53 protein-coding genes and 2 pseudogenes (1 of these 55 running past the window's edge) are annotated in these 57,671 nt (G+C 61.0%); 24 read left to right on the forward strand and 31 right to left on the reverse strand.

What is annotated here, in order from left to right; all coding sequences use genetic code 11:
- Positions 1-1,032: 1,032 nt before the first annotated feature.
- The 5 genes from FQP90_RS02020 to FQP90_RS02040 form a co-directional block, all read right to left on the reverse strand.
- On the reverse strand, positions 1,033-1,830 hold the full coding sequence (locus FQP90_RS02020) for an SDR family NAD(P)-dependent oxidoreductase (RefSeq protein WP_144648087.1): 798 nt from the start codon (positions 1,828-1,830) through the stop codon (positions 1,033-1,035).
- A 112-nt stretch (positions 1,831-1,942) separates the two neighbouring features.
- Positions 1,943-2,755 (reverse strand): sugar phosphate isomerase/epimerase family protein, encoded by an 813-nt coding sequence (locus FQP90_RS02025; protein ID WP_144648411.1) that lies wholly within the window; start codon positions 2,753-2,755, stop codon positions 1,943-1,945.
- A 115-nt stretch (positions 2,756-2,870) separates the two neighbouring features.
- Positions 2,871-4,289 (reverse strand): MFS transporter, encoded by a 1,419-nt coding sequence (locus FQP90_RS02030; protein WP_144648088.1) that lies wholly within the window; start codon positions 4,287-4,289, stop codon positions 2,871-2,873.
- Positions 4,290-4,602: 313 nt separating this feature from the next.
- The gene (locus FQP90_RS02035) at positions 4,603-5,145 is read right to left on the reverse strand and encodes an AAA family ATPase (protein ID WP_144648089.1); all 543 of its coding nucleotides are present in this window, start codon (positions 5,143-5,145) and stop codon (positions 4,603-4,605) included.
- Positions 5,145-5,792, reverse strand: a complete 648-nt coding sequence (locus FQP90_RS02040) for a bifunctional 4-hydroxy-2-oxoglutarate aldolase/2-dehydro-3-deoxy-phosphogluconate aldolase (RefSeq protein WP_144648090.1) — start codon at positions 5,790-5,792, stop codon at positions 5,145-5,147. The genes FQP90_RS02035 and FQP90_RS02040 overlap by 1 nt, the downstream gene beginning before the upstream one ends.
- A 207-nt stretch (positions 5,793-5,999) precedes the next feature.
- Between FQP90_RS02040 and FQP90_RS02045 the strand changes: the two genes are divergently transcribed.
- From FQP90_RS02045 to FQP90_RS02085, 9 genes are all read left to right on the forward strand, one after another.
- Entirely contained in the window at positions 6,000-6,920 is a 921-nt protein-coding gene (locus FQP90_RS02045) for a Gfo/Idh/MocA family protein (protein WP_144648091.1), read from the forward strand.
- Positions 6,913-7,908, forward strand: a complete 996-nt coding sequence (locus tag FQP90_RS02050; RefSeq protein WP_144648092.1) for a LacI family DNA-binding transcriptional regulator — start codon at positions 6,913-6,915, stop codon at positions 7,906-7,908. The genes FQP90_RS02045 and FQP90_RS02050 overlap by 8 nt, the downstream gene beginning before the upstream one ends.
- Positions 7,905-8,471, forward strand: coding sequence for a VOC family protein (locus tag FQP90_RS02055; RefSeq protein WP_144648093.1), 567 nt, complete (start codon positions 7,905-7,907; stop codon positions 8,469-8,471). The genes FQP90_RS02050 and FQP90_RS02055 overlap by 4 nt, the downstream gene beginning before the upstream one ends.
- A gap of 4 nt (positions 8,472-8,475) precedes the next feature.
- Complete coding sequence (locus tag FQP90_RS02060; protein ID WP_144648094.1) at positions 8,476-9,375, forward strand: sugar phosphate isomerase/epimerase family protein; 900 nt, start codon at positions 8,476-8,478, stop codon at positions 9,373-9,375.
- Positions 9,375-10,367, forward strand: a complete 993-nt coding sequence (locus FQP90_RS02065; protein ID WP_144648095.1) for a Gfo/Idh/MocA family protein — start codon at positions 9,375-9,377, stop codon at positions 10,365-10,367. The genes FQP90_RS02060 and FQP90_RS02065 overlap by 1 nt, the downstream gene beginning before the upstream one ends.
- Before the next feature lie 127 nt (positions 10,368-10,494).
- Positions 10,495-11,832 (forward strand): MFS transporter, encoded by a 1,338-nt coding sequence (locus FQP90_RS02070; protein ID WP_244296469.1) that lies wholly within the window; start codon positions 10,495-10,497, stop codon positions 11,830-11,832.
- Between the two features lie 132 nt (positions 11,833-11,964).
- Positions 11,965-12,951 (forward strand): Gfo/Idh/MocA family protein, encoded by a 987-nt coding sequence (locus FQP90_RS02075; RefSeq protein ID WP_144648096.1) that lies wholly within the window; start codon positions 11,965-11,967, stop codon positions 12,949-12,951.
- Between the two features lie 136 nt (positions 12,952-13,087).
- A complete protein-coding gene (locus FQP90_RS02080) occupies positions 13,088-13,837 on the forward strand; it encodes an SDR family NAD(P)-dependent oxidoreductase (protein ID WP_144648097.1) in 750 nt (249 codons plus the stop codon).
- 50 nt (positions 13,838-13,887) lie between these two features.
- The gene (locus FQP90_RS02085) at positions 13,888-14,361 is read left to right on the forward strand and encodes a VOC family protein (protein WP_144648098.1); all 474 of its coding nucleotides are present in this window, start codon (positions 13,888-13,890) and stop codon (positions 14,359-14,361) included.
- Positions 14,362-14,798: 437 nt separating this feature from the next.
- Here the strand turns inward: FQP90_RS02085 and FQP90_RS23810 are convergent, their stop codons facing one another.
- From FQP90_RS23810 to FQP90_RS02150, 15 genes are all read right to left on the reverse strand, one after another.
- Positions 14,799-15,659: a carbohydrate ABC transporter permease gene (locus FQP90_RS23810; protein WP_306439354.1), complete on the reverse strand. Its 861-nt coding sequence runs from the start codon at positions 15,657-15,659 to the stop codon at positions 14,799-14,801.
- Positions 15,656-16,498 carry a carbohydrate ABC transporter permease gene (locus tag FQP90_RS02095; RefSeq protein WP_144648099.1) on the reverse strand — a complete coding sequence of 281 codons (843 nt, stop codon included), beginning with the start codon at positions 16,496-16,498 and terminating at the stop codon, positions 15,656-15,658. The genes FQP90_RS23810 and FQP90_RS02095 overlap by 4 nt, the downstream gene beginning before the upstream one ends.
- Before the next feature lie 144 nt (positions 16,499-16,642).
- The gene (locus tag FQP90_RS02100) at positions 16,643-17,899 is read right to left on the reverse strand and encodes an ABC transporter substrate-binding protein (protein ID WP_244296442.1); all 1,257 of its coding nucleotides are present in this window, start codon (positions 17,897-17,899) and stop codon (positions 16,643-16,645) included.
- Between the two features lie 419 nt (positions 17,900-18,318).
- The gene (locus FQP90_RS23220) at positions 18,319-18,474 is read right to left on the reverse strand and encodes a hypothetical protein (protein ID WP_167510396.1); all 156 of its coding nucleotides are present in this window, start codon (positions 18,472-18,474) and stop codon (positions 18,319-18,321) included.
- 1,442 nt (positions 18,475-19,916) lie between these two features.
- A complete protein-coding gene (locus tag FQP90_RS02105; RefSeq protein WP_144648101.1) occupies positions 19,917-21,287 on the reverse strand; it encodes an APC family permease in 1,371 nt (456 codons plus the stop codon).
- A gap of 84 nt (positions 21,288-21,371) precedes the next feature.
- Positions 21,372-22,085: a GAF and ANTAR domain-containing protein gene (locus FQP90_RS02110; protein WP_144648102.1), complete on the reverse strand. Its 714-nt coding sequence runs from the start codon at positions 22,083-22,085 to the stop codon at positions 21,372-21,374.
- Between the two features lie 9 nt (positions 22,086-22,094).
- Complete coding sequence (locus tag FQP90_RS02115; RefSeq protein WP_244296443.1) at positions 22,095-22,772, reverse strand: GAF and ANTAR domain-containing protein; 678 nt, start codon at positions 22,770-22,772, stop codon at positions 22,095-22,097.
- A gap of 242 nt (positions 22,773-23,014) precedes the next feature.
- Entirely contained in the window at positions 23,015-23,293 is a 279-nt protein-coding gene (locus tag FQP90_RS02120) for a hypothetical protein (protein WP_144648104.1), read from the reverse strand.
- Between the two features lie 69 nt (positions 23,294-23,362).
- Positions 23,363-23,512, reverse strand: a complete 150-nt coding sequence (locus tag FQP90_RS23225; protein ID WP_167510399.1) for a hypothetical protein — start codon at positions 23,510-23,512, stop codon at positions 23,363-23,365.
- A 4-nt stretch (positions 23,513-23,516) separates the two neighbouring features.
- Positions 23,517-24,296: an isocitrate lyase/PEP mutase family protein gene (locus tag FQP90_RS02125; protein WP_144648105.1), complete on the reverse strand. Its 780-nt coding sequence runs from the start codon at positions 24,294-24,296 to the stop codon at positions 23,517-23,519.
- Between the two features lie 199 nt (positions 24,297-24,495).
- Positions 24,496-25,263: an SCO1664 family protein gene (locus tag FQP90_RS02130; RefSeq protein WP_144648106.1), complete on the reverse strand. Its 768-nt coding sequence runs from the start codon at positions 25,261-25,263 to the stop codon at positions 24,496-24,498.
- The gene (locus FQP90_RS02135) at positions 25,263-25,814 is read right to left on the reverse strand and encodes a DUF3090 domain-containing protein (RefSeq protein ID WP_144648107.1); all 552 of its coding nucleotides are present in this window, start codon (positions 25,812-25,814) and stop codon (positions 25,263-25,265) included. The genes FQP90_RS02130 and FQP90_RS02135 overlap by 1 nt, the downstream gene beginning before the upstream one ends.
- 24 nt (positions 25,815-25,838) lie before the next feature.
- Complete coding sequence (locus tag FQP90_RS02140; protein ID WP_144648108.1) at positions 25,839-26,531, reverse strand: MSMEG_4193 family putative phosphomutase; 693 nt, start codon at positions 26,529-26,531, stop codon at positions 25,839-25,841.
- 223 nt (positions 26,532-26,754) lie between these two features.
- The gene (locus tag FQP90_RS02145; protein ID WP_144648109.1) at positions 26,755-28,203 is read right to left on the reverse strand and encodes an SLC13 family permease; all 1,449 of its coding nucleotides are present in this window, start codon (positions 28,201-28,203) and stop codon (positions 26,755-26,757) included.
- 12 nt (positions 28,204-28,215) lie between these two features.
- The gene (locus tag FQP90_RS02150) at positions 28,216-29,328 is read right to left on the reverse strand and encodes a PrpF domain-containing protein (RefSeq protein ID WP_144648110.1); all 1,113 of its coding nucleotides are present in this window, start codon (positions 29,326-29,328) and stop codon (positions 28,216-28,218) included.
- Between the two features lie 235 nt (positions 29,329-29,563).
- Here FQP90_RS02150 and FQP90_RS02155 point away from each other — a divergent pair, with 235 nt between their 5' ends.
- On the forward strand, positions 29,564-30,502 hold the full coding sequence (locus FQP90_RS02155; RefSeq protein WP_144648111.1) for a LysR family transcriptional regulator: 939 nt from the start codon (positions 29,564-29,566) through the stop codon (positions 30,500-30,502).
- Positions 30,503-30,600: 98 nt separating this feature from the next.
- Here the strand turns inward: FQP90_RS02155 and FQP90_RS02160 are convergent, their stop codons facing one another.
- Positions 30,601-33,051 (reverse strand): carboxypeptidase regulatory-like domain-containing protein, encoded by a 2,451-nt coding sequence (locus tag FQP90_RS02160; protein WP_167510400.1) that lies wholly within the window; start codon positions 33,049-33,051, stop codon positions 30,601-30,603.
- Positions 33,052-33,235: 184 nt separating this feature from the next.
- Complete coding sequence (gene mtr, locus FQP90_RS02165; protein ID WP_144648113.1) at positions 33,236-34,687, reverse strand: mycothione reductase; 1,452 nt, start codon at positions 34,685-34,687, stop codon at positions 33,236-33,238.
- Positions 34,688-34,764: 77 nt separating this feature from the next.
- Between mtr and FQP90_RS23425 the strand changes: the two genes are divergently transcribed.
- Positions 34,765-34,956, forward strand: a complete 192-nt coding sequence (locus FQP90_RS23425; protein ID WP_208759914.1) for a hypothetical protein — start codon at positions 34,765-34,767, stop codon at positions 34,954-34,956.
- Positions 34,957-35,701: 745 nt separating this feature from the next.
- Here the strand turns inward: FQP90_RS23425 and FQP90_RS02175 are convergent.
- A complete protein-coding gene (locus tag FQP90_RS02175; RefSeq protein ID WP_144648114.1) occupies positions 35,702-37,861 on the reverse strand; it encodes an amylo-alpha-1,6-glucosidase in 2,160 nt (719 codons plus the stop codon).
- 89 nt (positions 37,862-37,950) lie between these two features.
- On the reverse strand, positions 37,951-38,205 hold the full coding sequence (locus FQP90_RS02180) for a hypothetical protein (protein ID WP_144648115.1): 255 nt from the start codon (positions 38,203-38,205) through the stop codon (positions 37,951-37,953).
- A 170-nt stretch (positions 38,206-38,375) separates the two neighbouring features.
- Between FQP90_RS02180 and FQP90_RS02185 the strand changes: the two genes are divergently transcribed.
- Both FQP90_RS02185 and FQP90_RS23550 read left to right on the forward strand, forming a co-directional pair.
- Complete coding sequence (locus tag FQP90_RS02185; RefSeq protein ID WP_144648116.1) at positions 38,376-38,732, forward strand: cupin domain-containing protein; 357 nt, start codon at positions 38,376-38,378, stop codon at positions 38,730-38,732.
- Positions 38,733-39,052: 320 nt separating this feature from the next.
- Positions 39,053-39,324: pseudogene (locus tag FQP90_RS23550) on the forward strand (transposase); the annotation flags it as partial.
- A gap of 79 nt (positions 39,325-39,403) precedes the next feature.
- On the opposite strand, the gene FQP90_RS02195 reads toward FQP90_RS23550, so the two are convergent.
- From FQP90_RS02195 to FQP90_RS02225, 7 genes are all read right to left on the reverse strand, one after another.
- The gene (locus FQP90_RS02195; protein WP_167510401.1) at positions 39,404-40,096 is read right to left on the reverse strand and encodes a GntR family transcriptional regulator; all 693 of its coding nucleotides are present in this window, start codon (positions 40,094-40,096) and stop codon (positions 39,404-39,406) included.
- 39 nt (positions 40,097-40,135) lie between these two features.
- On the reverse strand, positions 40,136-41,590 hold the full coding sequence (locus FQP90_RS02200) for an NAD-dependent succinate-semialdehyde dehydrogenase (RefSeq protein WP_144648118.1): 1,455 nt from the start codon (positions 41,588-41,590) through the stop codon (positions 40,136-40,138).
- 26 nt (positions 41,591-41,616) lie between these two features.
- Entirely contained in the window at positions 41,617-42,870 is a 1,254-nt protein-coding gene (locus tag FQP90_RS02205; RefSeq protein WP_144648119.1) for an aspartate aminotransferase family protein, read from the reverse strand.
- A 78-nt stretch (positions 42,871-42,948) separates the two neighbouring features.
- Positions 42,949-44,082, reverse strand: coding sequence for an N-methyl-L-tryptophan oxidase (solA, locus tag FQP90_RS02210; RefSeq protein ID WP_144648120.1), 1,134 nt, complete (start codon positions 44,080-44,082; stop codon positions 42,949-42,951).
- A 2-nt stretch (positions 44,083-44,084) separates the two neighbouring features.
- A complete protein-coding gene (locus FQP90_RS02215; protein WP_144648121.1) occupies positions 44,085-44,852 on the reverse strand; it encodes an amino acid ABC transporter ATP-binding protein in 768 nt (255 codons plus the stop codon).
- On the reverse strand, positions 44,849-45,745 hold the full coding sequence (locus FQP90_RS02220; protein ID WP_144648122.1) for an amino acid ABC transporter permease: 897 nt from the start codon (positions 45,743-45,745) through the stop codon (positions 44,849-44,851). The genes FQP90_RS02215 and FQP90_RS02220 overlap by 4 nt, the downstream gene beginning before the upstream one ends.
- 44 nt (positions 45,746-45,789) lie before the next feature.
- Positions 45,790-46,710, reverse strand: coding sequence for an ABC transporter substrate-binding protein (locus FQP90_RS02225; protein ID WP_144648123.1), 921 nt, complete (start codon positions 46,708-46,710; stop codon positions 45,790-45,792).
- A gap of 338 nt (positions 46,711-47,048) precedes the next feature.
- Between FQP90_RS02225 and FQP90_RS02230 the strand changes: the two genes are divergently transcribed.
- The 11 genes and pseudogenes from FQP90_RS02230 to FQP90_RS02280 all read left to right on the forward strand — a co-directional run.
- Entirely contained in the window at positions 47,049-47,723 is a 675-nt protein-coding gene (locus FQP90_RS02230; RefSeq protein WP_144648124.1) for a haloacid dehalogenase type II, read from the forward strand.
- 27 nt (positions 47,724-47,750) lie between these two features.
- Positions 47,751-49,028, forward strand: coding sequence for an NAD(P)/FAD-dependent oxidoreductase (locus FQP90_RS02235; protein ID WP_144648125.1), 1,278 nt, complete (start codon positions 47,751-47,753; stop codon positions 49,026-49,028).
- Positions 49,029-49,044: 16 nt separating this feature from the next.
- A complete protein-coding gene (locus tag FQP90_RS02240; RefSeq protein WP_144648126.1) occupies positions 49,045-50,595 on the forward strand; it encodes an aldehyde dehydrogenase family protein in 1,551 nt (516 codons plus the stop codon).
- Positions 50,592-51,710 carry a tartrate dehydrogenase gene (locus FQP90_RS02245; protein WP_144648127.1) on the forward strand — a complete coding sequence of 373 codons (1,119 nt, stop codon included), beginning with the start codon at positions 50,592-50,594 and terminating at the stop codon, positions 51,708-51,710. The genes FQP90_RS02240 and FQP90_RS02245 overlap by 4 nt, the downstream gene beginning before the upstream one ends.
- Positions 51,707-52,687, forward strand: a complete 981-nt coding sequence (locus FQP90_RS02250) for a D-2-hydroxyacid dehydrogenase (protein ID WP_144648128.1) — start codon at positions 51,707-51,709, stop codon at positions 52,685-52,687. Before FQP90_RS02245 ends, FQP90_RS02250 begins: the two co-directional genes overlap by 4 nt.
- An 80-nt stretch (positions 52,688-52,767) precedes the next feature.
- Positions 52,768-52,962, forward strand: a pseudogene (locus FQP90_RS02255) (aldehyde dehydrogenase family protein); the annotation flags it as partial.
- A 36-nt stretch (positions 52,963-52,998) separates the two neighbouring features.
- Positions 52,999-54,042, forward strand: a complete 1,044-nt coding sequence (locus FQP90_RS02260) for an NAD(P)-dependent alcohol dehydrogenase (protein WP_144648413.1) — start codon at positions 52,999-53,001, stop codon at positions 54,040-54,042.
- A gap of 238 nt (positions 54,043-54,280) precedes the next feature.
- The gene (locus FQP90_RS02265) at positions 54,281-55,729 is read left to right on the forward strand and encodes an ABC transporter substrate-binding protein (protein ID WP_144648129.1); all 1,449 of its coding nucleotides are present in this window, start codon (positions 54,281-54,283) and stop codon (positions 55,727-55,729) included.
- 27 nt (positions 55,730-55,756) lie between these two features.
- Positions 55,757-56,698: an ABC transporter permease gene (locus FQP90_RS02270; protein ID WP_144648130.1), complete on the forward strand. Its 942-nt coding sequence runs from the start codon at positions 55,757-55,759 to the stop codon at positions 56,696-56,698.
- Positions 56,682-57,527 (forward strand): ABC transporter permease, encoded by an 846-nt coding sequence (locus tag FQP90_RS02275; protein WP_144648131.1) that lies wholly within the window; start codon positions 56,682-56,684, stop codon positions 57,525-57,527. Before FQP90_RS02270 ends, FQP90_RS02275 begins: the two co-directional genes overlap by 17 nt.
- On the forward strand, positions 57,520-57,671 hold the 5' end (the start) of the coding sequence (locus FQP90_RS02280) for an ATP-binding cassette domain-containing protein (RefSeq protein WP_144648132.1). Its footprint extends 1,450 nt past the window's final position; only the first 152 of its 1,602 coding nucleotides appear in the window; its start codon is at positions 57,520-57,522; its stop codon lies beyond the right edge, outside the window. Before FQP90_RS02275 ends, FQP90_RS02280 begins: the two co-directional genes overlap by 8 nt.

A 57,671-nucleotide genomic window follows, 5' to 3' on the forward strand; every position in this document is an offset into this window, starting at 1 on the left:
CAAGCACCACACAACACCCGGAGGTCCTCTTATTGCGTCACATCAATCCCGTGTCACCAACCTGCCGGGACACTACAGCTAGACGTCGTCGCCCGGACCCGAAGCCTCACAGACCCCGCCACCCGTGCCTACATCGAGCGTCGCACCGCAGAAGGCAGGAGACTAAGGGAAGTCTGCCACTGCCTCCAACGCCTCAGCGCACGCCAACTCCGGACGCTCAAGGCTTGACTTATCACCATAGAGGGGGCCGTCTAAAGCCGATATGCACACGTGTGATGAGCACCTCTGTAGGTCAGCAACTAGCCGCCAGGACAGTGCCAAACAGCGAGAGCAGCCCCCTGCGGAGGGCAGACGCGCTGGCGGTAGGGACCGAAGTCCGGGACAACCCGCTTGGCAGCCCCCGAGCTGGTGGCGCCTCCAAGCAACGAAGCTGAATTGATCTAGGCGAACAGGGTTTGCTCGAGCCCAGGCTCAAACTCGTCATGGTGTCCGTGACAAGCCATCAGTGCTCGAAACAGCCGGCGAAGTGTGGTGATCAATTTGTGGAACCATGCGTACGGCACGTTGAGTACCTCGTCCTGCTTCTGCAAGGAATCTAAAGGCGCTCCACGGCCTGGAAACCAATCGGCAGTCCTGCCGGTGTCTGGCTGCGAACGATGGCTGACGCTGCTGTCCCGCTCGGAACACCGCCCGTCCGTCACAAGAAAGGCATGCCAATTCCTGGCGGGTTGCTCTCTGTTCTTCCGGGAGTAGCTCTGCAAATTCTGTTGCGGTCCATTCCGTGCCATCCAATATGCTTTTTGCCATATACAAGGTGCCTCCTCGTGTATTGCCAACTGAAGTTCGAACGGCCATCAATAAGCTCCGCAGCCGGCCACCTCGCGAACGCCTGTATCCCGCGAGTCCGTGCCAGTCACCAGCTTGGGCGGGATAAGTTTCGGCACCTCATTGCCTGCTGTGTTTGTTCTGGAGACGATTCGGCGCTCTGTTGGTCATGGGCCGCAGGTAGCCCCTGCGGCCCATGTCCGGCCTTCAGGCCTGTTTTTTCGAGCTGGGTCGTCCGGGGATATGGCTAAGGATGGACTTAGAGAAGCCGCCATCGACGCAGATATCTTGACCGGTGACGTAGCCGGATAGTGGGCTTACGAGAAATTCGATCACGTTGGCGATGTCCATCGGATCTCCTATTCTTGCAAGCGGGATAATTTCTTCCCGGGCCTTCTTGATTTTGGGATCTTCATACATTTTTTCGGTCATCCGAGTATGGGTCATGCCGGGGGAGACTACGTTGACGCGGATGCCGTCGGGTGCCCATTCCAATGCGAGTGTCTGGGCCAACATTGTCAGCGCGGCCTTGCTTGGGCTGTAGGCGCCGGATCCCGCGTGTGGTTGTTGACCGGACATGGACGAGGTGAAACAGGCGGCGCCGTGGCTGTCCTTCAGGTGCTGGTAGCTTGCTTTGGCGAGAAGCCATGAGCCGCGCAGGTTGACCGAGAACATTGCGTCCCAGTCTTCAAGGGAGACGTCGCATATGGGTCCGGGGTTGGCGATTCCGGCATTGGCTACCAACGCGTCCAAGCCACCGAATTCTGCAACTGCAGCTTTGACCAGCTGGCTTGGCACGTTGGGGTCGCCGAGATCACCGGCCAGTGCGATGGCGGTGCCTCCCATGGCCTGGATTGAACGAACGACCTGCTCTTGGCTGCTGTTTGATTCGTGTCCGCAGACTGCAATCATTGGCTGCTCCCCGCGCGAAAGGGCTGCCTCCGTGAGTCTCAGGGATGCTGCTGCGCCGATTCCGCTGCTTCCGCCGCTGACCAAAGCCCTCATTACACAAACTCCTCTTTCACGTTGATTCGCATTGAAGATTGGATCTCAACAATGCCTGTTTCTTCCATGCTTGAATAAATTCTTGGTGGCGCCCGGTTTTCGGCGTAAGGAGTTAACTCTCCAGTTCCCATCCGTGGTTCTTGAGGTCCTGCATTGCTTTCGCGAATTCGTGGACCGGATTGTCCTCACGGATGATCTCCAGAACGACATTCCCGACGCCGCATGTGTCCTTGACGGCGTCGCCCAGCCCAGCCCAGTCAATGACTCCCGTGCCGATGGGGTCGTGACCCCAAGTGTCCACGCCGGTGTCGGAAATGTGCACCAGTCCGATGGCCTTGTGATGCTCCCGCAGACCAGCGACGGGATCTTCTCCGATGTAGGCGGCGTTGGCGACGTCGTAGACGATCTTGACTGAATCGTCGTTGATCGTGCTGACGACACCTGCCAAGTCCTGAATTGTGGGAGTGAAGCAGTATGGGGTGTTTTCGAAGAGCAACCGAGTGCCAGCCTGCTTGGCCACCGGGATGAGACTTTCCAGACTTTCATACATCCATCCGTGGACGCTTTCGAGCGAGGGGGAGATCATGGGGCGGCGGGTGCCGGGGGAGATCACAACCTCGGGTACGTCCCAAGCGGCAGCCAAGTCGATGACCGACTTGATGTGGTCGATACTTTTGCGGCGCATGCTGGCCCCGGGGCTGGCCAGGTTGATGTCATATCCGCCAGCGTTCAAGGACCGTATTTTCGCACCGTACCGGCTGAGCCTGTCCTGGATTGCCGTGCGTTCGGAGGTTGGTAGCTCGTCCGGCCAGCAGTGCGGAGAACTGACTGGAACCTCGAACGTTTTGTAGCCGTTGTCGACAAGCTCGGCTATCGCATCGATCGCCGTCGCTGACCAAAGATATGAAAACGTATTGATAATCATGCTGTTCACGTAGGAGAAGTCCTCTCAGTTCCGCGCCATGGAGAAAAGGCTTCCCTTCATAACGCACTATAAATTTTGAGCTACGGCCGAGCTGCCGCAGCTCCGATCCGACCGTCTATTTGGAGTGCCGGGAGACGTCGACCATCGAGGTCGTGCCCGAAACCAACTTTTCGCCTTCGAGTACCTCAGGGTCTGCGAGTGCCACCGTGGAACGGTCGCCGCGGTTGCCGGTCTCCGGCAGCGTGAAGTACACGACGAGGCACAAGGCGACGACGACGATCATGTAGACAGCGACGAGCATCGGCTGCCCGGCTCCGACAAATGCGGCAGCGATCAGAGGTGCAGTTCCACCAAAGACGGCAATCACGATCTGATGCGCGAAGCCGATGCCTGATACCCGGACGGAGGCCGGGAACAGTTCGGCCTGGATGGTCGGATAGACCGACTGCCAGATGCCGAGAACTACCCACCCGGAGGCCGATACCAGGACGTATACCCAGAAGCCCGGCTGGTTGAGGAGCAGGAGCAAGGGGTAGAAGAGAACGATCATGCCGATGGCGCCGATGATGGGGAAGATTTTACGCCGGCCGAGTCGATCAGAGAGTGCGCCGCACGTCGGTACGATAATCACCAACAGGGCCAGTCCGATAACGCTTCCTGCGAGTGTGGACGAGAGGTCCCGGCCGCTGGTGAGTTTGGCGTACGTGGGAAGGAAGGTTGCCCAGGTGTAGTAGGCCACGGCTGGTGCGGAGAGTGCAGCTGCCTGAAGCAGGGCCTTGGGGTGTTCGCGAAGCAGGTCCTTCAGGCGCGCCGCAGCGGACTTCTGGTCGACCAGGGCTTCTGCTTCGAATTCGGGGGTTTCTTCAGCCCGGGCCCTCAGGATCAGGCCGACGATGCCGAGGAAGCCGCCAACAACGAAGGGGATGCGCCATCCCCATGCGGCGAGATCGGCGGTGGAGAACGATGACGTCACCATTGCTGCTGCGCCGGTGGCTGCCAGGGTTGCGAGGCCACTTGCCATGTTGGTGAAGGAACCAAACAGGCCTCGCCTGTTCGCTGGAGCGTGTTCGACCATGAAGGCGATGGCGCTTTGGCCCTCGCTGCCGGCCGAAATGCCCTGGATGACGCGGGCAACCAGGAAGAGGACGGGTGCCGCATAGCCGATGCTCGCAAATGATGGGGTGAGGCCGATGATGAGCGAGCCGAGTGCCATCCCGGAGACGGATAGTGTCAGGATGAGCCGCCGTCCGAAACGGTCAGCCAGTGGCGAGATGATGATGCCGCTCAGTGGCCGTACAACAAACCCGACGGCGTATGTCAGGAGTGCGGCGATCAGGGAGGCGAACGGAGAGTCGCTGGGGAATATCTGTGACGAGAATACCGCTGCGAGCAGCCCGTAGATGTACCAGTCGTACCACTCTACGAAGTGGCCGATGGTGCCTGCCACCAGGTTCAGGGTGCGGCGCGGATGTTTGGACGTTTCGGGACGCCCCGAAGTGTCGGGACTGCCGACTGCTTCTTTTGAGGTCTTCATTGAACTCTCCATGTTTTCACGTTTGGCGCTGTGGTTATAGTGCTGGATCTGGGCACCTGGTGTGTGGGGGCGGCCGTCTGTAAAAGCGTCCGACCGGATGACGAATCCCAAGGGAGACGGCCGGTGCGGGGCGGGCCGCGCTGCTCGCTAATAAGCGAAGAAAAGCTTTCACAAACCCCCCAGGTTTCCGAATGAGATCGGTTGCTGAGATCGGTTGCATTCAACGATACGGATGGAATGTGATCTTTGTCAATGTGCAGTAGCGAGGCTTCGCCCCATGCCAACGCCACTCATAGCCCGTCGCGAGCGAGCATCAATCGAGGGAAAGCGGTGCCTCGTTGTTGAAGTCCTGGAACTGCACGCCGGACCACGCGCATTCCAGGCGGCCGTAGGTGGCCCAGTAGTCATCCCAGTGTGCGAGTTTCCAGTTGTCGCGCTCCAAGCCGCGCTGGATGAGTCGCGAACGCAGGACGTCTTGAGGCACCCGGACTCGTATCACGGTGATCTCGGGAGAGGGCCAGTGGAAGTCGTTTGCCGCTCCGGTCAGGTAGTCCGGATCGTCAAAATAGGCCCCGAAGGGGGCGTCGAGGACTACGGAGCGGCCGAGGCGCAGGTTTACTCCTGCCACATCCATAAGAGTCTCGTACTCAAGGGGCAGCAGATTGGCGCGGTAGTAATCGTTGGATTCGCGGTCGGTCGGGTCATGCCCGGTGGCGGTCAGTGCGAATTCGACGAAGCGGCCGCTCACTCGGTCCTTGTCCAGGTAAGCCGCTTGATGCTTCTCAGCCGTTTGTTGAGCGATGGTTGTTTTCCCTGAGCCGGCTGGTCCAATGACGATGAAGACCTGGGGAGACATTATCCGCGGGCCTCTGCTACTGCTGCGAGGAAGGCTCGGGCTGCTTCGGTGACGCGGGTGAAGTCCCCGTCAGGCTGCCATGCCTTGGTGACATAACTGCCCACGCCGACGCCCGCCACGCCTGCGGCGAACCACTCGCCAACATTTTCCAGTGTGACGCCACCTGCAGGCATGATCGGCAGATGCGCCAGGGGTGCCAGCACTGCCTTTGCATAGGCCACCCCGCCAGCCTCGGTGGGGAAGAGCTTGAGGATGTCAGCACCTGCCTCGGCGGACTCAACGAATTCCGTGGGTGTGAAGGCTCCGCTGATGGTTGGCACCTGGTAGCGGTTCGCGGTCCGGATCATCGCGGGGTTCAGCTGCGGGCTGACGAGGAACTCGGCGCCAGCACGGATGCACTCGTAGGCGGAGTGCTCGTCAAGAACCGTTCCTGCACCAACGGCCACGCCGTTGTGCCCGTGCTTTGCTGCCAGGCGGCGGATTACCTCGACGGCACCGGGAATCGACAGGGTGATCTCCAATGCCCGGAAGCCGCCCTCGATGGCAGCCTCAGCGACCTTCTCTGCGACTTCGGCGCTCTCAAGCCGCACGATAAGAACAGCTCCTGACTCGTCGATGGTCTGCAGGGTGCGAAGTTTTTTGTTCATGATGGCCTCTCTCTGGCCGGGTGGCTCTTTTGCTCCAGCCAACCCTGGCTCTCTTGATGTTTCGTTGACAAACTCTCCCACCATCCATAGTGTTATTGCAACCGATCTCAGCAACCGATCTCATACAAGGGGGTATTGCGGTTGACTCATGTACGAACGATTATTCTTGGGGCGTCCCATTGGCATGTTCCGCTCTGTGCACAGGCCATGGCCGAAGAGCACGACATGATTGCAGTAGGCGACGATGATGTTTCCCGGGTGCAGGTGCAGAAACTGGCCGCCCACTGGGGAGCGCCGGCTGAAGCTGACTGGCGAAAGCTGGTGGATTTGCCCGACGTCGGACTCGCCTATGTGTTTGGTCCCCACGAGGGGATGGCAGAGAAGTGCATGGCCCTGATCGAGCGGAGAATTCCGTTCGTGGTGGAGAAGCCATTGGGCACTTCCCTCAGCGAGCTTTCTGCCGTGCGACAAGCTGCCGAAGCAGCTGGTGTGCCGGCCACTGTGCCCTTGGTTCAGCGCGGCGGGCCTACAGAGAAGTGGCTGTCCAAGGCAGGCAGGCCCACCTACCAGCGAGCTTCATTCATTGCCGGCCCACCGGCCCGGTATCTCGACAATGCCAATCCCTGGATGCTCGAGCCGGACAAAGCGGGCGGAGGCTGCCTTGCGAACCTGGGCCCGCACTTTGTCGACCTGTTCCTCCGAGGAAGCGGGGAGGCTGCAGCGCGCGTCGATTCCCGACTCTCATCGGTTCTTCACGGGCAAGCTATCGAGGACCACGCCAGCCTGATCATCACAACGCCGGAAGGCCGGGAAGCGATTGTGGAGGTGGGCTACGCATTCCCTAGCTCGCCGTTGAAGCGGTATTGCAGCTTTACCTCCGCCGGAGAGTCAGGGTTCGCCACTGTTGATTCCGACGGTACGGCTACTTTCACGTCGATGGACGGCGCCACGGAAGTGGACAAGATCAACGTCGACAGCGACCCTCTCTACGATCCATTTGTGCGCAGCGTCGCCCGGACACTGGAAGATGGATTCCGGGGCCTGCCAACGCTGGCCCAGCTCGAAGATGTCATGCGCCCCATTTGGCAGGCGTATGACGACCAGCACGGAGGAAACGAACATGCCTGACTTGAGTATCGACGTCGTCGCAAAAGCCGCCGGTGTCCACCGGTCGACGGTCTCAAGGGCGTTCTCACGCCCTGAGGCGGTGAAGAGCGAAACACGCGAGCACATCCTTAAGGTCGCCGAGGGCCTCGGTTACACCATGAGTCCATTGGCACAGGCGCTTCGTCGCAAGACCAGCAACATCATCCCTCTGATCGTTCCGGACATTACCAACCCGTTCTTTGCAGAACTTGCCAAGACGATGACACAGGCAGCTGACGAGCGCGGCTACCAGCTCATGCTCTGCGTCACCAACGGCGACCCGGCCAAATCCGACGGGTACTTTACGGCCATGCAGGCGATGTACGCCCCGTTCGGGATTGTGGCGCCCTCCACAAAGGTGGACACCGAGGCTCTGAAGCGATTCGCTTTCGGCCACAAGGTGGTGGTGATTGACCGCGTAGAAGGCGACGACTCCGTTCCTACGGTTACCGTGGACAGCCGCAAAGGCATCATGTTGGCGTTGGATCATCTTCATTCCTTGGGACACACCTCAATCGGATACGTATCCGGTATCGCCGGGACACACACGGCCCAGGACCGGATGGACGCCTATCTGGAGCTCACTGCCCAAAGCGGCAGCACACCTGTAGTGCTCGACAGCGGGTCAGACCTTGATGCCGGTACGCGTGGGGCCGAGCATTTCCTGGAGATGGACAATCCGCCCACAGCGATCATTGCGGCCAACGACATGGTGGCCTTTGCTGTGATCTCGGCGCTCGGCCGAAGTGGCCTACGGGTACCGGAAGACGTGTCGGTCATCGGGTTCGATGGGCTCGCTCTAGGTGCCCGTTTCAACCCACCACTGACAACTGTGCGGCAGCCGATCGCTGATATGGGACACATAGCGATCGAACTTGCCGAGAAGCAAAATGTTGACGGTTCCGTGGACCACATCGTCCTCGAACCCGAGCTTCTGGTCCGTGGCTCCACCTCGGAGCCTCGCAAATGAGCGGGGCGCAGGAGCAGAGGCTTCGGCGTCTGCCGGGGCTCCAGCACACGGACCACGTCGGTTTGACGGTTCCCAACCTTGAAGAAGGCATTCGCTTCTTCGTCGACGTTCTTGGAGCTGAAGAGCTATACCGCTCCGAACGCGGGCCAGACCAAGAATTCATGCCCACAAACTTCGAAGTCCCTGCCGATGCCAAGCTCACGCTCGCCATGCTCCGCCTGCCACCGAACCTCAACATCGAACTTTTCGAGTGGAGCAGCGCTGAACGGCGAGAGACACCGCCAAGGCATTGCGACGCTGGAGGGCACCATCTGTGCTTCGTTGTGGATGACGTCGATGAAGCCATTTCCGTGCTGCAGGAAACACCCGGTGTACGTGTACTCGGGGACCGCAAGGAAGTCGCCGGCGATAGCCCGCGCGTAGCCGGCAACCGCTGGACCTACTTCATAACCCCGTGGGGCCTGCTGATGGAAATCGTGGATCGATCCCGCGTCCCGGCCCCTCCCCGGCTGGTCGGTCCCACGGACTGGACAGCACCTCCAAACACTTCAGAAAGGACATAGAACAATGCGGCTAGCGGGTCACACACTAGGCACCCCGAACCACACGGTTCCCCAAGCACTCAGTCTCTTCCGGGCCGCAGGGCTCGATGCAGCAGAAGTCATCTACCAAGATGATTACAAGTCCGGCTTGCCCCTAGGGGACCGGCACTCCGCGATGGAAGCACTCAAAGCGGCCGAAGGCGAAGGCATACCCATCGTGGGCCTAACGCCGTACACCACCGCCATCAATTCACTGGACGATACCGAATGGCGCAAAGCCGTCGACGAATTCCGTGGGGCCATAGATACCGCACAACTGCTCGGGGCTGACCGGGTCCGTGTCTATGCCGGCTCCTGGCACCCCGGAGACACCGACCACGCTGCGCGGTGGGGGCAGTTGCGCAAAGCCTTGGAGACCCTCGCACCCGAAGCCCATCAAGCTGGCGTCCGCCTCTGCGTGGAGAACCACTTCGGCACCATGACCCAAACCGCAGCGGACACCGCGGCCCTGGTCCGGGAAATTGCCCAGCCGTCCGTCCGCGTACTCTACGACCAAGCCAACCTGACCTTCACGCACGACGAAAGCTACGAAGAAGCCTTCGCTGTCCAGGGCGACCTGATTGGCCACGTCCACGTGAAAGACCTCGTCTTCACAAACCCCAACGCGGCCTTCCGCGCTACGGAAACGGCTCGGGTGAACGCCTCCGAACGCGCAGTCCGTTCACGCGTCGTCGGAAGCGGCGTTGTTCCATGGTCCCCAATCCTTGCCGCACTGCTGCGACACGGCTACGACGACGTGCTGAGCATCGAGCTTGAATACCGCTGGCACCCCCAAGACCTGCCCGCGCCCGAGGACGGATTCCGGGAATCGGCCTCCGTCCTGCGCTCAATGCTTACTGATCTTGCTGAAGTTAGGAACGCCTGATGAACACCAACCGCCTCCGCGTCGGAGTTATCGGCGCTGGCAACATCGCCACCATTGCGCAGCTGCCCACCCTCGTACAGCGGGACGACGTCGAGTTGGCCGCCTTGGTTTCCCGGCGCGAAGATCCCAGCAGCCTGGTCCGGCGCTGGGGCTTCAACGCCGCCTACAAGAGCGTGGAGGAGATGCTGGCCGCGCAGGAACTGGATGCAGTGTTCGTGCTGACCCCGCGCTCCGAGCACGCCCATGCCGTCGAGCTTTGCCTCAACCGAGACGTGGACGTGTTCTGCGAGAAACCGCTTGCCCCAGCGACAGAGGAGGCAGAACATCTGGCAGACCTCGCCGACGAGCGGGGACGGATACTCATGGTTGACTTCAACCGGCGCTATGCACCCGTCTACACGGCCGGCCGGGAGGCTTTTGGCGACAAAGGCGCCACCTTCTGCGTTGCCCAGAAGAACCGCCCTGGATCCGAATACCGTGCAACGTTCGAGAACGCCATCCACATGGTCGATCTCCTGCGCTGGTACTGCGGGGGCGAACCTGAGCACGTGTCCGCCCACGCTGCCGGTGAAGATCCTTGGGAAGAAGACGGAATCGCAGCGACCATCCGCTTCAGCACCGGTAACACCGGTGTCCTGATGGCAGCCCGAACAGCGGGAGCATGGAACGAGAAACTGGACGCCTACGGTGACGGGAAGACCGTCGAAGTCAGGGCGCCCGAGACAGTTTCCACCACCATCAACGGCGTCACCACTTCACGGGAACTCAGCGCCGAAGCGTACGGCTGGGCTACTGCGACAGATACGTTGGGATTTTCGGCCGCCGTTCACCACTTCCTGGACCGGGTGGCCGACAGAGCCCAGCCGCTTACTTCAGGCCGCGAAGCTGTTCGCACCCAGCGCCTGCTGGACCAGATTCTCGCCGCGGCCGGCCTGCCCACAGAGGAGCAAACCGGGCGCGAATGGGCGAGCCACGCAGTTAACGCGAGCTGAACTACCAGCCCATCTGCCGAAGGTGCACGGGTGTCTGATTCGGGCTCCTTGAAACTGGTGTCTTGAGCAGGCCTGTCGGATATAGGGAGGTGCCACCGTGGCTCTACGTCGCCTACCCGAGCATGAAATGCGAGTCAAGGAAGCCGGGAGACGGCCGTTGCGCGGGCGACTTACCGCGCTTGCGGGCATCCTGCTGGTTGCCTTCAGCGCAAGAGAGGCGGTTTCGGCGGTGTCGCCGCTTCTTGGCCAAATAGGCGCAGACCTCCACCTTAACGCTGTGGCCACAGGGACCTTAGGGATGCTGCCGACCGCCAGCTTCGCGGTGATGGGCTTCCTTGCGCTGCCGCTGCTGCGCCGTATCCGGCTTGAGCACCTCCTACTGGTTGCGCTTCTGCTGACAACGTTGGGTCAGCTCGGCCGCGCAGTGGGTTGGGACGTGTTGGCATTTTTGGGGTTCACGTGCATCGCCATGCTCGGCATTGGTCTGATCAACGTCGTCGCGCCGCCTCTCTTGATGACGTATTTTCCCGACAGATTCGGGGGCCTCGCGGCGCTCCACGTCACCCTCCTGGGTGTCAGCACAGCGGTGGCCGCCCAATTCGCGAATCCTCTAAGCACTCTTTATGGCTGGCGGTTCTCCATTGGTATCTGGGCCGTACTCAGTGCGCTTGCTGCGGTCCCGTGGCTGATTCTTCTTACAACCAGACGGATCGTTGCCTGCACACCAGCCAACGATCAGCAGTCGCCTCCTGCGAACAGCGTTAGACCTTGGAGATCATCAATCGGCTGGGGCACGGCATTGGTTTTTGCTGGCTGTTCCAGCAATACTTTTGCGGCGCTCACGTGGCTCCCGGCTGTCCTCGTTGATAGAGGACTCAGCGAGGAAACTGCTGGATCCATGCTGGCGCTGTATTCAATCCTTGCTTTGCCGGTCGCTCTAATGGTGCCCATGGTTGTTGTTGGAATGTCCCGCCCGCTACCTGTGGCCGTCCTGTTTGTGGTCGCCTTCGCCATAGGTTACGGAGGCATCATCTTCGCGCCACCAGCTTCTGCGGCGGTCTGGGTGGTCATTGCCGGACTGGGCCAAGGGTCCTATTCCTTTGCGTTCACCATGATCAATAAGCGAACACGAACGCAGTCCGGCTCAGGACGTCTGTCCGCGTTTGCCCAGGGAACCGGCTACGCCCTGGCGAGTGTCGGCCCGTTCCTTTTCGCACTTCTGCACAGCCCGGGGGATGGCTGGCTGGCCTCGTTCGGCATGCTCGGTGCCTGGCTCGTGGTGCTTCTGGCAGGGGCCGTCATGGTCAACAAGCCACGCATGCTCGAAGATCACTCGCCGATACCGGGGCTGGCTCCCGGAGAATTACTGCCCTTCCAGGGTCCAACCGCAGCAAGCCGCAGAACGGAGGCCGGCGTTGACGCCAGAGACTTCCGACCTCCGGATCCGAAAATGCCTGGTCTTTGAAGGCCTTGGGGACACCAATGTTTGGTGCCCCCGATCTACACAACTGATCTCGTCGATTTCTTACTTAACTCAAAGGAGAGATTTCATGAACACCTCTTTCAACTTCGGCCTGATCTTCGAGGGGCCAGCATCATGACGACGGCGGCACAGTCCCAGCGCGTCGCCGTGGTGGGGGCGGCCGGGTGGGCAGGATCCCGTCATGCACGAGCATTCACCAAGGTGGGTGCGAATGTCACCCACCTGGTGGAGAAAGACGAGCGGGCGGTCTCGTTGGCCCACGAGCTGGGAGCTCAGGTGGTGCCCAGCGTCCAGGAGCTTCGTTCTGATCAACTGGACTTAGTCGTCGTCGCGTTGCCCACCACGCTGCAACCGGATGTCTGTGCGGATCTGCTGACCAGAGGATTTCGGGTGCTGACGGAAAAGCCAGTAGCTGCAGATGCCGAGAGTGCTGCCATCATGGCCGCCGCTTCGGGAGTGAACCAACGACTCATGGTCGGTTACACACTCCACCAGCATCCGGCCGTCCCGCTTGTCTCTCAGTGGATCAAGGACAACGACGTGATCGCTGTCAACGTTCGATCCGTCGCATATAAGGAGACCATCGGCTCTTGGCGTGCTGATCCGAAAGAGGGTGGGGTTGCGGTAGTGAACGGAATCCATGCCATCGAGCTGGTCTCTTCGTGGTTTGAGGGAGACCCCAGAGTCCTGGCCACCAACGCCAGCAGCAGCCTGTACGGGTCTCCGGTGCCGGAACACGTCGTTTCCACCCTCGAATTCCCCTCTGGAGCGGTATTTTCCTTGCAGAGCTACTGGTCTCCCTGGCAGGAACCCCAAGGGCTCAACCAAGGGGATTGGAGCCTCACCATTGATGTTCTGGCCACTGGCGGCCGGATGTTGTGGTCGAACGATTCCCTCCACGTGTGGACCCGTGACGGCGGACAACACGAGAAAAACTTCGCACCCTCCGACCTCTTCCTCCGCCAGGCAGAAGCAGCCCTAAGGTTCTGCGCGGGTGAAACGCCTGCCGTTACATTCACCCAGGCGCTCCGCGCTACGGAAATCGCCGATGCAGTCCGGACAGCGGCGGCCCCCGGCGCCCGGGAGGCGCTCACCCCGTAAGCATCGTCGAAATCCAAGCAAACGAGGACCGGCCGAACCGGGCAATTTCGAGTAAGGAAACGAACATGAAGACAGCACCCCACGCTCCGACCGCAGGAGAACTGCAGGCAAACTGCGCCCAGAACGGAGAGAACCGATGAGCCTCAAAGACCAGGTGGTTCTGGTAACCGGATCAAGCGGAGGAATCGGCGACGCCGCAGTCACCGCACTCATAGCCGCAGGAGCCAGGGTCATCGGCGCCGACCGTTCCCCCAAAGCGGACCAGGCCCTTCAGGCGTTCTACCCGCTCGACATCACCTCAGAAGAGCAATGCGCCACGGTCATACGGGACATCCAAGCCGAGCACGGCCGTGTTGATGTGCTTATCCATGCAGCAGGAGTGCTTGGCCCCACGCCGGATATCATGGAAACAACCACTGAAGAGTTCGACTCCATCCTGAGGATCAACGCCACCGCGACCTTCACCATGGTCCGGGAAACCGCAAAATCCATGCTTGAGACCGGCACTGCCGGGGCCATCGTGGTCCTGTCCTCAGTTGCGGCCAAAGAGGCACGCCTCAACTACCTGCCCTACAACGCGAGCAAGCTCGCCGTCCTCCACATCATGTGGTCCTTTGCCGAACTGCTCGGACCAAACGGCATCTCCGTGAACGCGATCGCCCCAGGGCCGGTGAACACACCCATGTGGGCGCAATTTGCCCGGGACTCCGGCCCCGACGCGGCAGCGAACCGAGCGAAGAGGGCAGCACAACTGCCGATGCGCCGGTTTGCCGAAGCCGAGGAAGTCGCCCGGGCCATCCTGTTCCTTTCTGACCCCGACAACCGCTACATCACTGGAGTGTCTCTCGATGTGGCCGGCGGAGCCCACCTGGGAATCGGAACCTGAAACACGCGACAGGGCTTCTCATTGAACGCCCATGCCGCAGAGACGCGTTCATGATCTATCAAGGAGATTTAATGCGACATCATCACACAGCCCTGCATGTTACGGATATGGAGCGCAGCGAACGGTTTTATGTGGATGGCCTCGGACTAACGCGTTTGGATGCGTGGACGTCGGGACCTTATATCGGCGACCTCTACGGCCGTCCCAACGTACAGGTCAGAGCCATGCTGCTCGCAACCGGTGACGGATCCTTTCGACTGGAACTCGCCCATGCTGAGCCGCTACTGCCAGCCGTCAATCCATCAGAGGCGCAACCGGGCACCGCTCACCTCGCCTTCACGGATATTGATGTGCGACAGGTTTACACCAGGATGACAGCGCTGGGCTACAGCGCGGTATCAGAGCCCGTTGCCCCGACCTCCGGACCCATCGCAGGCGGGTGGCTGGTTTACCTCCTCGATCCAGACGGAAATCGCGTGGAGCTGATTCAACCGCCAGACTGGCGCCCGAGCAAGGACTCATAAGTCGCTCGCGCGCTGAGTGAAAGTCAGTCAACTGTGAGTGTGCTTGAGTCTCTGGAGCACAAGATGCAGTGTGGGTGGGCAGGTTGCAACCTGCCCGCCCACACTGCATCCATTGTTTCAACACGCAGAACGCCTAAAGGTCCCAGACCGCGTTTGGCTCGCCGGCCGAGACTTTGCGCTCCGAAGTGAACTCGGTGGCCATTAGCCCCTCGCGGGCAATCAAGTTGCCCGGTGGGCTGAGCCGACCACCGACTGAAGGAAATTCCAGGTGTCGACTTATATCGGGTCAGCCACCTGTGCCTGAGGGACTTCGAGGGCGCACTCAGCGAGTCGGACTTGCATGGTGGCCCGCTAAAGGCAGGCCCCGTTAACCGCCTGATGCGGTCACGGGGCCTGCCTTTTGCGTTGACTAAGAGTGCGGCTAACGGTTGCTTCAGCTATCCCTTGACGCCGCCGGATGTCATGCCGGCAACGAACCAGCGCTGGAATGCCAGGAAGATTGAGAGAACCGGGATGAAGGCTACGACGATGAATGCGGCGAAGAGTCCCCAGAAGCTGCCGAAGCCGGTGGTTATGTATCGCACTATGCCGTTCTGCACGGTCTTCATGTCTTCTGTGGTGGCGAGGACGGTGCCCACGAGGAAGTCGTTCCAAACGAATACGAAGATGAAGATGGCTACGGCGGCGATACCAGGCCGGATGAGCGGGAGGATGATGCGCCACAAGATCTGCATGCGGGAGCAGCCATCAATTGCCGCCGCTTCCTCGATTTCGACGGGTATATTTTCGATGAAGTTGCGCAGAAACAGGATGGTTTGTCCACAGATGATTGCCGTGTAGACGATGATCATCATGGGGTATGTGTTGATCAATGCGGTTTTGACAAACATGGAGTACAACGCGATAAAGACCACGATCGCCGGGACCATGGAGAGGACCAGAATCCCAGTCATCAGAGTTTCCATGCGGCGGCTCCGATACCTCGTGGCCACATATGCCGCAGGGATACAGATGGCCAGAGCGAGGACGATAGAGCCGCCGGCATAGATGAGGGAGTTTACGAAGAATCGGATGTTGGTCGATGTCAGAAGGCCGACATAGCCTTCGGATGAGAAGGGGTCAGGAATCCACCTAGGCGGGAATTCCAGCGTGCCAGAAGCGGTCTTAAGCGACGTGGACACAATCCATGCGACCGGGGGGAGTACCACCGCTGCGGAAAGTATGATGTACGCCCAGGCCGGAACGGCCCGAATGAAACTGCCCAATCGTCGTTGGCGGCGTGGGGTTGTGATGCTCACAGGCTTTCCTTCCGTCGGAAGCGGATGGCGACGAGGGTCAGGGCGATGTTGACGGCGAAAAGCAGGATTGCCGTTGCTGAGGCTCCCGAGAGATCAAACTTGTCGAACATCTGGTTGTAGACCCGCATGGACAAGGTTTCTGTGGAGCCGATGGGGCCTCCTCTTGTGGTGACCAGGATGATGGTGACCATTTGCACATAAAGCATGAGAAGGACGACCACAACGGAGACGATGGTGTTGCGCAAGTAGGGCAGTGTGATATTTACAAACTGGTGCCAGATGCCGCCGCCGTCCATTTTGAGGCTTTCGCGGAGCTCCTCGGGAATCGTTTGAAGGGCGCCCAAGAAGAGGAGCATGGCTTGCGGGTAGGACCACCAGGCTGTCATCAGAGTTACTGCAACCAACGCACTGGTCGGAGATGAGAACACATCAGTGGGACCGAACCCGAGGGACTTGGTGATCGCTGATGCCGGACCGTAGTTGGGGTTGAGGAACCAGAGCCAAATTGTTCCTGCAGTGGCCTGTGACATGAGCCAAGGCAGGAGGAAGAGGCTCCGGACCGAACGCTTGAAGCGGTGAAGGTTGTTGAGCACGATTGCAGAAAGCAGCCCCGCCGGCAGTGCGATAACCAAGGCGCCGAGCGAGAATACCAAGGTTGTCCAGATGCGGCTCGGGAGGTCGGAGTCTGAGAACAGTCGGACAAAGGAATTCAGGCCCGTGAATTTGCCGATCTGGTAGTACGACGTCTCGTGGAGGGCCGTCCACGCTGTGTAGATGAGCGGTCCCACAAACACGAAGAGGAAGACGACGCTGACCGGGAGGACGTAGAGCCATACCATTCGATCCCTACGGACCCGGCGAAAACTTGGGGCGCCCAAGGGAGACGTTGCGGTGTTGCGTGGGTTGCGGGTGGGGCTTTTTGTAGACATTTCTGTCCCTTCCGTGGGGGCCTGATTTCTCAGGCCCCCAGATATCGCGAGCGGCTATTTCTTGTTGGCCGCATCCTGCGCGGAACGGATGAAGTCGTTGCCTGATGAACCGTTGAGAGTCAGCTTCTGCCCGGCTTGGGAGAGGCCAGTGGCAAGCGCGGTCCATGTGTTGGAATACGTCCGCGGTTCACTGTTGGTCTTGACGTAGGCGGCGATGTCGTTGACGGTCTTTGCCTCCGGAGTGGAGAAAAATGGTTGCTGGTAGGTGGCCGCACGGGTGGGTACCTCACCGCCGGTTGCCATCAAAGCCCCGGCTTCCGGCCCGGTCATGTACTCAATGAACTTCCAGGCGGCCTCGGTATTCTTACTGCCATTGCCTATGCCCAAGGTCCACCCAATGGTGGTACCTGTCGTATCGCCGGTACTCGCTTTGGGTAGGGCCGTCCACTTGAGGTCCTTGTTCTGCGAGCCGAAGGAAACCGCTCGTTCCGTGCCCAAGACTGCCATGGCAACCGTGCCGCTCGCCATGCCGTCAGCTACGGTGCCGTACGTGTCAGAAACGACGTTGCTGCCCAGAGCCTTAGCGTCCCTGAGCTTGGCCAGGAAGTCACCGAACTCGTTTCCTTTGGCGGTCGCGAAATCCGCCTGCCCATCTTTGTTCCAGATTTCCTGATCCACTTGTGACATGAAGCAGTTAAAGAATGTGCTGATGATGGCCGAGTTGTCCGTGTCCGAGAAGCCGGTCCCAAAGCCGGTATAACCAGCGGCAGCAGCCTTCTTGGCAACTTCGACTACTTGGTCGTACGTGGTGGGAACTGTCGCGCCGATCTGGTTGAGGATCTTTTCGTTGTAGTAGAGGGCGCAGGTTCGGTATTCATACGGAACGGCAACCGGCTTGCCGTCGGGGCCCGCAAGGGTGTCGGTGGGTCGCAGCCAGTCGGTGACCTTCGAAGCAGTGTCAGGCAGCGGGGAATAGACGCCGGCAGATGCCATCTGGGGAACGACTGGAGTGAACATCTTGAAGACGTCAGGTGCCTGACCTGCTGCCGCGGCCTGAGGCAGTCTGTTCAACATGTCACCGAGCGAAACAACGGAGAGGTTGATCTTGATGTCCGGATTAGCCGCCTCGAACTTGGCAATATTTTCCTTCAAGGCTTTTGAACGCGGATTGGCCTGACTGGGATCGAGGAAGTCCCAGTAGCTCAAAGTCACGGGCCCTTTGGGTTCCGAAGCTGAGGGTGAGCAGCCACTGAGGGCAAGGCTGGCTACGACGGCTGTTACGAGCGCCAAGCCCCATCGCTTTTTGATCATGAATTTCTCCTGTGAACGGATTTGCTGATGCGGGAGCATGCCGTGCTCAAGCGACGCGTGCTAAGTGCGGGACACCGACGGTCAGGAGAAGTCGTTTTGGTCATCGAGTCTCTCCTTTGAGATCGGTTGCATTATCGAAGATAGCAGTGAGATCGGTTGCTGAGATCGGTTGCACTAAATTTAGAGCCGAAGGATGTCTCTGTCAAGGAAAGTTTTGATGTGGCAGTTTGGACGTCCGGATTTCGGCATTGGACAAGGAGCTAAGGTGGTCCACCTGTCGTCTCTCCGGATCTAAAGTGGCTCCCACAGACTCGTTTATGCCCGCACGCATCACGATGAGTCTTCAGATGTGATCGCCACTCACAGGGCTGATCATCAGGCACGGGTATCTCCTTCGGATCAGGCCAGATCACACGCCGTTATGCAAAAATCCCCCAGGGCATGTCGAGGTTGGTTTTGTAGGCGGTGGTCTTGTTAGTGCTCCAGCCCGCGACGATGCCAGCGCCGAGCATGTGGTCGGCGAGGCGGGCGAAGCGGTAGCCGGGGTCGGTGTCGATGTGGCCGATGGTGGTCAAAAATTGCCCGAGCGACAAAACGCTGTCGGGTCTCGTCCTCGGCCGCCCAATTAAGGGCCACTCTCGATGACCGAAACTTACTTTGCTCGGCATATACACGGCCCGACGTGGCCGCCGGCGAGAACAGCACTTTGTCGGATCGAACCAAGCCGCACGCAAGTCTCGTCGTTGTCTACAGTTTTTAGCGCAGCCGCATCGAATAGGCTCAGCGAAGTCGCATTCTCAACGAGGAGAACTTTTCATGGGGAATTCGCTGACACGGATCGGTGCGTGGGTCGAAGGAATGCTCCCCGGCCTCATTGCCATATACCAGGTGCCCGCCGCGTCCGGGAACAAGTGCTGCTTCGGTGTTCCCTTCGAGCTCGAATGCGGTTGGCAGACTGCTGTTGCCGGTAAGCCCCTGATTGCTTCTGAAGCTGGAATTTCGATTGACTCTGTCGATCTCAGTGAAGAGGCTCCGCGTCCTGCGGCTGGACTCAATTTCCCCGTTTGGGACACGGTATCGCCTCGTTCCTTGGGCAAGGAGGCTGGGCTAGCCGGTCCTTGGCCTGCTCGCAGTGGGCCCATTGCAGGGCGGGAGTAATTACATAGGAACATAATTAGTCTTGCGTGGCCGCCTTAAGCTGGCAATTCCAGCCTGAAGCCGCAACTCGCACAGCGCAGAATTATGGTTCTGAGCCGGACGTCGAGAAGTTGAGCTAGGTCGTCTCCAAGAACGGTGTTCGCGCTCATGCTTCGCCGCACTTCCAGAGGGACCTTGGCCATGGGCTCGCTGCAATGGAGGTAGGTGTCGCCGAAGAGAATGAGCCCTTCTAGATTTGTTGCCGTGTTCAGTTTTGCGGCAACATCACGGAATGGCGTGTAGTGGGAGAGTATGGAACCGCATCCGGTGCAGCTGTAGGAGACATCTACGGTGAGGCCAACTGTGTGGGCCTGTGCTGTTTCAATCGCGTGCAGCACCAAGTAGTCGTCGGTCCGGCACTTCGGGCACCACATTGGCGCCCCTTGGGGCAGGGACGTCCCATCCGAGGGAGAAGGGTCGTTGGGCATGACGGTTACCGGTCCTGCTTCGTGAAAGACAGGCTTCCTTTCACGGTAGGAGTGGAGGGCATGGCCTGCGTATGGGCACGACCGGTGGGGAGCTGGTTGATGAGCGACAAGATATTGCCTCCTCGTGCGCGCCGGAAATGCGCTGCCGAGGTCTGGGGCAACAGCACTACCGTAGGCACGAAACACCCCGCTAGTCCATAGGAAAGGGTCACCGCGGAACTTTCCTTTATGAACAGTGCACCCGTAAGGGCTGGTCTTCGATGTGGGCTTCGTGATGCTCCAGGTAACTTCGTGGAGATTCAGTCTGGAGGAACGGGCCTGTGTGCTGTTGCTGGCTGACTTGCTGCCGTTGGGTCTCCGCTGGGCCAGTGCAGGGGCGTGCAGCGTGGTGCTTAGCGTTCCAGCGGTTCCTTCTGTGGCGGTGTCGCCTGATGGTGTGGAGGAGTGGCGGATCGTTTCCCCTCACGGATCCACCGTGAGACGAAGTAGAGCACCAGTCCTATTCCCAGAAGGATGGCAGCACGCATCCAGATGTCCGCACCTTGTTGGAACATCAGGACGACGCAGGAAACCAAGGCGAGGCACGGGATAATAACGGGTACTCGGAAGTGCTTGTGCTCCACTTTGTCTTTCCGAAGGACCAAGACGGCGACGTTGGTGCTGATGAAGACGAACAGGAGCAGCAGGACTACTGTTTCGGCGAGCGATCCGAGGTCGCCCGTGGCGGTCAGTGCCATGGCGGCCAAGGTGGTCACCACGATGGCGACCCACGGTGTGCGCCTTTGGGGGAGGACCCGGCCCAAGGCGGATGGCAGCAAGGATTGTTCGGCCATGCCGAAGGCCAAGCGGCTCGCCATGATCATTGTCAGCAGTGCACCGTTGGCAACCGCAATGAGGGCTATGAGACCAAAGAGCCAATCCGGAACTCCGAATCCGGTGGCTTGGACAACCTGAAGCAGGGGCCCGGAAGAACTGCTGAGATCACTCGGGGGCAGCGCAATCGATGATGCCAGGCCGATCAGCACGTAGATGCCTCCTGCAGTGAGGAGGGCTCCGAAGAGGGCCTTGGGGTAGACGCGGTGGACGTCCCGTACCTCCTCGGCTACGTTGGCGGAGGTTTCGAAACCGACGAACGAGTAGTACGCCAGCAACGATGCGGCGAGAATACCTGCGCCGGGGGAGACCTCCGGGTTGAACTCCAGGACGCGGGATCCATCGCCGTCGCCGCGGGCGAACATCATGCCGACCAGAACGATGACCAGCACCAGTCCGGATACCTCAATCACCGTCATAACGACATTGGCCCTGACCGATTCCTTGACCCCGCGGGCGTTCAGCAGCGCGATCAGCAGCAAAAACACCAGAGCCGCAGGCGTCGCAGGGACGTCCAGGAACGGCGTGAGGTAATCGCCGGCGAACGCCAGGCTCAACCCCGCGGCGCTGGTGACTCCAGCGGCCAACATGCAGAAACCTACCAAGAATGAAACCAGCGGTACTTTGAAGGACCGTTCAGCGAAGACGGCTGCACCGCCCGCCTTCGGATACTTGGTGACCAACTCAGCGTAGGAGCCGGCTGTCAGCGTGGCCAGAAAGAGCGCCAACGCCAAGGGGATCCAGATGGCCCCTCCTACCTCGCCGGCAACCTTGCCCACCAGTGCGTAGATTCCGGCGCCAAGAACATCCCCGAGGATGAACAGGAAAAGGAGGGGCCCGGTAATCGACTGTTTGAGTCGTGGACTCTGGGGTTTCGCAGGGGTGCTCATGAACGAAACCCTACAGGAAGTAAGGAGCCTTACTAACTGTGGACGTTCGTTGGCGGAATCGGTGGAGGCACTTCGGTGGCAGTGCTAGATCTTTAGGGTGCGTGTGACGATGCTTTCGGCGACGTCGTGGAGGTTTTGTCTGGTCGAGCGGGCGTGTGCGCGTAGTACGTTGAAGGCGCTGTCCATGTCGAGGTTCTTGGTTTGGGCGATGACGCCTTTGGCTTGCTCGATGAGCACGCGGGTGGTGAGCGCGCGTTGGAGTTGGTCGTTGAGGACGCCTGCTTCCCGGATGGTGCGTTCCTGGAGAAGGCTGATGGTTGCGACGTCTGCCATGGCTTGGGCGATGGCGGCGTCTTCGGGGGTCAGGGCGCCGGTTTCGGCGCCGAACAGGCCCATGGCACCGATGACCCTGGTGTGGACGCGCATCGGGACAGCGTGCACTGACCTGAAGCCCATGTCCAAAGCAATCTGCTGGAATGCCGGCCAGCGGTCACCAAGGGCGCTGATGTCATCAACGGTGATGACCGTTCCGGTGTGGTAGCACTCCACGCAGGGTCCGGCGCCGGCTTCGAGTTGGAGCAGTTCCACGAGTTGGCTTTGCTCACTGGTGGAGGCGAGTAGTTGCAGGTTGCCGTCGGCGTCGGAGAGCAGTAGGCCGGCTTGGGCGGCGTCGAGTAGATCGACGGCATCCTCCACGAGGGTGTGGAGCAGGTCCAGGACGTCGTAGTCGGCAACGAGGGTGTCGGTAAGCTTCACGAACGTATCGCTGAGACGTTCGGCCCTGCTTTTGTTTACCATGTCTGCATTTTACTGTGATCCAGTATCGGCGGCGCCCGTGGCCGGGGTGAAATCGAGTCGGCGGCTGACGACGTCCAGAGCAGTGTCCTGCAATGATCGTCCGCTGGCGAAGGCATGGCCGCGCAGCAACAGCAACGCTTCGTCGGCGGTGCTGTCGGTTTGGACCAGCACCATGCCGGTGGCTTGGTGGATTTCACGCCGGGCCAGCGGAATTAAGGCTGATCCGGTTTCGTTGTCCGGCATCAATCCGCGCAGCAAGGTCCAGGCGGTCCGGCTGGCAAGTTGCGCGGCCCGGCTGATTTGGGCGGCACTGAGTTCCCCCGGTGAGGTGCAGTAGAGTTCGGCTACCCCGATGACCAGGCCACCTGCGAGCAATGGGAACACAAAGAACGCAGCTGCGTCTGTCGTGGCTGCGGCTTCGGCGAAGGCCGGCCATGACCGGACTCCGACCGCGCTGAGATCGGGAATCGTGACCGGCAGGTGGGTGCGGAAAACGTCCCATCGTGGTCCGTCGCCGAGATCGTATTGGAGCTCATCGAGCCGGGCGGCTGTGATGTCGGACGCGCACATCAACGTTTCCGCCGCGGAGCCGCCGAAAATGGAAACAGCTGCGCCATCGATGGGCAGTTCCTGGAGGAAAGCAGCACATAGATCGGCGTGGGGACCATAAGCGGCCGCTGCGCTCACCTCAGGCACCGTTCATCAGAGCTCTCCCGCGATGGCTTGGCTGCACCAACGACCACCATTTCTGTTTCTTCAAGGCAGTCGGATCCTGACTGCTTCCTCAACCATAAGCCCGGCGGCCATGTTGACTCTCGACGGCGGCTCTCACCACGGTGCACTCACCCCCTTTCGCGGGGAACCGCTATTTCTCGAAGGAGGTTGACGTGTGGTCCGCGGTGACCCGCTGGACTATCCTTTCGGCTACTTCATGGCGTGTCCCACCTCAGCGCTTCCACGCAAGGTCCTTCACCGAGGCGCTGTTCGATCTGATCCAACCAGACGGCGATGTCGCTGCTGCCGGCGATTGTGGTGCGGTGCTTGCGACGGTGCAGCGCTACCGCGCATTTGATCGTGGTTCCCGTGACCTGGGACAACTTTTCCGAAGCGAGCCCAGCCATGCCCTGAAGGAAGCCCTTGAGGTCATCGGTCGACGTGATCAGCCGGTTCAGGCGATCAAATCCTTCCTCCAGCTCGCTGTCTGTCATGGGTCAAATCCAGAAGTAGGCGCCCTGCGGCACAATGCCTGATCCGAGGCTCGGCTGGGGCGCTTTTAGCTAGCGTGATAGCGCGTTCTTCTGCCGCGTGCTGATGGTCGAGGGCCGGCCGCAGTGGGTGCAGTTGATGTTGTAGGACGTGGACGTCGTGAAGACGGGGACGAAGAACAGGGTGAACTTCGTGGCGCGTTGCTGCAGGCCCGGCTTCATTGGTTTAGTTCAGGGCCGGGGTGTCCTTGGGGATGACGCCGGAACCGTAGAGATCGGCCGCGAGATCCTGGAGGGCGCGCAAGGCGACCCGCTGGGTAAAGGGACCGTAGGAAACACGCGCAACACCCAGTTCCTGGAGTTCGGCTGCGGGAAGGGCTCCGGGGGCGCCGATCACGGACAATTTGCCGTGTCCGAGGCCTGCGACGAGCGGCTCAATGACGTCGCGTGTCAGGGCGCCAGGGACGAAGACCAAGGCCGCGCCTGCATCCAGGAAGGCGCGACCACGAGCAATAGCGTCCTCAATGCTGTCCTTGATCGGACGGTCGCCGCCCTTCGCGATGGCGTCGGTGCGTGCGTTCAGCTGGAACGCGATGCCCTCACCGTTGGCGGCGTCGATGATCGCCTTCACTCGGGCGACAGCTTCATCGAAAGGACGCAAGCGGTCTTCGACATTGGCGCCCACGACGCCGATACCAATCGCCCGGCGGATGGTTTCGGCTGGGTCTTCATAGCCGTCGTCGAGGTCTGCGGTGACCGGAAGTTCAACCGAATTGACGATCCTTTTCACGCCATCCAGCGCGACATCCAGGGGCATGGTTCCATCGGCGTAGCCATACGCAGCCGCAATCGAATGCCCGGCGGTGGCAATGGCTTTCGTCTCAGGAAGGGCTGCAACGGTCGAGGCGCTGATGGCGTCCCATACGTTGACCACGCTCAGGATTTCCGGTGCCTCATGCAGAGCCTTCAATTTCTCTGCCCGGGCACGAATGTTGGAATCGGTCATGGTTGTCCTCCGTGGTCATGGTTGAAATCACTGGCTAAAGTCAGCCTAGACGTATGGTGCCCTTCCATGACAAGGCGGGTGAAAAAAGCGTAACGGGACGGCCACCAGAAGCCATAGTGCGCAGCCCTATGCCTGCCGGAACCCGCTGCCGGCCGATTATGCCGTGGCAGAGCCTCTGGAGGCGGTGTCCCTGATTCCCTTAGAACAGCGGCCATGGCACGGCGGACACGGCCCCGCTCGGAGCCGGGAAGCGTCCTTCGCGGCGTAACCGGGCGCAGCGAGCGCCGAGTGCGGCGATTTCTTCGGACGTGAGCAGTTTCGCCAGATCTCGGCCCAGCCCACGGTGCAATTCCTCGCTGACACGGTCTACTCCGTCGCATTCGTCCGCAGTCAAGGCGTCTCCAACCCATCCCCATATGACCGTGCGCAGCTTGTGCTCACTGTGAAAGGTGAGTCCATGGTCAACGCCGTGCCGGTGTCCGTCGGTCATGGCCAGGATGTGGTTGCCCTTGCGGTCAGCGTTGTTGACGAGCAGGTCGAACACAGCCATGCGTCTCAAGGCTGGTGAGTCTTCGTGGACAAGGGCGACCGTCCGGCCGTTCTCGTCGTGTCCCTCAAGAACTTGCTTCCAGCCTGACTCTGGAACATTCTCTGTTGGGACCAGGTCCACGGCGGTTTGGGTGGGGTCTTGTTCCTGCCAGAATTGCACCATGCCTTCGCCCAGGGGCCCATCGCGCAGCCAGGTGCGCGGCACGATGTCCCAGCCGAGGGCTTGCGAGACCAGGTAGGCGGCCACTTCGCGGTGGGCGAGAGTGCCGTCGGGGAAATCCCACAACGGGCTTTCGCCTGCTATCGGCTTGTAGACGACCTGTACGTCGCCGATGCTGCCCAGAAAGGTAGCGTTCGAAGCCGTTGTGATGCGGCCTGTGAGCGTAAGCTCGGCAGTCACTAAGTCCGGAGCCGGCATTAGGCCCCGGGAAGGGTGCAGGTGTGTCCGTCGGCATCTATGGGGTAACCGCACAGAGGGCATATGGGCCGTCCGGCATCCACGATCTCACGGGTGCGCTTGGCGAAAGCGCGCGCAGTACCCACCGGCATTCGGACCAGCATCATTTCCGGCTCGTCATCGTCGTGTACTTGGAGGTCGTCGTTGTCATCAGTATCGATATCGGCAAGGGGATAAGCCTCGACGACAACTTGGGCCGTGGTCGGATCCCAACCCAGGCTCATGGCGCCGGTGCGGAACTGTTCCTGAGGAGCCTCTATGGGGTCATTGTCGACGAGCTCTATGGGAGTAACCGTGGGAACGCTGAAGGGGTTGCCTTCGACGGTGCTGAGTTCATCGAGCATTTCGTCTATCTTCTCCGCGAGCAGAGCCGACTGCTGCTTTTCAAGGGCGATACTCACGATTTGTGCCCCTGCCCGCACCTGCAGATAGAACGTGCGGTTACCTGGAAGGCCAATGGTGCCGATGACAACCCGATCGGGCCAGGCAAATTCGTGAACGCGTGTGGGCATGTCAGTATCTTAGGCACACGTGGTTCAAGGCGTCTCCTGCCCCGCACCGCCTCCCACCGGCGCATCCCCGGATCTGATGCCCTTCGACAGCCACGACAGATCACCCGCTTCGGTGTTGGTCGCGTAAACGCTCGGCCGAGTGGCGCTGTACTGGACAATGGATACGGAGGCGGGGCTCACGTTTATACGCTGGAACAGATCGAGGTGCATTCCGAGCGCATCGGCGAGGATTGACTTGATGACGTCACCGTGGCTCACGGCTACCCACACGGCCCCAGGCCCGTACTCGGCTTCGAAGGCTGCATCGTGGCGGCGAATGGCCGCCACCGCCCGCGCCTGCATGGCGGCCATGGATTCGCCGCCGGGAAAGACGACGGCGGATGGTTGCGATTGGACCACAGGCCACAGATCCTCGGTGGCGAGATCACTGAGCTTGCGCCCCTGCCACTGGCCGTAATCGCATTCGTTGAGGTCAGGCTCTACAGTCGTGGGCGGTGTGCCGGCCTGGCGATCGAGGATGAGCTGGGCAGTCTGCCGACAACGCTCGAGAGGGCTCGATACCACGCCAACTACCGGTACGACCGCAAGCCGATCACCGGCAAGAGTTGCTTGATCGCGCCCGAGTTGGTCAAGGGTGACGCCGACTGCCCGTCCGGCCAGGAGCCCGGTGGCATTGGCTGTAGTGCGGCCATGCCGCACGAGAATAAGGGTCGCCATCCACCCAGCCTAACCACCTGTTCAATGATGCCCGACACCGTGCTGGATCGTTTGCTTGCCTCATCAGCGTAAACAACGGCAGGGCCACCTTGAAGGTGGTCCTGCCGTTGTTGCGTGGGTCCGGTCCTGCGCCCGTCCTTCGGGCTTCCTGTTGCGATGGAGTGCAGGATTCCGACCCTGACGCGGCCGAACTGTTTGTCGGCGGTCGATGTGCTCGCAAGATCTACATGATGCCTGTGGGTACCAGCAGTGCCCAGGCGAGGGCGGGTGCAACGAGGACTACTCCGCCGGCGTACATCATGAGCTGCTTGTAGACGCGTTGGCGGTCATTTTCGCGGGCGTTGGCTACTACAAGGGCGCCGTCAGTGGAGAAGGGCGATACGTCCACGACGGTTGCGGCGATGGCGAGGGCAGCAACGGTGCCGGAGGCGCTGAGTGAGCTTGTTGCGAGCAGGGGTCCGGCAAGGGGGATGAACGCGGTAAGCAGTGCGGTGGAGGAAGCGAAGGCTGATCCGACGCCGATCACGTAGCAGAGGACGAGGGCAATGAGCAGTGGTGCGCCAAGGGCGAGGGCCTGCTCGGCCAGGGTATCGATGACGCCGACGTGCTGGAGCAGGGAGACGTAGGTGATCATGCCGGCGACCAGCAGGACGGTGGACCAGGAAACTCCGCCAATGAAGGTCCGATGTTCCTTGATGTTGACCAGAGCCAGGAGGAGTCCGGCGGAGAGGGCGACGAAGCCGATGGGCATGTGGAAACCCAGGGCGCAGACGAGCATGGCGGCAATCAGTGCAAGCGTGAGGACCTGCTGGCCGTGGGGGCGCGTAGTGCGCGTGGTGTCAAGGTCGGCGTGCTGGCCGGCCGCGCCGTCGCGGAGTTTGCCGAGCAGGGCGAACAGCACAACGGTCAGGACGGACAGGATGAGGTTCAGCGCGAAGCTTGCTCCGAAGAGCGCGCCTTGGGAAATGGGGAAGCCGTTCTTCACTGCGATGTCGTGAACCAGGACGCCGGCTACGGACAGTGGGGAGAATCCGCCGGCGTGGGCGCCGTTGATGATGAAGGCGCCCATCAGGACGGGGTGGATGCGCGATTCGTAGGCCAGTCCAATCGCTGCGGGGGCCAACAGGGCCACGGCGGCGGGGGAGAAGGTGCCCAGAGCTGTCAGCGACGCGGCGAGGAGGAAGAACACCCAGGGGAGGAGGAGGGTCTTGCCCCGGACAAGCCGGACGCAGGTTTGGACGATGATGTCGACGGTCCCGTTTCGCTGGGCCATGCTGAAGAAGTATGTGACGCCGATGATGGTGATGACAATGTTGGCCGGGAAGTCGGCAAGGATTTCCTTGTCAGTCATGCCGAGCATGAAGTATCCGACGCCGAACGAGGCTACCAGCCCCATGACACCGATGTTCAGTGGCCACTTGGTGGCGACGACGAACATCACCACGAGGATGACCAGCGGGATGATCTGGGTGGCGGTCATGGTCGGCTCCGATTCCGGGGTTGCCGTCGGGTTGAAGATGGCACCCCCGAACAGGATGGCAACCAGACCCAGGATGACGGAAGCGGCAACCGTAATCAGCAGGATACGGCGGCGATTGTTGGGCTGCGCGGAACGTTCTGCCTGGATGTCGCCCTCTGCCTCGGGAGCTGGTTGGTAAATAGTCTTAGCCATGGTGGTGTCTCCTCATCGAGTGGCTGTGGCTAGAGAGGCTTCGACGGCGTTGCCGAGAGTCTCCGGGAGGTGAATGATGCTGGTGGCGATGGTGCGGGCCGTTCGGTCGACGCCGACCAGAAGGGTTCCTTCGTGTTCCTCGCTCCAGGTTTCGATGACACCAGCCGGCGTCCTGAGTTTCAGGACTGCTTCTGATGTGCTGCCGGTGATGGCGTTGAGTATGGTGCCGGGGGTCCGGGCGGCGAGAGTCAGGGCGATGCTGCCGGTGATGGCAAGAGCCGGATGCGGCCTTCCCATCGAAAGCATCATCACGTTGACATCGCACTCCGGTCCGGTGGGCGGGCCAACGATCGCGAGCTTCGGAACCGCCCGCGCGGCCTCTCCGGGCGTGGTAACCATGCCCATGCGGACCGCTGCCTCGCGGCGGATAACATCCAGGGTTTCCAACTGCAGCTCGACGCCGGGTTTCCACGTGTCGTAGCGGGCGGTGTCCAGCCCCAACTGTTCGGCACGGACAATCACGACTGGCGCTCCGGCGTCGATCATTGAAACATTCCAGCGCGTGCCGCCCGCTGCGATCACATCGGCTGGCGCCCCAGTGGGCAGCAGATGTCCGGTGGTCTTGCCCGCCGGATCCTGGAAGCCCAGGCCGACTTTGTAACCGGGAAAAACGACTCCAGGCATCTGTGCGTCCGGAACGATCGGCAGGGCACCGGCAGGTGTGTCCACCCGCTGGATGATGATCTGACCCGTGTTGGTATTTCGGGTGACGATGCGGGTGGAGTCTCCGTCTGGAATAACCCACCCCTTCTCGATCGCGTAAAGGCCGACGACGGCGGAGCAGTTCCCGCAATTGCTTCCCCAGTCCACGGCGGCTTCTTCGATCCCAACCTGCGCGAAGGTGAACTCGACATCGACGGCGTCGTCCTCCGGCCGGCTCAGGATCATGGCCTTGCTGGTAGTCGAGGTGGCCCCACCTACACCATCGATCTGGCGGGAGTCCGGGCTGCCGAAAAGCCGCGGCAGCAGCTCGTCCCAATTCGTCCTGCTGTGTTGTGGGTGTTGGGTTTCGAAGACCCAGCACTTGCTGGTGCCTCCGCGCATCCACTCTGCCTCAATGTTCATGTCCCTACATCTCCTTTTGCCGCTCATTCCTCGGGGCCTGTATTCAGAATGAGCCGCATCACATATGAAGACAATGTTGGATTAGTGAGAGGGGATGTAGGAATACTTCAATCATGGTGTTTATGAGCGCAAGAAGGCCCCTACTTCTCGCAGAGCCGTGCTTCGATCGGCCTGGAATCACTGAAAAAATCGTGCGCTTATATAGAATGAACCAAAGGCATAGAAGGGTAAACAATTGCTTAACAGTGAAGCCCAGGATTTATACGACATACGTCGGCTTGCGTTGCTGGTGGAGGTGGTTGAGCAGGGATCCATCACCGCAGCAGCCGACACCATGATGTACACGCCGTCAGCGGTTTCGCAGCAGTTGCGGAAATTGGAGCAGGAGGTGGGACAGCCCCTTCTCAACCGGCGCTCCCGCGGAGTCGTACCGACTGAAGCCGGTCAGGTACTGGCTGGGCATGCCCGCAAAATCGTCGGACAGATCCGTGCAGCCCAAGCGGATCTGGACCAGATTGCGGGGCTGCGGCGCGGCTCCCTGACCGTCGGTACCTTTCCCACGCTTGCAGGCTCGTTCCTGCCAATCGTGATCAGGGCCTTCAAGAAGCGCTACCCGGCCATTGGCCTGTCGGTGCGCAGTGCCCGTTTCGACGAGCTGGTGTGGGACCTTGAATCCGGCGTTACCGGGTTGTGCCTGCTCTGGGACTATCCGTGGAATCGCTTCCATGATGATGCCATCCGTGTCACTGAGGTCTTCCAAGAGAGCACTGTCATCCTCGTCGCCAAAGGCCACCCTCTGGCGGGCCGCGACGAAGTATCGATGAGTGAACTGCGGAAGGAATCCTGGATAGTTCGCGCCGAGGCGCATCCGGTGGTGGAGGTCCTGCAACGTTCTGCCCACGATGCCGGTTTTGAGCCGAGTATCGGGTTCCTGGCCAACGACTATCAGGAAGCCCAGGCCATGGTGAGTGTCGGCATGGGCGTTGCGATGGTGCCAAAGACGGCTGTGGCCCTGCAGCATCCCGACGTGCGTGTGTTGAGCCTTGGTTCAGCAGCTCCACTGCGGCGCGTCCTGCTGGCACAGCGCCAGGACAAGGTCTACGCCCCCGCAGAAGTCGCTTTCCACACCACTCTTTTGGAGATCGCTCGAGACAGGGCCGCTGACTATCTATAGGAAAAGTTCACGAAACGCCGCCGGCCCCCAACCTGAGTCCAGGAAGGGGGCCGGCGTTTCCCATCAATGCTGTTGGGCGTCTTTCCCGCGTTGGCCGGTCAGCCGATCAGGGAAGTGGCCGCGGAATAACGGGCCACGGTGGTGTACCCGGCTTTGGTGCCCGTGACACGCACTTTGATGGCGCTTCCCTTGTCTGCTGCGACCAGTTTGTACGTCTGGGCGGTGGCGCCCGAAATAGCTGTGTTGCCTCTGAACCACTGATAGGTCAGCGTGACTGGAGCTGGCCCCCACGTTCCGGGGGTCGCAGTGAGTGTGCTGCCCACCGTTTTGGTGCCAGAGACCGTGGGCGTCGGTGCAGTCAACGTGCCCACTGCCACGGCGGCGGTCGCAGCGGAGGTTTTCGCCGCCGTCGTGAATCCGGTCTTGGAGCCGGTCACCCGGACCGTCATGGTCTTGCCGAGGTCAGCCGCAACCAAGGTGTACGTGGCCGAGGTAGCACCCGTCACTGCAACACCGCTCCGGAACCACTGATACGCCAGCGTCACCGGAGCCGGACCCCAAGTCCCTGGAACAGCCGTCAGCACCGAGCCAACCTTCGCCGTTCCGGAAACCGTGGGAACCGGTGCAGTCAACGTACCCGCCGCCACGGCGGCGGTCGACGCGGAGGTTTTCGCCGCCGTCGTGAATCCGGTCTTGGAGCCGGTCACCCGGACCGTCATGGTCTTGCCGAGGTCAGCCGCAACCAAGGTGTACGTGGCCGAGGTAGCACCCGTCACGGCAACACCGCTCCGGAACCACTGATACGCCAGCGTCACCGGAGCCGGACCCCAAGCCCCTGGAACAGCCGTCAGCACCGAACCAACCTTCGCTGTTCCGGAAACCGTGGGAACCGGTGCGGTCAACGTACCCGCTGCAACAGTGACAGAGGCCTGTCCGTAATAGGGCTGGAGCGGCCAGTCATGGACGCTGAGCCGGGCGGTGACTTTCTTGCCGGCGTCCGAGGCTTGCAGGAGAAAAGTTGGACCATTGGACCTGTAGTCAGGGACGCCGTTGACGAACCAGTCGTAGTAGGGGCCGAAATCAGGTGCGGGAGTTAAAGTGCCGTGGTCCACGGTCAGGGTGTTCCCGGCACTTGGCGTGCCCAGAATGGTGAATGGCTTGGAGGCCGTAACCGCATCGGCACCTGACTTACCGGCGTGCACCGTGTCGTAATGCGGGGCGTATCCGGCTTTGGTACCTGTGACTTTTGCCCAGATGTCATACCCGGCATCAGCAGCGGTGGGTACGTAGGTAGTGGCCGTGGCACCCGCGATGTCCTGCAGTTCTGTACCGTCCGTGGAACGCTGCCACTGGTAGGCAAGGACAACGGGAGCTGGACCCCACACGCCGGGATCAACCGTAAGGGTTTTCCCTGCCTGGGCTGAGCCGTAGACGTAAGGCCTGCCGGGCGCCAAGGACAGGCCCGCCTCGTCCAACTGCATGGTGAACTTGACGCGCTGGCCGGCCGCAGTTGCCGTCAGGACAGTGGCGGTGTCCTTGGTGGGAGTGTTGTCGTAGCACTCGGGCTTGTAGCGCTTTTCGCGTGGCGCGCCCTCGTAGAAAGTGTCCGACACGCAGAGTTTGTACTTCTTGCCCACGGCCATACGCCAGTAGATCTTGCCTTGCGTATCGGAGGTGAGGGGGCCCATCTGCGGGCCGTCCCAGGCTCCCGTTGCGTCGTTATACACATAAGGGATGTATCCGACGTCGGCGATCGGTACGCCCGCTGGGTTGGTCACCGTTGCTTCCATGATGGTTTCATCCTTGAGGACGAAGTTCACGTTGGTCCACTTGACTCCGGACGGGACGGTGGCAGCTGTGTAGGCGTCTACGGTGCCGGTACCGTTCCAGTATTGCTCCAGGTAGAGGCGCTGGCCTGATTCGTCCCTGACACTGATGTACGCCTGGTTGGGCGGGATCTTGGTAAGGGTGAAGTAGCCGTTGGCATCGGGTTTGGTGCTGCTGACTTGTCCGCCGCCACTGGGTGAGGCCGAGATGGACACTGCTGTCAGCGCTTGGCCGGCCTTGTTGGTGACTCGGCCGCTCATGCTGCCGAAGGCTTCCAGTTGTGGGTTGTAGGTCGTAACTGGGGCAGCGTCGGTGACAGCCACCGGCGTCGAACCATAGGAGCTGGACTTGTTCGCGTTCCACTCGTCGGCATAGGTGGCGGAGCAGGGTCCGGTGCTGCAGGTGGTCCACAGTTTGTAGCTACCGGCGGCCGGCACGGTGAAACTGTAGGATCCATCCGCCGCAGACCATGCACCGGCTACGTAGGAGGCCCGGTCGTCATTGGTGTAAGCCCCCACCCACACGTTGCCCAGCGCAGTGGCCGTTGCGGTGGCTGTCAGTTTTCCTTTGACAACTCCCTTGAAGGTGTATGTCGCCGCCGAGGCGGGTGCGGCGCCGGCGAACAAGCCCGCGGCCACCAGGACGGCGGCCGCCAGGATGGCCCACGCCCCTCGCCACGAACGTTGAAGCGGATGGTCGGAAGTGGGTCGTGGCAACGGCATGGGTAAGGTCCTTTTCCCCAAAAAAGTGACTGAAGGGACCGAGCGGTCCTCTGTCATCGTAGGTGGCGGCTGTCATCAGTGCCATGGGGAGTTCTGTCCTGTCCATCAACGCCAAAAGAACCGATGCCGGCCGCACCCCGCTTGAAGGCCGTGGACACCTCGACATGTTGTGGGTGTGCGTGGGTTACATCGGGGCGTGCGCAGAAGCATTCTTGGGGTGATCCGGCTGGTTGAATGCGAGGCCGAGCAGGGCATTTTCGGTGACTTCGGGTAGCGCCGGGTGGATCCAGTACTGCTTGGCAGCGAAGTGGCGAACGTCGAGGTCGAAGGCCAGGACGGTGATCATTTGCTGGATCAGAGTTGATGCTTGGGGTCCCATGTAGTGGGCACCGAGGAGCTTCCCGGTGTCTTTGTCAGCGACGAGTTTGCAAATACTGGTGGTGTCTTCCATGGCCCAGCCGTAGGCGACGTCCCCGTACTCCTGGACTTTGGTGGTCACGTTGTGGCCGTTTTCGCGCGCTTGGGCTTCGGTCATTCCGACGGTGGCGATCTGGGGATGGGTGAAGGTGGCGGCGGGGACGTGGTCGTGTGGCATTCCCTGCAGGTTTTCCGGGTTCAGCAGGTTGTGGCGCACGGCGCGCATTTCGGCGTTGGCGACGTGTTTGAGCATGTAAGGCGAAGAGATATCGCCGAGTGCCCAGACGCCTGCGGCAGTGGTTGACCGACCGTACTCATCGACTTTGATGCGTCCGCTTCCGATTGTCTCGATCCCGCCGGCGGGCAGGTCCAACAGGTCCCCGTTGGGGATGCGCCCGGTAGCTACCAGCAGTACCTCTCCTGTAGCGGAGGTGCCGTCGTCGAGCCGGACGGTGATGCCCTTGTCTGTCTGTTCCGCGCCGACGGTGGTCCGGCCGAACCGGACATCGAAGCGATCGGCGGCCAGGTGGTTGAACGGGGCGTGCAGGTCATTGTCGAGGTTCCGCAGGAGCGTGGAGCGGGTAATGATCGTGACCTCCGCGCCCAAGGCGTCGAACACGTGCGCGAACTCCATGGCGATGTAGCCACCACCGACGATTACCAGGGATTTGGGCAGCTGCTGGAGGCGCATGATGTCCTCGTTGGTGTGATAGCGCACGCCCGAGGCGGCGATGGCCTCGGGGATGGACGGCCTGGAGCCAGCGGCGATGACCACCTGGTCACCGGAGATGATTCTTTGGCGGCCGGCTTGGCCGGTGCGTAAGGTGCGTTCGCCGACGAAGACGGCGTGCTGGTCGTAGACGTCGATGTTCGGGGTCCGTGGACCGCGGCGGTATTCCTCACCGGCTGCGGCGATGGGGTCGACGCGGTTCTCGAAGATTCGGCTGACGATGCCCGGCCAGTCCACGGAGTTGATTTCTGCTTCAAGACCCAGCCGTCCGGACCTGCGGGTGTGCAGCGCGGTGTCGGCCGTATGTACGTACATCTTCGACGGGATACAGCCGGCGTTCAGGCAGGTACCGCCGAAGGAGGCCTCCTCGATGATCGCGATCGACCGGTCTTCGAACTCCGGTCCGGGTATGGAATTTCCGGACCCGGTGCCGATGATGACCAAGTCGTAGTGCCGATCCACGGTGGTTTTGCTGGCAGTGATGTCCATAGGGGCAGTCCTTACTCGGGGTCTTTCCCAACCCTACTGAACTGGGCGGGACCCCACAGGACGGGAGGTATCTTTCGGTGCCAGGTTCTTTGACGTCCGCCGTCGCTGGGCTGCGGCCCGCGGACGCCCTGGTGCACGCCGCGGGGTTTCGATGGACCGCGCCACTGGGGGAGTTGGACGTAGCAGCGCTGGCCGCTTTCCTCCTGGGTCCGCATGGCAAGTCGATCACGGGGCAGAACTACGTCATCTGCGGGGGTGCTTCTCTCTAGCCGCCGATTGTGGCCACGTCGCATTCGGTACCCACCAGTGTGGGCTGGGCCGCGGCGACCGTTGGGGTCGGCGTCGTTGCCATCTTTTGAGGCCCGGTGCTCAATCAGGGCGAGTTGCGTACCATCGGGGTCTATGAGGTGTCCGGCGCGGAGGCCCCACGTCCGCATCAGTGAGATCTCGAAAGCGCGGGGAATATAACGCGCCGCCGATGCCCGTGACGACGGCTCCGCGCAGAAATAGTGGGAAGTCAGGGCCTCGACGATCCCCAACAGCCGAATTACGTGGTCAACGGTGTACTGCGGGAGGGCGATACCGGCGACGCTGCCCGAGCGCAAGGAGTTGCCGGGTTCGCGCAACCAAAACTTTCCAGCCGGAGACTCTTTCGTAGATTGTTGACAATTGCTATGCTCGTTTCATCTTCTCCCCGCCAGTGCAAGGCGGTACCCAAGGAAGGAAAGCTCATGAAAAAGCGACGCCCGGTGGCCACCCTGAACCAGTCCCAGACAGCCAGTACTGGTCATCACTGCCCGCGGACAGGGTGGTGGTCCGTTAGCTGGAATGAAGGGGACCCAACGTTTATCACCGAGGGCCAGCTGATGCCTGCCTTGGGCGGCGTACCGACCGTTTGGATTCTGCGTGAAGCGGCCGTGCGCGGCCCTGTGCGAGCAAGCACATTGATTTCGGCATCATAGCGATTTAACCGCGTGGGATGGTTTTTCAGAGTCGCCCCAAGGCCGTGAAATCCTAGAGCTTCTCCTCCCGCAGCCCCGCCTGTCCCACCAGTTCGGTCAACCAAGGCCGGTGTCCTCGATGGAACACCATCCCGTCCGGCAGTCCCTGCACCCTGGGGACCGAGCCGGCAATATCGATGGTCACCCTGCCGCCCGCCATGGGCGCGTTGGTGATGTGTAAGTCTCCATATGAGGCCGGCAGTTGCGGATCCATCCAGAATCCGCCGCGCGACACATGGGCGTCATACCGCATCAAGCTCGTGATCAGTTGGATGGGGGAGGTCGCTGCCCAAGCTTGGGGTGAGCAGGCGGTGGGGTAGGGCACGGGTTCGCTGTATTGCTCACGGCTGAACCCACAGAACAGCTCGGGAAGCCGGCCCTCGGAGTAGTCGGCGGCATCAAGCAGGGCCGTAGCGATTCGTTGAGCCTCCTCCACGAATCCGTAGCGCATCAAACCCGCCGCGATGACTGCGTTGTCATGCGGCCAGACGGAACCGTTGTGGTAACTGGCGGGGTTGTAGGCACCCATGTCGGTTGCCAGCGTTCGCACGCCCCAACCGCTGAACATCTCTGGCGACATCAGCCGCTCAACAACGAGCGGCGCTTTGTCCTCGTCCACCAGGCCGACCCAGAGGCAGTGCCCCATGTTGGAAGCGCACGCGTCCACCTGGCGCTTCGCGCCATCCAGTGCGATCGCATAGTAGCCGCGGTCCGGCATCCAGAATTGCTCGTTAAAGCGCGCTTTCAACTGAGCGGCTTGATCGGCGAGTTCACGCGCCAAACGCTCGTCGCCGTCGTCGTAAGCCATCCAGGCCCGGGCCATGTACGCGTCATAGACGTAAGCCTGGACTTCGCAGAGCGCAATAGGAGGCTCGGCGAGCCGTCCGTCTGCGAAGTTGATTCCGTCCCATGAGTCCTTCCAACCTTGGTTGATCAGCCCGCGTTCGTTGAGTCGCGCGTACTCAACGAACCCATCGCCGTCCCGGTCGCCGTAGTCCCGGATCCAGTCGAGGGCCCGGTCTGCGTGGGCCAGCAGCGCGGCAATGGTGTCCTTGGCGAAACCCCACCGGCTAACCGAGCCCAGCACCACCACGAACAGTGGAGTGGCATCGACGCTGCCGTAGTAGATGGACTTTCCACCCAAAGCCAGGCTGCTGGAGACGTCCAGCCGGACCTCATGCAAAATCTTGCCCGGTTCTTCCTCGCTCACGGGGTCAACCACCGAACCCTGCCGCTCAGCCAATGTTTGCAACGTTCCGAGTGCCAGCGAGGGATCAACCGGCATGGCCATTTCCGACGCCCACAACGAGTCCCGGCCAAACAAGGTCATGAACCACGGGGCGCCGGCGGCCACAACCACTCTCTCCGGGTGGGCGGGGTCCTCAATGCGGAGGGCACCGAGATCGTCATAGCTCCGCCGCAGGGTTCTCTCGATGGAGTGGTTGCCCATTTGCAGGACGGGAATTTTGGCCACCCACTCTTGCCGGCGTTGATCACTTCGGGACAATTCGCCGACGGCGGGACGCACCACGGACGCTGGCGGTGCCGCCCCTTCAAGACCGGGCATCACAGTTAGTTCGGTGCTCCAGAAACCCCTTGCCGGGATTGTGACCCGGTAGGTAAATCCGTCCCGGCTCGCTTCAGCGGCATCGGAGCTTACGACGACGGTCTTCCGGACTTCCTGCCAGCGGGCGCGGATAGTGAGCCTGTTGGCATCGGCCTCGCGATTTTCTTCCCATTGCGTTTGCACTCGCGCTTCCTTCACCTCGAAAACATCGGCGAAGTCGGAAGCTACGGTGATCGCGATGAGGCATTCAGCCGGGTTCACCGAGTAGTTACGAACGGTGATGTGCTCCACCATTCCAATGCCCAACTCCCGGGTGCGTTCCACGATGAGCGGAGTGTCCGCGTAGCCGTCAGAGGTGGTGATGCGGCCGGCGAAGACTGCTCGGTACGGTTCCTTGATTTGGGCTGTCAGGGGTTCCATCGGTTGCCCGTTCACAGTCAGCCTCCACGTCGAGAGGATGCGCGTGTCCTGAAAGAACAAGCCGTGTGGATGATCCGGGTTGATATCACCGTTGGGCAGCGAGATGCAGAAGGAAGTGCCCTCCACCAAAGTGACAGTTCCGGCGCCAAGGGGGCCAGCGGCGGTATCGGCATTCCATCCAGCCATTTCCGGCTCCTTTGGCTGTCCTGCTACGTCCTAGAGTGACGCTACTCTTGCTGGACTGCCTGGGCCAGACCCATGGATTGCGTTTAGCTTCAGGGCGCGATGAAGAGTTCGGTTTCGTCGTCGATGTGGAGGAGCCTGCGTTCGCCGATGCGGTCGATCACCCAGATAGTTCGCCCATCAGCCGAGCGATCATCCACCGAACCACTGTGATACTCAAACCCGCGCAAGGTCACCGTGACCCGGTCTCCGCGATTCAGGGAGTTCCACAGGGACACCCGTCGGCTCCTCGCGCTGGAGGAGGAGGCATGGGTGCTTTCAATCCGGGTGTTTCCAGCTGTTGCCATACGCGGCGTTCTCCTTGGGTGACTGGGCTGCGCCGGCGCCGATTCGCCCGCCCTGTGGCTATTTTCTCCAAAGTCTATCGTCGATTGTTGACAATTGCTAGAATGGAATTTGTGCTCTTCCAAAGACGGCGGGCACATCTAAACGGGGCTCAGGCCCAGAAGGAGCAGCAATGGTCAAGGCCACTGTCATGAACGACGCATTCACCGCTAACCCCGGGGAACACCTTCCCAAGGCAACCAGCAGCACACCCGGGCAGACCGAAGTCTCTTTCCGCTTGTGGGCCAGGGACGGGCACAAGACAGGCATCTGGGAGGTCACGCCAGGAGTGTTCAAGAGCACTCGTCCGGGCTACGACGAGATCTGCCAGATCCTCAGCGGCAAAGGGACCATTACTGAAGAAGACGGAAGCAGCTTTGAGGTTGGTCCCGGCACGTTGTTCGTGACACCCGCCGGCTGGACAGGTACTTGGACCATCCACGAGACGCTGCGGAAAATGTGGGTTGTGACTGACGTCCCCGCTAACTAGCAGGGAGGAAAGGCCCGGTTCACCTTGAACCGGGCCTTTCCCATGTGCTGCTTCGACAAGAGGTGGTGTCGCGTGAATGCTGTCAGCTGGCCTGACGAGCTGCTTCAGTACTAGTCCCATGGCTAGGGTATCTCGCACATGTTCCCGAGAGCGAGAGCGAGACCGGATACGAGCAAGAGTGCCAGGCGCTCACTCCGATGCTCTGTCACTGGCTACAAGGGACTGTTCTCAATGCTTGGCGGAGTTGCGGCCGGCGTTCGTACTTGTCTGCGCAGGTCAAAGCTCTGAACGTCGCTCAGTCTTGGGTGCTCGAATAAGAGATAAAAACCATGGCCATCTTGCCGGCGCACCTGCGCGGATTCCTGACCTGGGACCAGGGAGGGAAATGGCAGGGCACAAATTCTTTACCCTCGCCACTGACGTGCAGGTCCTCTTCTGCGACGCTGCCAGCCGTGGCAACGCGGCTCGAACGACAACACCAACAGACTGCAGCCTTGAACAGGTCGCCCAGGAACTCAACTGCCGCCCACGCGAGACGCTCGGCTGGAAAACTCCAGCCGAGCGTCTACGTTCGTTTCTACAAACCACCTAACCAACAGGTGTTGCACCGACCCCTGGAAACCGCCCATTTGAACCGGGCCTTTCCCGTATGTGGGGAGACTTCAAGATGCCTAAACGGAAATTCCGGTTACTTCAGGTTTGGAAGTAAGGTCCTCGACGGCCTTTTGCATGTGGCGTTTGATGGCTCCCTGAAGGCCCATCCGGTCACGTGTTTCGAGCAGGTCCAGGATCATCTGGTGTTCCTGCACCAGTGCATCAATGCGCGGGTAGGCCACTTCCAGGCTGAGAATACACATCCTGGATTCCGCGGCAAGGGTCTCATAGATGCGGATCAGGCGTGTGTTCCCGGTTCCGGAAACAAAGGACGTGTGGAACTGCATATCCAGCCGGGCGATTGCCTGCCAGTCCGACGCTGCAACCTGCTTTGCCATGCTCCGGATGATGCCTTTGAGTTCCCTGCAGGTATCCGCGACTTCCTCCGCGTCGGAATCCAGGAGTGTGGTGGCGGCAGCCAGTTCCACTGCTTCGCGGACTGCGTAGATCTCCTTGACGTCATCCGCGGAGAGCTCCAGCACGAAGACGCCACGGTTTCGCTTGCTCACCAGGATGCCTTCCTGGCACAGTCGCTGCAGTGCTTCGCGGAGCGGGCCCCTGGACGTGCTGAGCTGGCTGGCCAGTGCTGATTCGTTGACCTGTTGTCCCGGGCTGAAAGCTCCCTGCACAATCAGCTCACGCAATTGGTCAGCAATCAGCTGCGCCGTGGGCCGGCCCTCCAAAACGAACATTCCCTCCGGTGCCGCCATTGACATCCCCTCATTCCATGCTTCGGCAAGTTGACTATATTAGACCGCGATTGCGGTGTATTTGTACTCCAGGAATTCTTCAATTCCGATTTTTCCGCCTTCGCGGCCGAGTCCGGACTGCTTGACGCCGCCGAACGGTGCCGCCGGGTTGGACACCAGTCCGGTGTTCAGGCCAACCATTCCCACTTCCAGATCTGCGGAGAACCGCAGGGCTTTGTCCATGCTCTCGGTGAACACGTACCCCACCAAGCCCCACTCAGTATCGTTGGCCAGGCGGAGGACTTCGTCTTCGCTGTCGAACGGAGTGATTGCAGCTACGGGACCGAAGATTTCCGTGGACATCAGTGCGGCGTCTGTGGGGACATCCGCCAGAACCGTGGGGGAGTAGAAGTAGCCGGGCCCCTCAGGACGGGTACCGCCGGTCAGGACCCGCGCGCCCTTGGAAACGGCGTCGGCAACAAGGCTTTCAACCTTATCCAGGCCCTTCTGCTCAATGAGGGGTCCGACGTCGGTTCCCGCCAAAGTGCCATTGCCTACCTGCAATTCTGACATCTTTTTGGAGAACTTCTCGCCAAACTCCTCCACCACGGAGCGGTGGACGAAGAACCGGTTGGCGGCCGTGCAGGCCTCACCCATGTTCCGCATCTTGGCCTTCATGGCTCCATCGACGGCCTTCTCGATGTCCGCATCCGCCAGAACGATGAAGGGCGCGTTTCCGCCGAGCTCCATCGAGGCGCGCATGACATTGTCGGCCGCCTGCCGCAGGAGGACCTTTCCCACCTCGGTGGAGCCGGTGAAACTGATCTTTCGGGCGATCCCGCTGTCCGTCCAGGTCCGTACCACGCTGGAAGCGCTCGACGTCGTCACGACGTTCAGCACGCCGTCGGGAAGTCCCGCTTCCTTGAAGATGGCTACGAGCGCCAGCGACGTCAGGGGCGTCAGCTCCGCTGGCTTGAACACCATGGTGCACCCTGCGGCGACAGCCGGTGCGATCTTTCGTGCCCCCATGGCGAGCGGGAAGTTCCATGGAGTCACCAGCACGGAGGGTCCCACTGGTTCCTTGGTGATGAGAATTCGGGTGTTGCCGTCCACAGAGGTGGCGCTGTCGCCGCCGATCCTGACGGCCTCTTCGGAGAACCAGCGGAGCATTTCAGCGCCGTAGGCCACCTCGCCCCGTGCTTCCGCGAGAGGTTTGCCCATCTCCGCAGTCATGATTGCTGCCAACCGGTCCGTGTTGGCGATGACAAGGTCGAAGGCGCGGCGGAGAATGTCCGCCCGTTCGCGGGGGGTGGATTTACCCCATGCCGCCTGCGCGCGTCCGGCGGCCTCTATGGCCAAGGCGGCATCTTCAGGGCTGCCGTCGGCAACGTGGGCGATAACTTGGTTCGTGGCGGGGTTCTCCACAGAAAAGGTTGCGCCGTTTGCGGCCTTCTGCCAGTGACCGTCAATAAACAGGTCTGTCTGCAGGGAGCTGGGATCAAGTGAGGGGGTCATGATGGCTCTTTCGATAATCAGGGGGACTAGGAGGTGGCCGACTTGAGTGCCTGCGAGAACCTGAGCAGGCCAGCTTGGATCTCGTCGCTGCTGACGTTGAGCGCGGGGATGAGGCGGATGACGTTGCCGTGCGGTCCGCAGGTGAGAAGCAGGAGTTCTTCCTTGATGGCTGCCTGTTGGACGGCCAGTGCGGTTGCCGCATCCGGGGACTTGTCCGCGGCCGTGAATTCGACACCTTGCATCAGGCCCCGGCCACGGACATTGCCGATGCCGGCGAACTCCGTTTGCAGCATCTCCAGGCCTGCCCGTAGTTCGTCACCTCGGAGAAGCGCGTTCTCCACCAGGTTTTCCCGCTTGATGACGCCCAGCGTGGCGACGCCGGCAGCTGCCGCGACGGCGTTTCCTCCGTAAGTTCCGCCCTGGGAGCCTGGCCAAGCCTTGCCCATCAGCTCGGAGGAGGCAGCGATTGCCGAGATGGGGAACCCGCTGGCCAAGCCTTTGGCTGTGATGACGACGTCGGGCGTGATCCCGGCCCAGTCATGTCCCCAGAACTTACCGGTGCGGCCCACCCCTGCCTGGACTTCGTCGAGGATCAGCACGATCCCGTGCTTGTCAGCGCGTTCACGCAGGCCTTGCAGGAAGGCAACAGGTGTGGGGATGTAGCCGCCGTCGCCGAGAACGGGTTCGATGATGATTCCCGCGGTGTCGCTGGGGGCGCTGATGGTCAGCAGGAGGTGGTCCAGTTCTTTCAGGGCGAACTCGACGGCGGTGGCTTCGTCCCAGCCGTACCGATACCAGTGTGGGAACGGCGCTACGTGCACTCCGCCCATGATGGGGGAGAAGCCGGAGCGGAACTTGGTTCCGGCCGTTGTCAGGGATGCCGCGGCGACGGTCCGGCCGTGGAATCCTCCCTGGAAGGAGATGATGTTGGGCCGTCCGGTGGCCATGCGGGCCAAGCGGATGGATGCTTCGACCGCTTCAGAGCCGGACGTCGCGTAGAAAACGCTGTCCAAACCCTGCGGCAATACGGTGCCCAGGAGCTCGGTGAGTTCCAACAGCGGCTTGTGCATCACGGTGGTGTATTGGGCGTGGACAATCTTGCCCACCTGCTCACGGGCCGCCGCCACCACGTCGGGGTGGCAGTGGCCGGTGCTGGTCACGCCGATACCGGTGGTGAAATCCAAATATTTCTTGCCGTCGGTCGCGTGGATCCAGCTACCGGCCGCGTAGTCGACCACCACGGGGGTCGCCTGCTTCAGGATGGGGCTAAGTGTTGCCATGGCTTCATACTTTCTTAGGAACTGTAGATTGTCAACAATACGCGATCAGGCGGTGTTCCCTGACCGGTGCGGAACCCGCTAGGACTCCTGAAATCTCTGAGGGCGAAGGAAGTCCAAACCGTCGAACCAGCGTTTTCCCAGCGCTTCACTGGCCGCTATTTCTCCGTAGCCCGAGGCCATTTTGAAGCCAGCGCCCGAAAACCCAGTGGCCGAATAGATCCTGTTGGATTCGTCGAGGAAGCCCATCAGCGGCTGCGAGTCGGAGGTAAAGAGGTCCGGGAACGCATCCGAGCGGACGATGCTCGGAATCAAACCGGGGAAGAACTCCGCAACTGTCTCCGTGGTCTCGGCGATCTCCGCCTTGGTCAGATCCCGGGGTACTGAGTCGGCCTCGGGGGTTGGAGCCCCGCGCCCGTCGAGGGTTGCCTTGACGGTCACGCCATCCACCGCCGGTGCCCCATACATGGAACGATCACCCGAAATCCTGATAAAGATCGGGAATCTCTCCGGCGTGAACTGCTCTGCGTCACGGGCGACGAACCAGGAGAGGAAGATCCGGCGGGTTTCGGTGTGGGCTTTGAGGTAGTCGGGCATGAGCCGTTTGGACCAGGCGCCCGAGGCCACGATGACTCGTTCAAAGGTCCAGGAATTATCACCCGACGTGACCACGACGCCATCGTCGGTCTCGGTGATGCTCTCTATGGGCGTGTTGTTGTTGATGGTTGCGCCGTTCGCTTCGGCTGCTGCGATGGCGGCGGTGACGGCCCGGTCGGTTCGGAGGGCGCCGGCATTGGGATCGTAGACAGCGATGTCGTCGGCTCGCAGGTTGTGCTGCGGGTAGCGTTCTGCCATTTCCTCACGGCTGAGGATCCGGTGCTCGGCCCCGGTGGTTCGCGTGGTCTCGAGCAGGCTGCGGAGGTAGGGTCCGTCGCTGGTGCCGATTGAGAGTCCGCCGCAGCGCACGAAGATATCCTGTCCGGTCTCCGCTTCAAGTTCGGTCCAGAGCTCACGAGAGCGTTCCAGGATGGGGTAATACGCGGGGTTGCCGCGGTAAATCATGCGGAACAGCCGTGTGTCTCCGCCGGCGGCGCTGCGTCCGTGGGCAGGTGAGTGGGCCTCAAATCCAGCAATGGAGTCGGTCAGCCGGGAGGCTTGCCAGAGGGCCATGCTGCCGATGCTGCCCAGGCCGATGACTGCGAGTTTTCCATCCATGGCTAGAGGACCTGCTCGAGGAAGGCTTGGGTGCGGGGTTCTTTGGGGTTGGTCAGGACTTCGCGGGCATCGCCGCGCTCCACAACGTTGCCTTCGTCCATGAAGATCAGGGAGTCGGCTACTTCGCGGGCGAAGCCCATTTCGTGGGTGACGACCACCATGGTCATGCCTTTTTTGGCGAGTTCTTTCATCACGCCGAGGACCTCACCGACTTTCTCGGGATCCAGGGCGGAGGTGGGTTCGTCGAAGAGAATAATTTCCGGGTCCATGGCCAAGGATCGGGCGATCGCGACGCGTTGCTGCTGGCCGCCGGAGAGCTCGGCCGGGTAGCGGTCCCCGAAAGCACCAAGTCCGACGCTGGTGAGGAGTTCCTGGGCTTGCTTGGCGGATTGCCTTTTATCGGCGCGTTTGACCAGGACGGGTCCTGCCATGACATTGTCGCGGGCAGTCATGTTGGGGAAGAGGTTGAATTGTTGAAAGACCATCCCGACGCGGGTGCGCTGTTGGGCAAGCTTCTTGGGTGGCAGGGCATGGTAGGCGGTGTCGGTTTCGTAGTAGCCGAAGTCGTCGCCGTTGACTTTGAGGATGCCGGAGTCCACGGTTTCAAGTCCGTTGATGCAGCGCAGCAGGGTGGACTTACCCGAACCGCTGGGCCCGATGATGCAGCAGATTTCACCGCTGGCGATTTCAAGGTCGACGTCTTTGAGAACTGTTTTGGGTCCGAAGGATTTCCGGATTTTCCGGGCGAAGATGGTGCCGTCAGCGTTCATCGTGCGATGCCTTCCGGTGCGGTGAGTGTCACTTTGCGGGCTTTGCGAGGGACCCGGGCGGAGGTGTGGGAGTATTTTTGTTCGAGCTTGGACTGGGGGTAGCTCAGCAGCAGGGTCATCACCAGGTACCAGAGGCTGGCCACGATCAGCAGCGGGATGGTCTCGTAGGTCCGGGCATAGATCAGCTGGGCGCTTTGAAGAAGTTCAGCGACGCCGAGTACGGAAACCAGGGAGGTCTCCTTGAACATGCCGATGACCTGGTTGCCGGTGGCCGGGATGATGGAGGGCATGGCTTGGGGGATGATCACTTTGCGCATCTTCATGGCCCCGCTCATGCCCAGGGAATCGGCGGCTTCAAGTTGTCCCTTGCCCACAGCGGAGAATCCACCGCGGATAATCTCGGCCATGTAGGCCGCTTCGTTCAGGGTCAGGCCGATCAGGGCTGCGGTGATCGGGCCCATGAGGGCGTTGGTGTCGATCGCGGTACCGATGTCCGTGAAGGGGATTCCGATGCTCAGATTCGGGTACAGGGCCGAGATGTTGAACCAGAAGATCAGTTGCACCAGGACCGGGGTGCCACGAAAGATGGTGATGTAGACACCGGCCAAGGCTGCGATGGGTTTGATGGTTGACGCCCGCATTATGGCCAGTCCAAGGCCCAGGAGGGTGCCCAGGGCCATGCTGGCTACCGTGAGGAAGATAGTGAGCATCAGCCCGCGCAGGATGGATTCGTGGGTGAAGTACTTCGCCACGACGTCCCATTTGAAGTTCGGGTTCGTCGCCACGGAACTCAGGACGCCGACTCCGACCAGTATGCAGACCACCCAGGAAACGTACTCGAACGTGCTGCGCCGCTTAAGCCGCGGCTTCAACGCCGAATCCATCCCGCTCATGACTTTGCTTCTTTCCATAGTTGATTGCTTCATCTGTGAACCCACTAATTAAGCTTGGCGTCGGTGATGGCCCCTGAGTCCAGTCCCCAGTTATCCAGGGACTCCTTGTATTCCGGGGTCTGAAGGACTGACTGCAGGGCTACTTGGAAAGCCGGCGTCAGTGGCGAGCCCTTCTTCAGGCCGATGGCCGTCAGGTCGCTGGAACCGACGTCCACCCGGCCGACGAGGACGAAGGAGCCGGGCTGCTGCTTCTCAGCCCACCCGAGTGCAGTTGTGTCGTAGAGGATGCCGTCGATGCGCTTGGAGTGCAGTTGGGTCAGTGCGTCCTGGACGTTGGGCAAAGTCACCCCGTTGATGGCTGGCTGTCCCTTTGACGTGCAGGTCTTCTCGCTCAGGGCCGGGAGGCGCTTGAGCTGACCGGTAGATCCCTGGGTGACTGCGATGTTTTTACCGCACAGGGTCTCAACGGTGAGGTTGAGCGGGTTCCCGGCGGCTACGGCCACGGAGTTGCCGGCCTTGAAATAGTCGATCATGTCCAGAACCTTCAGGCGTTCCTCGGTCTTGGACATGGTGGTAGCAGTGAAGTCGAAGCGGCCGCCATCCAGGCCGGGAACAATCGTGTCGAATTTCGTGTCCACGAACTTCAACTTCAGGTCAAGCTTCTTCGCAATGAGCCTGGCGATGTCCGGGTTGAGGCCGATCGGGGTTGTATTGTCCTCAGCGAGGAAGGTGGTGGGCGGGTAGTGCAGGTCCATGGCGACCGTCAGTTCACCCTTGTCCTTGATCGACTGAGGCAGCAGGGCCACGGCAGCCGCATCAGGCTGGACGCCCTCGGAGATGTCGGTGGTGTTGGCGGTCTTGCTGGTCTCTGAGGAATCGCTGTTGGCGGTGCCTCCACAGGCGCTCAGTGCCAGCAGAACAGCAAGTCCGGCAGCAGCGGTCTGCGCCTTGGTTCGAATCTTCATGATGGTTCCCTTCAAGGGGGTCGGGCGGTGGGGAGGGGAGAAGTCTTCAGTTGAAATGTGATCTGGATCTCTCCGTCATCTAATGCAATGCAACCCCCTCAACAGTAGATTGTCAACAATTCACAGCGAACTTTTTGCGGAGTCGTATGGATGAGAATCGTTCTGATTAGCACGCAAGAAACTGTTGACAATTGACAATTTTGCCGCCTAGAGTCGAACCATCGGACATGACAAGGTCCAAGCTCGGCGGGCACATTTCGCGGTTCAGCCCGCATGTCTCGTCAACCCCTACGGGCGGGCCAGCCCGCTTCCATCTCCCTAAAAGAAACGGCAACGACATGGCAGAGACCAATATCCGGCCGAAGTACATTTCCTTTGACATCTACGGCACGCTGATCAACTTCGATATCGATCCCACCACCCGGCGTTTGCTCGACGGACGTATCTCGGAAGAGCAGTGGCCGACCTTCAAGAAGCAGTTCCGTGGATACCGATTTGACGAGGTTCTGGGGGACTACAAGCCGTATGAGCAGATCCTTCAGGACTCTTTTGACCGTGTGTGCAAGCGCTGGGGCCTCGGGCCCACCGAGGGTGCCGGCGCAGCGTTTGCTGACGCGGTCCGTGGCTGGGTCGCCCACGAGGGCGTGCCGGCCCCGCTCAAGCTCATGGGCGACAACTACCAGCTCGTGGCTCTATCAAACGCCGACGATAGCTTCCTGGACATCAGCATTCCCAAGCTCGGTGCAAATTTCCACTCCGTCTTCACCGCCGAGCAAGCCCAGGCGTACAAGCCGCGCTACCAAGCCTTCGAGTACATGCTGGACACACTGAACGCCAAGCCGGAGGACTTCCTGCACATCTCCTCCCACACCCGCTACGACATGCATCCCATGCACGACATGGGTTTCCGGAACCTCTGGATGCTGGACCGTGGCTATGACCCCATTGGTGATGGCTACGACCTCAGTACAGCCAAGTCCCTGGACGAGATCAACAAACACCTCGGTCTCTAAACCGACTTCGAGACGAAAGGCAAACCCGTGAAACTTGTTCCCTACTGGCTCGATACTGCAGAGCCATCCGGCGACTACCGCCGCACTCCGGTCCCGGAGAACGTTGATGTTGCGATTATCGGCGCCGGCTTTACCGGTTTGTCCGCAGCCCTTGAATTCGCCAAGCAGGGCGCCAGCGTTGCAGTCTTCGAACGCCACACTGTTGGTTGGGGAGCGTCGGGCCGTAACGGGGGCATGGCTACCACTGGTTTGGCCATTGGCTTCAGCACAGCCGTCAAGCGGTACGGGGCACCGCGGGCAGTTGAGATGTTCAGGGAGTACAACGACGCCATCGAAACCATCGAGAAGTTGGTCCACGACAATGGCATCGATTGTGACTACAAGCGGTTCGGCAAGCTCTCACTCGCGTTCCACAAGTCCCATTACGATGGCTTCCTCAAGTCCCAGGAGCTTCTCGCAAACCTTGTTGACCACCACGTAAAAGTCATCCCCAAGTCAGAGATACACAGCGAAATCGGAACTGACTTCTACCAAGGCGCCATGATGGATCCATTGGGTGCGGGGCTGCACGTGGGGAAGTTCGTTCATGGGCTGGCGAAAGTGGCTGCTGACAACGGAGCTGACATTTGCGAAAACGCAAGCGTCACGGAGCTAAAAAGGGTTTCGGGCACGGTCCATGACGTCCACACCACCCGGGGAATCACCAGGGCCAAACAGGTCCTCGTCGCCACGAGCGGCTACACAGGGAATGTGACGCCATGGCTTCAGCGTCGGGTGATTCCGGTAGGCAGCTTCATTATCGTCACCGAACCATTGCCGGAAGACGTGGTAAACCGCATTCTGCCGAACAGGCGCCAGGCCTCGGACAGCAAGATGCTGACGTACTACTTCCGGATTACGCCTGACAACCGGCTCCTTTTCGGCGGCCGGGCGCGGTTTGCGATGTCCAGCCCTGAATCCGACGTCAAGAGCGGCGAGATCCTGCACAAGGCCATGACGGAACTCTTCCCTTACCTGGCCAATGCGAAGGTGGATTACATCTGGGGTGGCCTGGTGGACCTCTCCATGGACCAGATGGTCCACGCCGGCGTTCATGACGGGCTGTTCTACTCGCTCTGCTACAGCGGTCACGGCGTGCAGATGGCTGCCCACATGGGAAAGAGGATGGCCCACTACATGGCCGGCGACAAGCAGGCCAACGTGTGGGAGGACCTGAAGAACCCGCCGGTGCCCGGTCACTTCGGACCGCCGTGGTTCCTGCCTTTCATCGGTGCAGCGGCCAAAGTCATTGACCGGATCAAGTAAGCAGGAAAAGGATTTCATGAGTTCATCAACCAGAGTCGCCGAAGCGCGCCCGAAATCAGGGCGGGAGACGGCTTACAGGCGGGCAAGAATCGCTAATCTTCCAGGTGGTGCGTTTCTGGAAGGTCGGTGGGAAACAACCGAAATGACCGTAGAGGTCCGGGATCCCGAAGACGGAGTCCTGCTGGGCACTGTGTGTTCGTCGTCCCCTCAGGATGTGCGTAGGGCGGTTGCCTTCATTCATCGTCATCTCATGGAAGATGACTGGGCACTCCGGGACCGCCGGGAGGCCTTGGAACGTGCTGCAGCATTGCTTGCGGACCAGGCCGGGCGGTTCGCGGAGATCATTGCCGCCGAAAGCAGCAAGACCATCACAGAGGCCGACCGCGAGGTACGCCGCTGCATCGAGACCTTGCGGCTTTCTGCGGCAGCGTCGAGTGAACTCGTGGGGGAGACACTGGGCTTTGATGACAGCATGGCCGGGGCCAACAAGATCGGCTGGTTCAACCGCAAACCCGTGGGAATCATCGCCGCCATCACACCTTTCAATGACCCGCTGAACCTCGTGGCACACAAGCTGGGCCCGGCGCTGATCGGAGGCAACGGCGTCGTGCTTAAACCCTCGGGCCGTACGCCACTGACCGGACTTGCCTTTGTCCAGCTGTTGTTGGACGCAGGCGTCCCGGCAGGTCGCCTTGCTGCAATCGTCTCGGGTCCGGGCGTCTCCGAGGCGATCGTGACTGACTCTCAGGTGGACCTCATCTCCTTCACGGGTGGTCCGAAGACTGCGGACCGTATCGCTGCCGCCGCTGGAGCAAAGAAGATCCTCTCGGAATTGGGCGGCAACAACGCCACGATCATCTGCGCTGACGCGGAACCGGCCAAGGCTGCCGAGGCAGTCGTGGCGGGCGCGTTCGGCGTGGCAGGCCAGAACTGCTTGTCCGTGCAGCGGGTGTATGTTCACATCTCCCTGTTCGATGAGTTCGTGGATCGCGTCGTGACTGGAACCCGGGCGCTTCGTGTCGGAGCCAAGTTCGATCGCACCACGGACATCGGACCGTTGATCACCGAAGCGGAAGCCCGCCGGGTGGAGGACTGGGTGGAGGAGGCCAAGGCTGCCGGAGCTACAGTCCATGTGGGTGGTCAGCGTCGCGGTGCGTTCTACCAGCCAACCGTGCTCACCGACGTGCCCGCAGACGCCCGGGTCATCAATGAGGAAGTGTTCGGTCCGGTGGTCAGTATCTTGCCGTTCATCCAGATCAGTGACGCCATCCATGCCGCCAATGATTCAGAACATGGGCTCCAAGCCGGCGTGTTTACAGAGTCAATCGAGCTGGCCCTGGCCATTGCCGACAAGCTGCACGTCGGAGCTGTGGTCATCAATGAGACCAGCGATGTCCGCATCGACTCGATGCCCTTTGGCGGCTTCAAGAAGTCAGGTGTGGGGCGTGAAGGAGTCAAGCATGCCGTCCGGGAGATGACCGAACCCAAAAGCACCATTATCAAATTGGCCGAGCCCGCTGCCCGCTGGCAACAACTAACGGCCACTTCAGAACGGAATGCATCATGAGTATCCACAGAATCGCGGTCATCGCAGGCGACGGTATCGGCAAAGAAGTCGTACCTGCTGCCATCGAAACGCTTGAGCGGATCGCCGAACTGCATTCGCTGGACCTGCAATTCACCCACTTTGACTGGGGTTCGGACTACTACCTCCGTCACGGACGGATGATGCCCGAGGACGGACTGAAGCAACTCGCGGCGCACGAGGCGATCTTCCTCGGGGCGGTCGGATCCCCGGAGGTTCCCGATGCGGAGTCACTATGGGGACTGTTGATTCCCATTCGCCGCGAGTTCCAGCAGTACATCAACCTCCGTCCGGTGAAAACGCTCGACGGCGTGAAGTCGCCTCTGGCGGACAAGGAACCGATCGATATCCTCATCGTGCGTGAAAACAACGAAGGGGAGTACTCAGAGGTTGGCGGCCGTGCTTACCGCGGGTTGCCGCACGAAACGGCCGTCCAGGAAACCATCTTCACCCGGCTGGGCGTGTCGCGTGCGGCACACTACGCGGCATCGCTCGCCTCTTCCCGGAAAGGTCACCTGACGTCGGCCACCAAGAGCAACGGGATCATCCACACTATGCCTTTTTGGGACGAAGTAGTGGAAGAAACCATCAGCCTCTACCCCGACGTGACGCTCACCAGCGAACTGGTGGACGCGCTGGCTGCGCACCTGGTCCTGAAGCCCTGGACCTTTGACGTCATTGTCGCCTCCAACCTGCTGGGCGACATCCTCTCGGACCTCGGCAGCTCCGTCACCGGTTCCATTGGAGTAGCCCCCAGCGCCAACCTCAACCCGGAAGGTGATTTCCCGTCCCTCTTCGAGCCGGTGCACGGATCAGCTCCGGACATCGCGGGCAAGGGACTGGCAAACCCGGTGGGCCAAATCTGGTCCGGAGCAATGATGCTCCAGCACCTGGGCCACCCGCAAGCCGCCGAGCACTTGCAGTTGGCGTTCGAGTCAGTGCTGCGCGAAGGTCTGGGCACCCGCGACGTGGGCGGACCGTCCTCGACGTCGGAGTTCACGGCGGCGGTCCTGGCCGCCATCGACGTCGTGGACGCTGTTGGTCCGCTACACGCTGGCACGGCCGGGAAGCCGGCGGCAGCGGCGCCGTCGTCATGACGATTGCTGAACGTAAGCGGCCGGTCGTTGCTGCCCTATACCGCGAGGGCCTGCCGCCCCGACTGGACGAAATCAAGGAGTTGGCCGATGTCCGTCTGACCAAGGCAGACGGACTCGCCGAGGCATTGGCCGGCGCGGATGTGCTGTATCAATGGCATTCGTTCTCCCCGGCACTGCGCGAGAACTGGGCAGCGGCGGCGTCGCTGAAGTGGGTCCACGTTTCTGCGGCGGGCGTCAGCCAGCTCCTGTTCGATGACCTGGTCAACAGTGACGTTGTGTACACGAACTCGCGTGGGGTCCTTAGCCGGGCGATTGCCGAGTTCACCCTGGGGTTTGTCCTGGACATAGCCAAGGACTCGCAGGGTTCGCTCAGGCTCCAGCAGGGCCGGCGCTGGCAGCACCGCGTCACCCGAAAGATTCAGGGCCAGCGCGCCCTGGTGGTCGGGACAGGGTCCATTGGACGCGAAATCGCATCCTTGTTCCGTGCTGTTGGCCTGCGGGTCAGCGGTGCTGGACGCAGCAGCCGTCCCGGAGACGAATACTTTGACGAGATCCATTCCTCGACGGATCTTGCCCTGATCGTCCACGACTTCGACTACCTCGTGCTGGCCGCGCCGCTGACAGACGACACCAAGGCTTTGGTAGGCGCCGATGTTCTTTCCGCCATGAAACCCACAGCGCATCTTATCAACGTGGGCCGCGGGGAACTGGTTCACACGGACGAGTTAGTGCAGGCGCTGGTGTCCGGATCCATTGCAGGGGCGGCGTTGGACGTGGTTCACCCCGAGCCACTGCCTGCGGAACACCCGTTGTGGAGCATGAAAAACGTTATCCTCACCCCTCACATGAGCGGCGATACCGAAGACTATCTCGACGATCTTGGTCAGCTGTTCGTGGAGAACCTCTGGCGGTTCAGCCGGGGTGAACCGCTGCAGAACGTTGTGGACAAAAAACTCGGGTTCGTCCCCGCTTCCTGATTCCCTATACCGATTCGCTTTCCAAAGGAACTTTGCCTTGAGCACTTCAACGGTGACGCTCACCATCAAACACTTCATTGAGCGAAGCCGATTTGAACACCACGGTTGCTGCCGCGAAGAAGGCCGCCGAGTCCTGGGGCTCGTTCTCCTTCCGCGAACCCCTGGGCGTCGTTGCCGGGATCGCTCCGTTCAACTTCCCGGTCATGGTGCCGTTGGTAGGCATCAACGTGCCCCTGCCCGTCCCATTGGCCAACCACAACTTCCCCTCCAACTAACCGCCCGCCTGCCCAACAATGAAAGCCGCCACCGGTATGCCCACCATCGCCAAGGCCTATGTAGCTTCTTCTCCAACATCGGACCTTGAGCCTGGCACAGTGGAACGTCGGGATCCCGGTGACTTCGATGTGTTGATCGCCATCAAATACACCGGGATCTGTCATTCAGACATCCACGCTGCCCGCGGTGACTGGGCAGGAGTCAGGTACCCCCTGGTGGTCGGTCACGAGATCGCCGGCGTAGTGGCAGCCGTCGGCCGAAAGGTCACCCGCCACGTGGTGGGGGACAGGGTTGGCGTGGGGTGCTTTGTTGATTCCTGCAGGGAATGCATCAATTGCCGTCAGGGCGAGGAACAATACTGTTTGCAAGGCTCCACAAGCACCTATAACTCGTTCGGCCGTGACGGTCTCCCCACTGCCGGTGGATACAGCACGAGCATCGTGGTCGATGAGAACTACGTCCTCAGAATCCCCGACGGTATCTCCCTCCAGGACGCGGCACCCCTGATGTGCGCGGGTATCACCATGTATTCGCCGCTGCGTCACTGGCGGGCTGGGCCAAGGAAACGCGTCGCCATCATCGGCATGGGCGGACTCGGCCACATCGGCGTCAAGATGGCCGTTGCGATGGGCGCCGAGGTAACAGTCCTCAGCCAGACGCTGAAGAAGCAGGAGGACGCGCTCCGGCTCGGCGCCCAACAGTGCTATGCAACATCCGAACCCGAAACGTTCGAATACCTCAAAGGCCGACTGGACCTGATCATCAACACCGTCGCTGCGGACATCGACGTGGACGCCTACCTCTCCCTGCTCGCCCTTAGCGGCACCATGGTCCTGGTAGGCCTACCCCCGAAACCATTGAGCCAACGCGCCTGGTCACTCATCGGAATGCGACGCACCCTCACCGGCTCCAGAATGGGAGGCATCCGCCAAACCCAGGAGATGCTGGAGTACTGCGCCCAAAGTGGCATCGGAGCAGACGTGGAAGTCATTCCAGCCCACCAGATCAACCAGGCCTTCGAAAGGGTCCTGGCGAGCGACGTTCGATACCGCTTCGTCATCGACAGCGCAACGCTCTGAACAGCGGCCTGTGCGCCCGAACACATTGTTACGGGGACTCTGGAGCATCATTTCCTCCGCGCAAAGAGGTAAGGCTAACCTAAATGGTCTTCACTTTCCCCAAGCCCTCCCGTTCGGGCACTTTCAGCAGGCGGTTCCTTTGCGCAAACTCAGCCCATTCCCCGCGATAGGGCTTGCGGCCCTCCTTACCCTTACCGGTTGCGGTCTGAGCGGGAGCCAGCCCAGCGCCACCGAAAAAGTGGCAGATACCAATCAGCGCATCGTGGTGGACAACTTCCGGGCCCCTGTGGCCAACTGGGCGTTGGAGTCCGACGCCGCGTACATCCTCTCGCTGTCCGGCTGCCTGGAAACGTTGACCAAATACGATGCCGCGCAAGGCAAAGTGGTGCCGTTCCTCGCCACCGAATGGAAGCAGGTTTCACCCCTCGAGTGGGACTTCACTATCCGCGATGGGGTCAAGTTCCAGGACGGTACTGAACTCACAGCGGAGTCAGTGGCAGCGTCCTTGAATTCCGTGCTCAAAGCTAAGGTCCCTGCCAGGGCGTTCGGTCCGAGCACTGTGAGCAGCGTCCAGGCCACGGACGCCAAGTCCGTCCGTGTGACCACGACGACGGAGAGTCCACTGGTCCCGTTCCGCCTTGCCAGTGTCAACACCGGCATCCTCGCGCCGGCCGCATACCAGGGCGCAACAGTCGACCCGTTCGGTCACTGCACCGGCCCGTTCACTCCGGTCTCGGAGAAGGCCAAGCAGTCCCTGACTCTCGACCGCAACCCTAACTATTGGGGCGGCGAGGTGAAGCTTGCCGGTGCCGAGGTTCGCTTCATCACCAACGGCGCCACGCGTGCGGCCCAGGTCCAAACGGGCGAGGCCGACATTTCACTTTCCATCCCTGCCTCTTCTCTGTCTTCCCTGCAGAGCGCGCCCGAGGTTTCCGTCCTCAAGGCTGACTCTCCCCGCACGGCGACGCTTTACATGAACAACGGCCGGGCGCCGTTCAACAATGTCGATTTCCGCAAGGCGCTTCGGTCTGCACTGGACCTGCAAGCGTTGGCAGCAAGCGTTTACGAGGGCGCTGCCGTTCCCGCGGCTGGGCCCTTCGCGCCGTCGGAACCGTGGGCCTCAGCCGGGGCAAGTTCACCCAAGCAGAACGTGGAAGAAGCCAAGAAGCTCCTGGCTGACGCCGGGTACTCCGCGGATCGCCCGCTGGAGATCATCGCCATTGTGGAGCGGGCAGAATTCGCCGACGTCGCTACAGTCATCCAGGACAACCTGAAGGGCATCGGCGTCCCGGTGAGCATCCAGGCCAAGGAATACGCCTCGGCCGAGCCGGACGTGCTTGCCGGGAACTACGACATGATCCTGAGCCAGCGGAACAGGCTGATCGACATCGCAGACCCGATCGGGTTCCTCACCGCCGATTACACCTGCAAGGGAACGTATAACCTCAGCCACTTCTGCAACGAGAAGTACGACCAACTCATCGCCGAAGCGGCCCGGACCTCCACCACCGAGGAACGCTACAAGCTGTATGCCCAGGCGGGCGAGATCCTGGACGACCAGGCCGTCAACCTCTGGCTGGTCAACGAACAAGCAACGGACGCCATCCGCAGCAACGTGCTCTCCTACGCCCAGGATCCCCTGTCCCGATACGTCCTGACGGCCCAAACAGCCAAATCCGGTTCCTAGCGATCTGAGACGAACGAACCAACCCGCATGATCACGTTCCTTGCGAAGCGGACGGCGACCCTGGTGGCCGCCGTCCTGCTGTCGTCGTTCGCCGTTTTCCTTATTCCCTACGTGACTCCTGGCGATCCTGTCCGGAAGATCATCAGATCCCGCGTCGCCGGGGACATCGTGGACGATTCCACCGTCCAGGCACTGAGTGAGAGCCTTGGGCTCCAGGACCCCCTTCCCGTGCAGTATCTGCGCTGGCTGGGGGACTTCTTCACCGGAGATATGGGACTTTCGCACATCAGCCGCACGCCCGTGGTTGACCAAGTCATGCCTGCACTGGGCATCACCCTCAGCCTGGTGTTGGTCGCCTTGGGTATCGCCGTGGTGGTTTCCCTCCCGTTGGGAACAGTGGCGGCGTTGAGGCAAGGCGGCAAAGCCGACAAGCTCATCACTACTGTTACCCAGTCCTTCATCGCCATGCCGGAATACTGGCTCGCACCGCTCCTGGTCCTCGTTTTTGCGCTCAAGCTGTCCTTGCTCCCGTCCGCAGGATGGAACACACCGTCCTCCATCGTCTTGCCGGCCCTGACGCTGGCGTTACGGCCCATCAGCTTTTTCACGTCGGCTGTTCGTGCAGGCATGATCGACGCCCTCGAAGCGGAGCACATCCAGGCTGCAAGGGCCCGGGGCCTGGGTCGCGGACAAACCGTGTGGCGGCATGTCGTTCCCAACGGACTGGTACCGTTGTCCACCCTTTTCGCCGTATGGTTCGCCGGTCTCTTGGGGGGATCGGTGATTGTCGAGGTCATTTTCGCCATCCCGGGAATGGGACGCCTCCTGTATGACGCGGTGGTTAACAGCGATATCCCCTTGGCGCAGGGAGGCGTGGTGGTTGTGGTTGCACTCGCGGTTGCGATTACCACCCTCGCGGACTTCCTCCACCGCATTCTCAGTCCTAAGGTGAGTGGTTCCCTTGCGTAACAAGTCAGCGATCGACCACGCCGCCGTCGTCGTCCTTGTCCTGATGGTGGCCGCCATAGCGGCTGCCCCTTGGCTGGCGCCCTTCCCGCCTGATGTCCAGAACCTCGCCGACCGCCTTGCGCCGCCCAGCGGCCGCCACTGGCTGGGAACGGACCACCTGGGACGGGACACGCTCAGCCGCTTGCTCGACGGCGGACGCTTCTCTTTGGTGGTGGCGGCACTGGCAACTGTGCTGACCGGAATCCTTGGGCTGGCGATCGGCGTGCTCAGTGCCCGCCGCAAGGGTTGGCTGGATGAGTTCTTTACACGAACCAATGACGTCCTGCTGGCCCTGCCGGAGATGGTGGTGGCGCTCTTCATTGTGGCGGCGATGGGTACTGGCTTCACGTCGTTGCTGGTGGCCCTGACTGTTACGGGATGGACGCCCTTTGCCCGGCTTGCCCGGACTCTTGCCTACGATGTGTCCTCGCGCGGCTTCATTGAAGCGGCACGTGTGGTGGGGTGTTCGCCGTCGTTCATTGTTTTTCGGCACATCCTGCCGCACCTGGCCGCCCCGATGCTGGGGCAGGCGACGCTTCGCTTCGGGCAGCTCCTGATCAGCGTGGGTGCTTTGTCCTACCTAGGGCTCGGCGTCCAGCCCCCGCAATCCGACTGGGGATCCATGCTTGCTGCGGCGCAGCCATACGCTGAGCGGGCGCCGTGGGGCATCATCGCCCCGGGGCTGGCCATCTTCCTGGTTGCCCTGTGCGTGACCCTCATTGGCCAGCGGGCATCCCGCAGGGCGGCCGATCCAGTCGACGTCCTCGTGATGGAGGGGCAGCATGCCTGAACTCGTCATCAAGGACCTGACCGTTCGCAACACAGCCGCCCAGCGGGAGGTCCTGGCCGGGGTGAGTCTTTCCGTGCAACAGGGCGAGTTCGTGGCATTGGTGGGTGGTTCAGGGTCCGGCAAAACCATGACGGCCAAATCCAT

The sequence above is a fragment of the Paenarthrobacter nitroguajacolicus genome, from assembly GCF_007786235.1.
GTDB lineage: Bacteria > Actinomycetota > Actinomycetes > Actinomycetales > Micrococcaceae > Arthrobacter > Arthrobacter nitroguajacolicus_A.

Coding starts and splice junctions, on each gene's coding strand:
- FQP90_RS02020 (WP_144648087.1), bottom strand. CDS start 1,830: ATGAGGGCTTTGGTCAGCGGCGGAAGCAGCGGAATCGGCGCAGCAGCA.
- FQP90_RS02025 (WP_144648411.1), bottom strand. CDS start 2,755: ATGATTATCAATACGTTTTCATATCTTTGGTCAGCGACGGCGATCGAT.
- FQP90_RS02030 (WP_144648088.1), bottom strand. CDS start 4,289: ATGAAGACCTCAAAAGAAGCAGTCGGCAGTCCCGACACTTCGGGGCGT.
- FQP90_RS02035 (WP_144648089.1), bottom strand. CDS start 5,145: ATGTCTCCCCAGGTCTTCATCGTCATTGGACCAGCCGGCTCAGGGAAA.
- FQP90_RS02040 (WP_144648090.1), bottom strand. CDS start 5,792: ATGAACAAAAAACTTCGCACCCTGCAGACCATCGACGAGTCAGGAGCT.
- FQP90_RS02045 (WP_144648091.1), top strand. CDS start 6,000: ATGGCCGAAGAGCACGACATGATTGCAGTAGGCGACGATGATGTTTCC.
- FQP90_RS02050 (WP_144648092.1), top strand. CDS start 6,913: ATGCCTGACTTGAGTATCGACGTCGTCGCAAAAGCCGCCGGTGTCCAC.
- FQP90_RS02055 (WP_144648093.1), top strand. CDS start 7,905: ATGAGCGGGGCGCAGGAGCAGAGGCTTCGGCGTCTGCCGGGGCTCCAG.
- FQP90_RS02060 (WP_144648094.1), top strand. CDS start 8,476: ATGCGGCTAGCGGGTCACACACTAGGCACCCCGAACCACACGGTTCCC.
- FQP90_RS02065 (WP_144648095.1), top strand. CDS start 9,375: ATGAACACCAACCGCCTCCGCGTCGGAGTTATCGGCGCTGGCAACATC.
- FQP90_RS02070 (WP_244296469.1), top strand. CDS start 10,495: ATGCGAGTCAAGGAAGCCGGGAGACGGCCGTTGCGCGGGCGACTTACC.
- FQP90_RS02075 (WP_144648096.1), top strand. CDS start 11,965: ATGACGACGGCGGCACAGTCCCAGCGCGTCGCCGTGGTGGGGGCGGCC.
- FQP90_RS02080 (WP_144648097.1), top strand. CDS start 13,088: ATGAGCCTCAAAGACCAGGTGGTTCTGGTAACCGGATCAAGCGGAGGA.
- FQP90_RS02085 (WP_144648098.1), top strand. CDS start 13,888: ATGATCTATCAAGGAGATTTAATGCGACATCATCACACAGCCCTGCAT.
- FQP90_RS02095 (WP_144648099.1), bottom strand. CDS start 16,498: ATGGTATGGCTCTACGTCCTCCCGGTCAGCGTCGTCTTCCTCTTCGTG.
- FQP90_RS02100 (WP_244296442.1), bottom strand. CDS start 17,899: ATGATCAAAAAGCGATGGGGCTTGGCGCTCGTAACAGCCGTCGTAGCC.
- FQP90_RS02105 (WP_144648101.1), bottom strand. CDS start 21,287: ATGAGCACCCCTGCGAAACCCCAGAGTCCACGACTCAAACAGTCGATT.
- FQP90_RS02110 (WP_144648102.1), bottom strand. CDS start 22,085: ATGGTAAACAAAAGCAGGGCCGAACGTCTCAGCGATACGTTCGTGAAG.
- FQP90_RS02120 (WP_144648104.1), bottom strand. CDS start 23,293: ATGACAGACAGCGAGCTGGAGGAAGGATTTGATCGCCTGAACCGGCTG.
- FQP90_RS23225 (WP_167510399.1), bottom strand. CDS start 23,512: ATGAAGCCGGGCCTGCAGCAACGCGCCACGAAGTTCACCCTGTTCTTC.
- FQP90_RS02125 (WP_144648105.1), bottom strand. CDS start 24,296: ATGACCGATTCCAACATTCGTGCCCGGGCAGAGAAATTGAAGGCTCTG.
- FQP90_RS02130 (WP_144648106.1), bottom strand. CDS start 25,263: ATGCCGGCTCCGGACTTAGTGACTGCCGAGCTTACGCTCACAGGCCGC.
- FQP90_RS02135 (WP_144648107.1), bottom strand. CDS start 25,814: ATGCCCACACGCGTTCACGAATTTGCCTGGCCCGATCGGGTTGTCATC.
- FQP90_RS02140 (WP_144648108.1), bottom strand. CDS start 26,531: ATGGCGACCCTTATTCTCGTGCGGCATGGCCGCACTACAGCCAATGCC.
- FQP90_RS02145 (WP_144648109.1), bottom strand. CDS start 28,203: ATGGCTAAGACTATTTACCAACCAGCTCCCGAGGCAGAGGGCGACATC.
- FQP90_RS02150 (WP_144648110.1), bottom strand. CDS start 29,328: ATGAACATTGAGGCAGAGTGGATGCGCGGAGGCACCAGCAAGTGCTGG.
- FQP90_RS02160 (WP_167510400.1), bottom strand. CDS start 33,051: ATGCCGTTGCCACGACCCACTTCCGACCATCCGCTTCAACGTTCGTGG.
- mtr (WP_144648113.1), bottom strand. CDS start 34,687: ATGGACATCACTGCCAGCAAAACCACCGTGGATCGGCACTACGACTTG.
- FQP90_RS02175 (WP_144648114.1), bottom strand. CDS start 37,861: ATGGCTGGATGGAATGCCGATACCGCCGCTGGCCCCCTTGGCGCCGGA.
- FQP90_RS02180 (WP_144648115.1), bottom strand. CDS start 38,205: ATGGCAACAGCTGGAAACACCCGGATTGAAAGCACCCATGCCTCCTCC.
- FQP90_RS02185 (WP_144648116.1), top strand. CDS start 38,376: ATGGTCAAGGCCACTGTCATGAACGACGCATTCACCGCTAACCCCGGG.
- FQP90_RS02195 (WP_167510401.1), bottom strand. CDS start 40,096: ATGGCGGCACCGGAGGGAATGTTCGTTTTGGAGGGCCGGCCCACGGCG.
- FQP90_RS02200 (WP_144648118.1), bottom strand. CDS start 41,590: ATGACCCCCTCACTTGATCCCAGCTCCCTGCAGACAGACCTGTTTATT.
- FQP90_RS02205 (WP_144648119.1), bottom strand. CDS start 42,870: ATGGCAACACTTAGCCCCATCCTGAAGCAGGCGACCCCCGTGGTGGTC.
- solA (WP_144648120.1), bottom strand. CDS start 44,082: ATGGATGGAAAACTCGCAGTCATCGGCCTGGGCAGCATCGGCAGCATG.
- FQP90_RS02215 (WP_144648121.1), bottom strand. CDS start 44,852: ATGAACGCTGACGGCACCATCTTCGCCCGGAAAATCCGGAAATCCTTC.
- FQP90_RS02220 (WP_144648122.1), bottom strand. CDS start 45,745: ATGAGCGGGATGGATTCGGCGTTGAAGCCGCGGCTTAAGCGGCGCAGC.
- FQP90_RS02225 (WP_144648123.1), bottom strand. CDS start 46,710: ATGAAGATTCGAACCAAGGCGCAGACCGCTGCTGCCGGACTTGCTGTT.
- FQP90_RS02230 (WP_144648124.1), top strand. CDS start 47,049: ATGGCAGAGACCAATATCCGGCCGAAGTACATTTCCTTTGACATCTAC.
- FQP90_RS02240 (WP_144648126.1), top strand. CDS start 49,045: ATGAGTTCATCAACCAGAGTCGCCGAAGCGCGCCCGAAATCAGGGCGG.
- FQP90_RS02245 (WP_144648127.1), top strand. CDS start 50,592: ATGAGTATCCACAGAATCGCGGTCATCGCAGGCGACGGTATCGGCAAA.
- FQP90_RS02250 (WP_144648128.1), top strand. CDS start 51,707: ATGACGATTGCTGAACGTAAGCGGCCGGTCGTTGCTGCCCTATACCGC.
- FQP90_RS02260 (WP_144648413.1), top strand. CDS start 52,999: ATGCCCACCATCGCCAAGGCCTATGTAGCTTCTTCTCCAACATCGGAC.
- FQP90_RS02270 (WP_144648130.1), top strand. CDS start 55,757: ATGATCACGTTCCTTGCGAAGCGGACGGCGACCCTGGTGGCCGCCGTC.